General features: G+C 63.3%; 35 protein-coding genes (2 of these 35 cut by a window edge). 19 read left to right on the top strand and 16 right to left on the bottom strand.

Going from position 1 to position 57,671, the window contains the following annotated elements; genetic code table 11:
* Window positions 1–1,213 carry the 5' portion of a kynureninase gene (kynU, locus tag ACEWQ0_RS09465; RefSeq protein WP_476483451.1) on the bottom strand. 56 nt of this gene lie to the left of the window's left edge, so the window shows 1,213 of its 1,269 coding nt (coding positions 1–1,213); the start codon lies at window positions 1,211–1,213; the stop codon falls past the left edge of the window.
* Between the two features lie 181 nt (window positions 1,214–1,394).
* On the opposite strand from kynU, the gene queA reads away from it, so the two are divergent.
* The 7 genes from queA (at window position 1,395) to ACEWQ0_RS09430 (ending at window position 9,940) form a co-directional block, all read left to right on the top strand.
* A complete protein-coding gene (gene queA / locus ACEWQ0_RS09460; RefSeq protein ID WP_476485196.1) occupies window positions 1,395–2,414 on the top strand; it encodes a tRNA preQ1(34) S-adenosylmethionine ribosyltransferase-isomerase QueA in 1,020 nt (339 codons plus the stop codon).
* Between the two features lie 43 nt (window positions 2,415–2,457).
* Window positions 2,458–3,564, top strand: a complete 1,107-nt coding sequence (gene tgt / locus ACEWQ0_RS09455) for a tRNA guanosine(34) transglycosylase Tgt (RefSeq protein WP_476485195.1) — start codon at window positions 2,458–2,460, stop codon at window positions 3,562–3,564.
* 134 nt (window positions 3,565–3,698) lie between these two features.
* Window positions 3,699–4,031: a preprotein translocase subunit YajC gene (gene yajC / locus ACEWQ0_RS09450; RefSeq protein ID WP_476483448.1), complete on the top strand. Its 333-nt coding sequence runs from the start codon at window positions 3,699–3,701 to the stop codon at window positions 4,029–4,031.
* A gap of 69 nt (window positions 4,032–4,100) precedes the next feature.
* Entirely contained in the window at window positions 4,101–5,963 is a 1,863-nt protein-coding gene (gene secD, locus ACEWQ0_RS09445; protein WP_476483447.1) for a protein translocase subunit SecD, read from the top strand.
* Between the two features lie 16 nt (window positions 5,964–5,979).
* A complete protein-coding gene (gene secF, locus ACEWQ0_RS09440; protein WP_476485194.1) occupies window positions 5,980–6,951 on the top strand; it encodes a protein translocase subunit SecF in 972 nt (323 codons plus the stop codon).
* 1 nt (window position 6,952) lies between these two features.
* Window positions 6,953–7,420 carry a hypothetical protein gene (locus ACEWQ0_RS09435; RefSeq protein ID WP_476485193.1) on the top strand — a complete coding sequence of 156 codons (468 nt, stop codon included), beginning with the start codon at window positions 6,953–6,955 and terminating at the stop codon, window positions 7,418–7,420.
* 84 nt (window positions 7,421–7,504) lie between these two features.
* On the top strand, window positions 7,505–9,940 hold the full coding sequence (locus ACEWQ0_RS09430) for a serine/threonine-protein kinase (protein ID WP_476485192.1): 2,436 nt from the start codon (window positions 7,505–7,507) through the stop codon (window positions 9,938–9,940).
* A 2-nt stretch (window positions 9,941–9,942) separates the two neighbouring features.
* On the opposite strand, the gene ACEWQ0_RS09425 is transcribed toward ACEWQ0_RS09430, so the two are convergent.
* Entirely contained in the window at window positions 9,943–10,518 is a 576-nt protein-coding gene (locus tag ACEWQ0_RS09425; protein WP_476483443.1) for an ECF-type sigma factor, read from the bottom strand.
* Window positions 10,519–10,686: 168 nt separating this feature from the next.
* Here ACEWQ0_RS09425 and ACEWQ0_RS09420 point away from each other — a divergent pair, with 168 nt between their 5' ends.
* Window positions 10,687–11,190, top strand: a complete 504-nt coding sequence (locus tag ACEWQ0_RS09420; RefSeq protein ID WP_476483442.1) for a hypothetical protein — start codon at window positions 10,687–10,689, stop codon at window positions 11,188–11,190.
* Window positions 11,191–11,297: 107 nt separating this feature from the next.
* Here the strand turns inward: ACEWQ0_RS09420 and hutI are convergent, their stop codons facing one another.
* From hutI to hutU, 3 genes are all read right to left on the bottom strand, one after another.
* The gene (hutI, locus tag ACEWQ0_RS09415; protein ID WP_476483441.1) at window positions 11,298–12,533 is read right to left on the bottom strand and encodes an imidazolonepropionase; all 1,236 of its coding nucleotides are present in this window, start codon (window positions 12,531–12,533) and stop codon (window positions 11,298–11,300) included.
* Between the two features lie 152 nt (window positions 12,534–12,685).
* Complete coding sequence (gene hutH / locus ACEWQ0_RS09410; protein WP_476485191.1) at window positions 12,686–14,191, bottom strand: histidine ammonia-lyase; 1,506 nt, start codon at window positions 14,189–14,191, stop codon at window positions 12,686–12,688.
* Window positions 14,184–15,857 (bottom strand): urocanate hydratase, encoded by a 1,674-nt coding sequence (gene hutU / locus ACEWQ0_RS09405; protein WP_476485190.1) that lies wholly within the window; start codon window positions 15,855–15,857, stop codon window positions 14,184–14,186. Before hutU ends, hutH begins: the two co-directional genes overlap by 8 nt.
* A 141-nt stretch (window positions 15,858–15,998) precedes the next feature.
* On the opposite strand from hutU, the gene ACEWQ0_RS09400 reads away from it, so the two are divergent.
* Both ACEWQ0_RS09400 and ACEWQ0_RS09395 read left to right on the top strand, forming a co-directional pair.
* Window positions 15,999–16,511 (top strand): disulfide bond formation protein B, encoded by a 513-nt coding sequence (locus tag ACEWQ0_RS09400; RefSeq protein ID WP_476485189.1) that lies wholly within the window; start codon window positions 15,999–16,001, stop codon window positions 16,509–16,511.
* Between the two features lie 6 nt (window positions 16,512–16,517).
* Window positions 16,518–17,888, top strand: coding sequence for a class II 3-deoxy-7-phosphoheptulonate synthase (locus tag ACEWQ0_RS09395; RefSeq protein WP_476483438.1), 1,371 nt, complete (start codon window positions 16,518–16,520; stop codon window positions 17,886–17,888).
* An 83-nt stretch (window positions 17,889–17,971) separates the two neighbouring features.
* Here ACEWQ0_RS09395 and ACEWQ0_RS09390 read toward each other — a convergent pair whose 3' ends face one another.
* Window positions 17,972–18,409: a DUF4399 domain-containing protein gene (locus tag ACEWQ0_RS09390; RefSeq protein WP_476483437.1), complete on the bottom strand. Its 438-nt coding sequence runs from the start codon at window positions 18,407–18,409 to the stop codon at window positions 17,972–17,974.
* A gap of 49 nt (window positions 18,410–18,458) precedes the next feature.
* Window positions 18,459–19,436 (bottom strand): malate dehydrogenase, encoded by a 978-nt coding sequence (locus tag ACEWQ0_RS09385; RefSeq protein ID WP_476485188.1) that lies wholly within the window; start codon window positions 19,434–19,436, stop codon window positions 18,459–18,461.
* A gap of 157 nt (window positions 19,437–19,593) precedes the next feature.
* Here ACEWQ0_RS09385 and ACEWQ0_RS09380 point away from each other — a divergent pair, with 157 nt between their 5' ends.
* Window positions 19,594–20,160, top strand: coding sequence for a hypothetical protein (locus tag ACEWQ0_RS09380; protein ID WP_476485187.1), 567 nt, complete (start codon window positions 19,594–19,596; stop codon window positions 20,158–20,160).
* On the top strand, window positions 20,157–21,038 hold the full coding sequence (tesB, locus tag ACEWQ0_RS09375; RefSeq protein ID WP_476485186.1) for an acyl-CoA thioesterase II: 882 nt from the start codon (window positions 20,157–20,159) through the stop codon (window positions 21,036–21,038). Before ACEWQ0_RS09380 ends, tesB begins: the two co-directional genes overlap by 4 nt.
* 16 nt (window positions 21,039–21,054) lie before the next feature.
* Here tesB and ACEWQ0_RS09370 read toward each other — a convergent pair whose 3' ends face one another.
* The gene (locus ACEWQ0_RS09370) at window positions 21,055–22,104 is read right to left on the bottom strand and encodes a succinylglutamate desuccinylase/aspartoacylase family protein (protein WP_476483433.1); all 1,050 of its coding nucleotides are present in this window, start codon (window positions 22,102–22,104) and stop codon (window positions 21,055–21,057) included.
* Window positions 22,105–22,117: 13 nt separating this feature from the next.
* Complete coding sequence (locus tag ACEWQ0_RS09365; protein ID WP_476483432.1) at window positions 22,118–23,386, bottom strand: MgtC/SapB family protein; 1,269 nt, start codon at window positions 23,384–23,386, stop codon at window positions 22,118–22,120.
* A gap of 121 nt (window positions 23,387–23,507) precedes the next feature.
* On the opposite strand from ACEWQ0_RS09365, the gene typA reads away from it, so the two are divergent.
* The 3 genes from typA (at window position 23,508) to ACEWQ0_RS09350 (ending at window position 28,923) form a co-directional block, all read left to right on the top strand.
* Entirely contained in the window at window positions 23,508–25,313 is a 1,806-nt protein-coding gene (gene typA / locus ACEWQ0_RS09360; RefSeq protein WP_476483431.1) for a translational GTPase TypA, read from the top strand.
* A 315-nt stretch (window positions 25,314–25,628) separates the two neighbouring features.
* On the top strand, window positions 25,629–28,265 hold the full coding sequence (locus ACEWQ0_RS09355; RefSeq protein ID WP_476485185.1) for a tetratricopeptide repeat protein: 2,637 nt from the start codon (window positions 25,629–25,631) through the stop codon (window positions 28,263–28,265).
* Window positions 28,266–28,329: 64 nt separating this feature from the next.
* A complete protein-coding gene (locus ACEWQ0_RS09350) occupies window positions 28,330–28,923 on the top strand; it encodes an ECF-type sigma factor (RefSeq protein ID WP_476483429.1) in 594 nt (197 codons plus the stop codon).
* An 83-nt stretch (window positions 28,924–29,006) separates the two neighbouring features.
* On the opposite strand, the gene ACEWQ0_RS09345 is transcribed toward ACEWQ0_RS09350, so the two are convergent.
* On the bottom strand, window positions 29,007–31,310 hold the full coding sequence (locus ACEWQ0_RS09345) for a NosD domain-containing protein (protein WP_476485224.1): 2,304 nt from the start codon (window positions 31,308–31,310) through the stop codon (window positions 29,007–29,009).
* Between the two features lie 223 nt (window positions 31,311–31,533).
* Between ACEWQ0_RS09345 and ACEWQ0_RS09340 the strand changes: the two genes are divergently transcribed.
* The 4 genes from ACEWQ0_RS09340 to prpC all read left to right on the top strand — a co-directional run bounded on the left by ACEWQ0_RS09340 (window position 31,534) and on the right by prpC (window position 35,727).
* On the top strand, window positions 31,534–32,094 hold the full coding sequence (locus ACEWQ0_RS09340; RefSeq protein ID WP_476483426.1) for a PH domain-containing protein: 561 nt from the start codon (window positions 31,534–31,536) through the stop codon (window positions 32,092–32,094).
* A gap of 11 nt (window positions 32,095–32,105) precedes the next feature.
* Window positions 32,106–33,632, top strand: coding sequence for a PH domain-containing protein (locus ACEWQ0_RS09335; RefSeq protein ID WP_476483425.1), 1,527 nt, complete (start codon window positions 32,106–32,108; stop codon window positions 33,630–33,632).
* Between the two features lie 92 nt (window positions 33,633–33,724).
* Window positions 33,725–34,609: a methylisocitrate lyase gene (gene prpB / locus ACEWQ0_RS09330; RefSeq protein WP_476485184.1), complete on the top strand. Its 885-nt coding sequence runs from the start codon at window positions 33,725–33,727 to the stop codon at window positions 34,607–34,609.
* Entirely contained in the window at window positions 34,606–35,727 is a 1,122-nt protein-coding gene (prpC, locus tag ACEWQ0_RS09325) for a bifunctional 2-methylcitrate synthase/citrate synthase (RefSeq protein WP_476485183.1), read from the top strand. Before prpB ends, prpC begins: the two co-directional genes overlap by 4 nt.
* 113 nt (window positions 35,728–35,840) lie before the next feature.
* Here the strand turns inward: prpC and ACEWQ0_RS09320 are convergent, their stop codons facing one another.
* The 6 genes from ACEWQ0_RS09320 to ACEWQ0_RS09295 form a co-directional block, all read right to left on the bottom strand.
* Window positions 35,841–36,449, bottom strand: coding sequence for a DUF502 domain-containing protein (locus ACEWQ0_RS09320; protein WP_476485182.1), 609 nt, complete (start codon window positions 36,447–36,449; stop codon window positions 35,841–35,843).
* Window positions 36,450–36,669: 220 nt separating this feature from the next.
* Window positions 36,670–38,952: a beta-propeller fold lactonase family protein gene (locus ACEWQ0_RS09315; protein ID WP_476485181.1), complete on the bottom strand. Its 2,283-nt coding sequence runs from the start codon at window positions 38,950–38,952 to the stop codon at window positions 36,670–36,672.
* 2 nt (window positions 38,953–38,954) lie between these two features.
* Window positions 38,955–47,345, bottom strand: coding sequence for a hypothetical protein (locus ACEWQ0_RS09310; protein ID WP_476485180.1), 8,391 nt, complete (start codon window positions 47,343–47,345; stop codon window positions 38,955–38,957).
* 16 nt (window positions 47,346–47,361) lie between these two features.
* Entirely contained in the window at window positions 47,362–49,140 is a 1,779-nt protein-coding gene (locus ACEWQ0_RS09305; RefSeq protein WP_476485179.1) for a hypothetical protein, read from the bottom strand.
* Window positions 49,137–50,132: a peptidylprolyl isomerase gene (locus ACEWQ0_RS09300; RefSeq protein WP_476485178.1), complete on the bottom strand. Its 996-nt coding sequence runs from the start codon at window positions 50,130–50,132 to the stop codon at window positions 49,137–49,139. Before ACEWQ0_RS09300 ends, ACEWQ0_RS09305 begins: the two co-directional genes overlap by 4 nt.
* 15 nt (window positions 50,133–50,147) lie before the next feature.
* Window positions 50,148–57,671, bottom strand: partial view of a beta-propeller fold lactonase family protein gene (locus ACEWQ0_RS09295; RefSeq protein WP_476485177.1) — the 3' portion only. The gene runs 5,571 nt beyond the window's last position; only the last 7,524 of its 13,095 coding nucleotides appear in the window; its start codon lies beyond the right edge, outside the window; its stop codon occupies window positions 50,148–50,150.

The raw sequence follows: 57,671 nt of genomic DNA, 5'->3' as shown, positions 1-57,671 counted from the left end.
CCTCGCGGTTGTTGTAGAGCGGCGCCGGCGCGACCCGGATGATGTCGGGCGGACGCCAGTCGCATGTGACACCGTGCGCCTCGAGACGTTCGAGCAACCGCCGGCTTTCCTGCTCGCCGGCGTGCAGCCTCAGCGACAGCTGGCAGCCGCGGCGGTGCGGTTCCAGCGGCGTAATGATATCGACTTGATCCTGTAGTTCCTGCGTGAGCAGATGAGCCAGATAGCCGGTCAGCTCCAGCGAGGCGTGGCGCAGGGGCGCGATGCCCCCGGCATCATCAAAAAGCTGCAGCGAGGCCAGCAGGGGCGCGCTGGCCAGAACCGGCAGGGTCGAGAGCTGCCAGCCGGCGGCCCCGGGCTGCGGTCGAAATTGCGGCTGCATCCGGAAGCGGGTGCTGACCTCCTGGCCCCACCAACCGGCAAGACGCGGACCGTCGAAGTGCGCGTGGCGGGCGTGCACGAACAGGCCGGCAATGGCGCCGGGGCCGGCGTTGAGATACTTGTAGCTGCACCAGACGGCAAAATCGGGCCCGTCGTCGTGCAACTGCAGGGGAACATTGCCTACTGCATGCGCCAGATCCAGGCCCACTGCGGCGCCGGCCTTGCGCGCTGCGCGACAGACGCGCCCGATATCGAAAACCTGCCCCGTGGCGTATTGCACCCCCGGCCAGAGCACGAGCGCGACCTGATCGCCGTAGCGCTCGAGGTAGTCTTCGAGATCTTGCTCATGCAGCAGGCCGTCGCGACGGGTGGCGAGCTCGACGAGATCGTGTTCGGAATCGAGGCCGTGGAGGTGCAGCTGCGAGGCCACTGCGTAGCGGTCCGACGGGAAGCTGCCTTTCTCGATGATGATGCGCCGGCGCCTTGCTGTCGGCTGGTAGAAGCTGATCAGCATCTGGTGCAGGTTGGCGGTGAGCGTGCCGGTAGCGACCACCTCTTCCTGATGGGCGCCCAACAGGCGCGCCAGCGCGTCGCCAAGCAGCTCGTGATAACCGGTCCAGGCCGTGGGCCCGTCGAAATGGCCGGCCACACCCAGCCGGGCCCAGCGCTCCAGCTCGGCATCGACGGTGTCGGCAGCATCGCGGGGCTGCGCGCCCAGGGAGTGCCCGCACAAGTAGGTGCCCGGTTGGCCGGCGGCGCCGGCGCCGCCGGGTATGCGAAAGCGGTCACGAAACCGACCGGGTGTGAATCCGGTTGTGGGTGTGGCGTGGGTCATGGTTCGAACAGTCCGTGGTTCGAGCAGTCAGGCAAACAAAGGTGCAGGGGCAGCATAGCCGGAAACCCGTCGAGCCGAAAGGCGCCGGCGATGTCGACGGGTGCCGCGCTGCAGGTGCCGCTACAATGGCGTTCGCTGACGCCGCGTCAGCTCATGCCACGCCATTCATGGAACATTCGCAATGAAGGTTTCCGACTTTCAGTTCGATCTGCCCGAAGATCAGATCGCGCAGTACCCGCTCGCCGAACGTTCGGCGAGTCGGCTGCTGCAGCTCGAGCGCAGGAGCGGTCGCTGGCATGATCGCCGGTTTGCCGAGCTGCCCGAGCTGCTGGCGCCGGAAGATCTGCTGGTGTTCAACAACACCCGAGTCATCCCGGCTCGTCTGTGGGCGCGCAAGGAAAGTGGCGGCCGCGTCGAGATCATGATCGAGCGTGTGGTCTCCGATCGGGAAGCGATCGTGCAGCTGCGAGCCAACCGCAAGCCGGTGATCGACTCACGGTTGTTCATCGATGGTCAGGCCGAGTTGTGTGTATGCGGCCGCGAGGAGGCGTTCTGGCGCCTGAGTATCGTGTCCGGTCCGGGCTGGTCTGCGCTGCTGGAGGCGGTTGGCCACATGCCGCTGCCGCCTTATATCGAGCGCAGCGACGAGGCGCTGGACGCGGAGCGCTACCAGACGGTTTTCGCGAAGGTGCCCGGCGCGGTGGCGGCACCTACCGCCGGCTTGCATTTCGACGCCTCCGTCTTTGCCGGCCTCGACGCGCTGGGCGTGCACCGCGCGGAGTGCACCCTGCACGTTGGTGCCGGCACTTTCCAGCCGGTGCGCGTCGAGCGGATTTCCGAGCACCGCATGCACGCCGAGTGGCTGTCGGTTTCCGACAGTCTGGTCGCGGCCGTGGAAGCCGCACGTGCTCGCGGCGGCCGGGTGATTGCGGTTGGCACCACCGCCGTACGCGCCCTGGAGACAGCCGCCGCTGGCGGCAGGTTGACCGCATTTGCTGGCGACAGTCGGCTGTTTCTTCATCCGGGCAGCCAGTTCCGGGTGGTCGACGCAATGATCACCAACTTTCACTTGCCCGGTTCGACCCTGCTGATGCTGGTCAGCGCCTTCGCCGGACGCGAAAATGTGCTGGCGGCTTATCGCCATGCAGTCGAGGCCGGGTATCGTTTCTTCAGCTATGGCGACGCCATGTTCATTGGGTGAGCCATTGTGTGTGAAGATCAAACACTTGGGAAATTGATTTCAGATGAATTTTGAGCTCCTCGCCAATGATCGCGATGCCCGTCGGGGGCGGTTGACCTTCGAGCGCGGCACCGTTGAAACGCCGGCCTTCATGCCGGTGGGAACCTATGGAACGGTCAAGGCGATGACGCCCGAGGAGCTGCGAACGATCGGCGCGGAGATGATTCTGGGCAACACCTTCCACCTGATGTTGCGTCCGGGCACGGAGGTCATCGCCGCCCACGGCGACCTGCACGATTTCATGGGCTGGAACGGGCCGATCCTGACCGATTCCGGTGGTTTTCAGGTTTTCAGCCTGGCCGACCGGCGCAGGCTGAGCGAAGACGGCGTGACTTTCGCATCGCCGGTGGATGGGGCCCGGGTGTTTCTCGGGCCTGAAGAGTCGATGGCGGTGCAGCGTGCGCTGGGTGCGGACATTGTCATGATCTTTGACGAATGTACGCCGTACCCGGCCACTCAGGCCCAGGCGCGCGAATCCATGGAGCGCTCCCTGCGCTGGGCCGAGCGTTCGCGTCAAGCGCATGCGGACAATCCGGCGGCGCTGTTCGGCATCGTGCAGGGCGGAATGTATCCGCAATTGCGCCGGCGCTCCAGCGAGGGGCTGCTCGAAATCGGTTTCGACGGCTACGCCATTGGCGGCCTGAGTGTCGGTGAGCCTGCCGGCGAACGGGAAGCGATGCTCGAGGCGACCTGTCCGCTGCTGCCGACCGGGCAGCCGCGGTATCTCATGGGGGTCGGGCGCCCCGAAGATCTGGTGGCCGCGGTGGCGCGCGGAGTGGACATGTTCGACTGCGTGATGCCCACGCGTAACGCCCGCAACGGCCACCTGTTTACCAGCCGCGGCGTGGTCAGGATCCGCAATGCCCGCCACACCAGCGATACCGGCCCGATCGACCCCGAGTGCGAGTGCTATACCTGTCGCCATCATTCACGCGCCTATCTCAAGCACCTGGACAAGTGCAACGAGATTCTCGGTCACCGCCTGGCCACCATCCACAACCTGCATTACTACCAGGCCCTCATGCAGCGCATGCGCCGCGCCATCGAGGCGGGAAACTTCCAGCGCCTGGCGCGGGAGCTGACCGCAGGCTGGGCGCGGCAGGACGCCTGAGCGCTGAAAGCGGCCGACCCGCCGGGCGGTATGGTCGTAGCCGGTCAGCTGTGCAATAATTGCGCGTTTGGATTCCTTCTCAGCGGTCCCAAGATACGCTGTGACGTGAAACGTTTTTTCTCAAGGAAGAATCTATGGATTTTCTGATCTCCAGTGCCCTGGCGCAGGATGCAGCGGGCCAGGCGCCCTCCATGCTCGGCAGCCTGCTGCCGCTGATCCTGATTGTCGTCATCTTCTGGTTCTTGCTCATTCGTCCGCAAATGAAGCGCAACAAGCAGCATCGCGAGCTGGTTGCCGCCCTGTCGGCGGGTGACGAGGTGGTAACCGCCGGCGGCATGCTCGGCAAGATCACCGAAGTGGGCGAGAGCTTTGTTTCCGTGGAGCTGACCGAGGGGGTGATCATCAAGGTGCAGAAGCACTCGGTGGCGCAGGTCGTGCCGAAGGGAACGATCGACTCTTCGAGCTGACCGGGTATTCATGCCTTGCAGGCCCGGCGCTCGCTTTCCAAATAATCAGAACCAACGAATGATTGACTCATGAATCGATTTCCACCCTGGAAGTACGCCCTGCTGATCATCGTGCTCGGCCTCGGGCTTGTGTACGCCCTGCCAAACATCTACGGCGACGATCCGGCTGTTCAGGTCTCGTCCGCGCGCGGCTTCGATCTGCAGCAGGAGCTGGTCGGCCAGGTCGAGCGAACGCTCGAATCGGCCGGTATCGAGCACGGGCGCAGCGAGTTCTCGCCGCAGCGGATCCTGATACGCTTTGCCAACAGTGACCGGCAGCTGCGGGCCGCCGACGCCCTGCGCGATGCCCTCGATGACGATGAGTATGTCGTCGCCCTGAACCTGGCGCCGGCCACGCCGGCGTGGCTGGCGGGGCTGAATGCCGAGCCGATGGTGCTTGGGCTGGATCTGCAGGGTGGTGTGCATTTTCTCATGCAGGTCGATATGGAGGCCGCCCGCAAACAACGCCTCAACAGCTATGTCGATTCCATCCGCGGCCTGCTGCGCGACGCCGGCATCCGCTATCGCTCGGTGCGTGTTGCCGGCAAGACGGTGGTGGCCGAGCTGCGTACCGAAGAACACCGCAACGAGGCGCGCGAGATTCTCACGCGCGAACTCGAGGGCCTGAGCATCGAATCGGCTGACAGCGGGCAGACCCATAACCTGCGTGCGAGCATCACCGACGAGTTTCTGCAGGAGGTTCAGCAGAACGCGCTCACGCAGAACATGACCACCTTGCGTGCCCGCGTCAACGAGCTTGGCGTGGCCGAGCCGGTCATCCAGCAGCAGGGCGGCAACCGTATCGTGGTGCAGCTGCCGGGCGTGCAGGATACCGCTCAGGCCAAACGCGTGCTGGGGGCAACGGCAACCATCGAGTATCGCGCGGTCGATGAGCAGAACGATCCCTACGAAGCCGAACGCACCGGCCGCGTGCCGCCGGGTTCCATGCTTTATCACATGCGCAGCGGCGAGCCCATTCTCCTGTCGCGCGAGGTGATTGCATCGGGTCAGAACCTGATCGGCGCAGCCGCCGGCTTCGACCAGCAGTCGGGCCAGCCCAACGTGGTGGTCACGCTCGACGGCGAGGGTGCCCGCCGCATGCGTGATCACACCAGCCAGAATGTCGGCAATCGCCTGGCGGTGGTATTCATCGAATATCGCCCGGAAACCAGAATGGTCGACGGCGAGGAAGTGCACAGCACCCGCCGCGTGGAAGAAGTGGTTTCCGCCCCGGTCACGCGCGAGCCTTTCGGCAAGCGTTTCCAGACCACGGGCCTGGGCTCGGCAACCGAAGCTGCCCAGCTGGCCATGCTGCTGCGCGCCGGTGCGCTGGCAGCGCCAATGCAGATCATCGAGGAGCGAACGGTCGGCCCCAGCCTGGGTCAGGACAATATCGATCAGGGCTTCATGTCGGTCGTGATCGGTTTCGCGCTGGTGCTCATCATCATGGCGGTTTACTACAAGGTCTTCGGATTGATCGCCAACCTTGCTTTGACTGCCAACCTGGTATTGATCGTTGCTCTGCTGTCGCTGCTGGGCGCGACGCTGACCCTTCCGGGGATTGCCGGGATCGTGCTGACCGTCGGCATGGCCGTCGATGCCAACGTGCTGATTTTCGAACGTATTCGGGAGGAGCTGCGTAACGGCAACACGCCGCAGGCATCCATCCGCTCCGGCTATGAGAAAGCGTTCTCGACCATCGCCGACGCCAACGTCACCACGCTGATCGCCGCCATCGTGCTGTTCATGTTCGGTACCGGCTCGATCAAGGGTTTTGCGGTGACGCTCAGCCTGGGTATTGTCACCTCCATGTTCACGGCCATTCTGGGCACGCGCGGCGTGGTTTCGCTGGTCTACGGCGGCCGCAAGCGCGTCAAGTCACTGGCCATCTGAGGAGCGTCGAATCGTCATGGATATCTTGAAACGCCAAACCCGCATCAACTTCCTGCGCTACGGCAATGTCGCCCTGGTGATCTCTGCGTTGGTGCTGATTGCCGGCATCGTATCGCTGTCGACGCGCGGCCTGGACTTCGGGCTGGATTTCACCGGCGGCACGCTGATCGAGCTGCATTACCCGCAGGCGCCGGAGCTCAACGACATTCGCCAGACGCTGGAGTCGAACGGCTTCGAGGACTTTGTCGTGCAGGCCTTTGGAACCGCCAGCGACGTTGTCATCCGCATTCCGGTAGCCGACGATGGCGAATCCAGCGCGGACATCAGCACGCGGGTGCTGGAGGCGCTGTCGGAATCCGCGCCGGGTATCGATATGCGCCGGGTCGAGTTCGTCGGGCCGCAGATCGGCAAGGAGCTTGCCGAGCAGGGTGGCCTGGCCTTGCTCTACGTGCTTATCGGCGTGCTGCTCTATATTTCATTCCGCTTCCAGTGGCGATTCGCTGTTGGCGCCGTAGGCGCGCTTGTCCACGATGCCGTGCTGTTGCTCGGGCTGCTGTCGATCTTCCAGGTCAGCTTCGACCTGACCGTTGTGGCCGCCATCCTGGCGATGATTGGTTACTCGCTCAATGACACCATCGTGGTCTACGACCGTCTGCGCGAGAATTTCCAGACCAAGCGCAAGGGCAGCGCGTTTGAGTTGACCAACCTGTCCATCAACCAGATGCTCGGTCGAACCGTGATGACCTCGCTGACAACGCTGGTAGTCCTGATCGCGCTGTTCTATTTCGGCGGCGAAATCATCCACGCGTTCGCCTTCACCCTGATCATGGGGGTCGTCATCGGCACGTATTCGTCGATCTACATAGCCGGCAGTCTTGCGGTCAAGCTGGGCGTGTCAAAGCAGGATCTGATGCCGGTGCAGAAAGAGGGCGTCGATCAGCCGGATCAGGAGATCCTGCCCGAGCGTTTCCGCAATCGGGGCGCCTGACATGCGGGCCCTGCGGGCTTGCGTGCTGTTTGTGCTGCCAGCCATGCTGGTGGCCAGCGCGCTGGCCGAGGGGTCGAATGAAGAAGCCCGATACGCGGTGGCCATGGAGCTGTGGGTTGACGGTGAGCTGCGCGGTACACCTTCGGTGGTGACTGTGGCCGGTCGGCCAGCGTCCGTTGCAGTGGCCGATGCCTCCGAGGGCGACGGCTGGAAGATCGAGCTGCGGGTCGAGCCACCCGTGGTATCCGAGGGAGCGCCGGTGGGCGCCATCTGGCTTGAGTTGTCGGTACACGAGCGCCGCGACGGTGACTGGGAAGTTCTGGCCGACTCCCTTCTGGGCGTGCCCGAAGGGCGGAGCGCGACGATGTCGGTGGTGGCACCTGGAGTCGATCAAGCCGAGCCGGAGAACAGCCTGCTCCATCTCACGGCCCGGGCCTCTCGTGTGCCGCCGGAAACTCCCCGGACCTGATTGCGAGTCGCCTTTGCGGTCTGGCGCCGAGCACTCCCTCTGGCGTAATCTGGCGTCTCACCCCCATCAGCCGATCCGCTTGGAATGAGCGAGTCTGACGCCAGGCAACGTTATCGTCGCGCCAAGGCCATCGTGAACGAGGTCATCGATGGTCCGCGGTCGGAACGGGCAGCGCTTGTTGCTCGGCGCTGCGCCGACGATGAGATGCTCCGGTACGAGGTCGAGTGGCTGCTCGCAGCCGCTGAAGACGGCGCCGACGACGAAGTGCCGGAAAACTTCCAGCGAGCGGCCCGCAGTGCGCTTCAGGAAGTCTCGTTTGAAGTGCCACTGCCGCGCAACTACCGTCTGCTCAAGCGCCTGGGGCAGGGCGGCATGGGCATGGTCTATCTGGCCGAGCGCATCGATGGCGACCTGCGCCAGCCGGTCGCCTTCAAACTGCTGCACTTCAACGAAACTGACAACCCGGCGCTTGCGCAGCGTTTTGCGACCGAGCGCGCCATCCTTTCGCGCCTCAATCATCCCGGCATTGCCCGACTGCTCGACGGCGGAATGACCCGCGAGGGACGGCCCTTTCTCGCCACCGAGTTTGTCGACGGCGAACGCATTGACCACTGGGCCGCTCGAAAGCGTGACCGCAATGACGTCCTGGAGCGTTTCATCAGGGTGGCCGAAGCGGTCGATTACGCTCACCGCCACATGGTCATTCATCGCGATATCAAGCCGGCCAACATTCTGGTCACGCCCTCGGGTGATCCGCGCCTGCTCGACTTCGGTGTGGCCGGCCTGCTCGACGATGAGGCCGGTTCGGAGGATGGCGACAGCCGCGCGCTGACGCCGGGTTATGCCAGCCCCGAGCAACTGCGCGGCAAGGGGTTGAGCGCGGCAACCGATGTCTATTCGCTGGGCGTAGTGCTCTACGAACTGCTCGCCGGGCGGCACCCTTTTGCAGGCTTCGAAAATGATTCGGACCTGTCCCGTTGCGTGCTGGAAGGTGGTTATCCCGCGCCCGTTGATCGCCATGGCCGGCAGCTTCCGGCGGCACTGGCGGCGAGCGTCGAGCGGGCCATGCAGGTCGACCCCCGGCGGCGCTATCCCACAGTCGGCGCTTTTGTCGCAGACCTTGGGCGTTTCCTGGAGCATCGCCCCGTCAGCGCCCTCGATGGCGGCATTTTCTACCGGGCGGGCTGTTTCGCCCGTCGCCACCGCGCCAGTCTGGGGCTGGGGGTGGCCGCGGTCGTGCTGCTGACGGCATTCATGGTCAACCGGGAGGTGCAGCTTGAACGCATCGCCTGGGAGCGCGATCGTGCCGAAGCCGTCACTGACTTCATGTCCGGTTTGATTGCCGGTGCCGACGCCTTGCCGGCACGCGGGCGCGATGTGACGGTGCGTGAAATCCTGGATATGGGCGCCCGCCGGCTCGCCGCTTCCGAGCGCGAGCACCCCGCCGCACTGGGGGAAATGTATCTGGCGCTGGGGCAGGCCTACAACGCGCTGGGCCTGGGTGAGCAGGCACTGCCGCTGCTCGAGCACGCGCGCGACAGTCTCGACGGACGGGCGCCGCCGCGCACGGTGGCCATGATCCAGTCTGAACTCGCCGCGGCCTACGATTCGGCCGGCCGCGCTGCCGAGGCCATTGCCGCCGATGAGCGCGCCATCCGTCTGCTGGAAGACAGTGTGGGTGCGCAATCGCCGCAGGTCACGCGTGCAAGAATTCGGCGGCTGCGCAACATGGCCAACGTGTTGGATCAGGCGCCAGACGGAATCATCCGCCAGCTGGAGTCCATTATCGAGCGGGTCAAGGCGCAGCCGGCGCCCGATCAGCAGCTGCTGTTCGATGCGCGCTCCGCTCTGGTGGGCGCTCGGGTCACCGCCGGTGAGCAGGAAGCCGCCCTGGACGACGCGCTGCGCGCCCGCGAACTGGCCGAGCTTCTTTACGCGCGCGACGATCCGCGCCGGCTGCGCGGGCGCTATCTGCACGCCACCGCACTGATGCTCAGCCAGCCGCGGCAGGCCGTGGCCATGCTCGAAGCGCTGGTTGCCGATCACGCAGAGCTGGTGGGCCCCAGCCAGCGCATGGCCAACACCATCGGTAATCTGGGGGTGGCACTTTCGCGCCTGGAGCGAAACGAGGAAAGCATGGCCGCCTTTCGGCGTGCGGCCGACATGATCGAAGACACCGTTGGCCGCGATCATTATCTCTATCGTTTGTCGATGATGAATCTGGCCGCGATGCGTCTGCGCGTCGGTCAACCCGAGGAGGCCGAGCGGTTGCTGCAGGAGATTCTGCCGGGGCTCGAGCAGCGCCACGCGCGCGTGGGTGGCATCGAGACCTTTTATTGGGTCTTTACGCTGGAAGTGCTCGGCGGCGCCGAAGTGGCGCAGGGGCGGCTGGCCGACGCCATCACGACCTATGAACGCGCTCGCGATGCTCTCGCGCGCAATCCGGAGGCGTGGCCGGAGCTGCGCGAGCGCATTATCGGCAAACTGACGGATCTGGAGCGCGAGCTCGGTCGTTCCTGACCTCAGTCTTCACCCAGGCGCCGCTTGAGCCAGGCGCGCGCCATGCGCCACTCGCGGGCGACGGTCGAGCGCGACAAATCCATGGTCTCGGCGGTTTCTTCCATGCTCAGGCCGGCAAAATAACGCAGCTCCACAATGCGCGCCTGGCGCCCGTCGATTTCCGCCAGCTGCTCCAGAACCTCATCGATGGCGATCAGCTCGAGCCCGAAGGCCTCGCCGGCAGTGGCATCTTCAAGGTCGACGCGCTGCGCTTCCTGCGGGCGCTTGTCGGCGTTGCGGCGGCGCGCGTAGTCGACCAGTACCCGCCGCATGACCGTGGCGGCGACCAGCACGAACTCACGCCGATCCTCCCAGCTCTCGAACTCCTGGCCGGCCAGCCGCAGATAGGCCTCGTTGATCAGGGCGGTGGGCTGCAGGGTGTGGTCGCGACGCTGGCGCGCCAGCTGTCGCGCAGCGAGCGCCTGCAGCTCGTCGTAAACCAGCGGCAGCAAGTGCGACAGGGATTTCTCTCCACGGCCCGCATGCTCCCGGACCAGGGTCTCGAGGTGTTTGCTGCGCTGTGGAAGATTACTGCTCATCGGTCGAGTCTGCTGTCGGGCTTGCCGGAGGTCACTGCCGGAGGGGAATATCCGGACACGGTTCACTTTACCACCGGTGCTGGATTAGAATGAAGGCTGACGCGCGTTCACCCGGGGATTGGTTTGCTTATGCCGATTTGGCGCTTTTGCACTGCTGCAATAGTCGTGTTGCTGGCTTCTTCCGCGGCGTTGGCCGAAGAAGCCTGCGTGATCGACGCTGATGAGGTGGCCGGTCGCGCCCCGGGAGACACCGTGCTGGCCGTTGCGCCGCAGGCAAACGCCGTCAGCGTGCAGTGCGGTGCTGGTGGCTTGACCGGGCTGTCCATTCGCCTGGCGGCCGGCGCCAGTCTTGAACAGAGGCTGCTGGTCGATCTGCCGGCAGGCGCTGTCGTCGATGTCGTCACGGTGGAAGACAGCCCGCACTGGTTGCGCATCCAGCCGTCGGTCGAAGGGCGGCCGGACGCCGGCCTCACCCTCGTGATACGCGCTCCCGCAGACAGCGAAGCCGGCTGGCGGGGCACGGCCGAGGTGGTTTTCGACGCCGCCGGCCAACGCCCTCGGGTCTACCTCCCCGTCGAGCTTCTGACTATCGATCCCGAGTCGCTGTTTCGAGACGGTTTTGGCCCCGATCCGCATCCCACCATCGGCCAATTCAGTTTCGCGGGCGATTGACACGCCGCGCCGGCACGGCGAACGCCGTTGACGCTCGTTACCTGGCGCAGCAGCCCAAGCATCCGGACCGGATGCATTGGGCGAATGCGCCACCGTTCTGTGCTCGATCAGTCCCCCGGGCGGTCGGGTTGGCGCAGCCAATCGCCCGACTTCAGCGTGCCAATGCAGGCATTGGGTCTGAAGTGATAGAGCCAGTGATTGATATCCGGTGCGTCGATGACGGCCAGGTCGGCGGCGTAGCCGGGCTGCAGGCTGCCTTGTGATGCCTCGAGGCCAATAGCGCGGGCGGCGTGGGTGGTCGCGCCACGCAGCACTTCGGCCGGGCTCATGCGCTGGTGTACGGCGGCCAGGGTCATCGCCAGGTGCAGGTGGTAGCTCGGAGCCGTACCGGGATTGAAGTCGGTGGCCACGGCTACGCGTGTACCGGCCTCGATCCAGCGTCGTGCGGGCAGGAAGGGCTCGCGCAGATACATTGACGCAATCGGCAGACTGACGGCCACCGTACCGGCCTGCGCCATGGCCGCAATATCTCCGTCGCTTGCATACTCCAGATGTTCGGCAGAAACCGCCCCGAGCTCGGCAGCCAGGCCGGCGCCGCCGCCGGACGACAGCTGGTCGGCGTGAATCTTGAGTCCCAGCCCCTGGGCCTGCGCGGTTTCCAGAATCTGGCGCCCTTCTGCGAGCGTGAAGGCATTTTCTTCGATGAACACATCGCAGAAGCGCGCCAGTTTTCGTTTGGCGACTTCGGGAATCAGTTCCTCGCACAACAGGTTGATGTATTCATCGCGTCGCTGGCGGTATTCGACCGGAACCAGATGGGCACCCAGAAAAGTGGGCACGATATCCAGCGGCTGCTCTTCGTTGAGCCGGCGATAAACCTCAAGCTGTTTGATCTCGTCATCGCGGTTGAGGCCGTAGCCCGACTTGGCCTCGACGGTGGTGATGCCCAGTTGCGCCATGTCAGCCAGTGCCTTGCCGGCTTTGGCGTGCAGTGTGTCGAGATCGGCCTGACGCGTGGCGCTGACGGTGGCATTGATGCCGCCCCCGGCCGCCTGGATATCCTGGTAGCTGGCGCCCTCCAGCCGGGCGGCAAACTCGTCGCCGCGCCAGCCGCCAAAACACAGGTGCGTGTGGCAGTCGATCAGTCCGGGCACGACGCAGCCGCCGCCGGCATCGAAGCGCTCGGCATCGGCGTACTCGGCCGGCAGATCAGCTTCCGGCCCGGCATAGCGAATCGCGTCGCCCTCCCAGACCACTGCAGCGCGTTCGATTGCATCCACCTCGTCGTGCGCGCCGTCGGCCGGCACGCGGTAGAGAGTGGAGATGTTGGTAAGTGATTTCATGAAAACCTCAGATCAGAACCTGAAGATCAAAACCTTTTTGTCCACAGATGAACACAGATAAGGAAAACAACGACAAGCAAGAAAAAATAGCGACTTCCTCGGCACGGTTCTATCTTTTTCAACCGAGCCCGCAAATGGATCACAAGCAGGGCTCATCGAAGCCCGCCGACGACCGACTTCACCGATGCCACCAATTCGCCGGATTGCAGCAGCCGGGTGCAGGTATCGATGTCGGCGCCGACCTCGTAGTCTTCTTCGGCGTGGTTGGCGTGAGCGCGGACGAATTCGTGTGCGGCGAGCACGCCGCGACCCGGCTTGAGCGGCTGGCGAAAATCCAGCGCCTGGGCGGCGGTGAGCATTTCCACGGCCATGACGCGCTCGACGTTGTGCAGCACGCTCAAGAGTTTGAGCGCGCTGATCGAGCCCATCGAGACATGGTCTTCTTGGCCCAGGCTGGTGGGGATGGAGTCGACGCTGGCGGGGTGGCACAGCACCTTGTTTTCGCTCACCAGGGCGGCCGCGGTGTACTGCGGGATCATGAAGCCGGAGTTGATGCCGGTGTCGCTCATCAAGAGCTTTGGCAGGCCGTCGTGGCCTTCGAGCAGCAGATAGGTGCGCCGCTCGGAGATGCTGGCCAGCTCCGACAGCGCGATGGCGGCGTAGTCGAGCGCCAGCGCCAGCGGCTGGCCGTGGAAATTGCCGGCCGAGACCGTGTCGCCGTCGTCGAACACCAGCGGATTGTCGGTGACCGAGTTGATTTCGCGCTCGACGACCTCGGCGGCGTGTGCCAGGGCATCGCGGCTGGCGCCGTGAACCTGGGGAATGCAGCGCAGGGAGTAGGGGTCCTGGACCTTGCCGCAGTGGCGGTGTGATTCCAGAATCTCGGAATTGTCGAGCAGCTGCCGGACGTTGGCGGCTACCGCCTGCTGGCCGGGGTGCGGACGCACTTCGTGAACCCGCGCATCGAAGGGCTTTGCCGAGCCCTGCAGGGCCTCCAGGCTCATGCCGGCGAGAATGTCGGCGGCGGTCAACAGGTGGCGGGCGCGCTCGAGCACGAACGCACCGTAGGCCGACATCAACTGGGTGCCGTTGATCAGGGCCAGGCCATCCTTGGCGGCGGGCTCGGCGGCTTCAAGACCGTGTCGGGCCAGCGTGGCACTTGCCGGCTCCGGGCCGGTTCGCTCGGCGTTCCAGCACTGCCCCCGGCCGATCAGCGGCAGGCTCATGTGCGCCAGCGGGGCCAGGTCGCCCGAGGCGCCGACGCTGCCGCGGCTGGGAATGAAGGGCAGGATATCGAGCTCGCAGAACCTCAGGAGCTGCCTGAAGATCGGCAGCGAAATACCTGAATTTCCCAGCCCAAGGGCGTGAACCTTGAGCTGCATCATCAGCCGCGTGATCTCGATGGGCACGGGCGCGCCCGTGCCGCAGGCGTGCGACAGCAGCAGGTTGCGCTGGAGCTGGCCGAGCTGATCGTCGTCGATGCGCTTGCTCGCCAGCGCTCCGAAGCCGGTATTGACGCCGTAGATGGCATCGCCGCTTTCGAGCGCGCGCTCGACAACGGCGCGTGAGCGCTCCACGGCGCCGTCGTCGGCCCGCAGCGCGTTCAGCCCTCGCTCGAGGTCGGCGTACAGGGTGTCGATGGTCAGAGCGTCATTCATGCTTGCCGTCCAGCATCGGAATATCGACGCCGCGCTCGCGCGCGATTTCGATCGCTTCGTCGTAGCCGGCGTCGGCGTGGCGCATCACCCCCAGGCCGGGGTCGGCCGTGAGTACGCGCTGCAGCCGCTCGTAGCCGGACTGCGTGCCGTCGGCGAGCGCGACCATGCCGGCGTGCAGGGAGTAGCCGATGCCCACGCCGCCGCCGTGGTGGAAGGAGACCCAGCTGGCGCCGCAGGCGGTGTTGGCCAGGGCGTTGAGTATCGGCCAGTCGGCAATTGCGTCCGAACCGTCCTTCATGGCCTCGGTTTCGCGGTTGGGCGAGGCTACCGAGCCGGTGTCGAGATGATCGCGGCCAATGACGATGGGGGCGTCGACCTTGCCTTTCTCCACCAGCCAGTTGAATTTCTCGCCGGCTTCGGCGCGCTCGCCGTATTCCAGCCAGCAGATGCGCGAGGGCAGGCCCTGAAAGTGGATCTTTTCCTGCGCCTGGTGGATCCAGCGCCGCAGATGCTCCTTTTCCGGAAACAGTTCGAGGATGGCCTTGTCGGTGGCGGCGATATCTGCCGGATTGCCCGACAGCGCGGCCCAGCGGAACGGCCCGGCGCCGCGACAGAACAGCGGCCGGATGAAGGCGGGCACGAAGCCGGGAAAATCGAAGGCGTTTTTCATACCGCGCAGATCTGCGACCTGGCCTCTGAGGTTGTTGCCGTAGTCGAAGGTGATCGCGCCGCGTTCCTGCATTTTCAGCATCGCATCGACGTGAATCTCCATCGAGTCGAGCACGCGCTCGTCGTAGCCCTTCGGATCCTTTTCGCGCATGACCCGGGCATCGTCGAGAGAAAGGCCGGCGGGGATATAGCCCGTTCTCAGGTCGTGAGCAGAGGTCTGATCGGTGAGCGCATCGGGGATGATGCCGCGCTCGAGCATTTCGGGCAGCACTTCGGCGATGTTGCCGAGCAGGCCGACGGAGACGGGCTCCTTTGCGTTCTCGATGATCTCCATGGCTTCGTCGAGGCTGTTGGCCTTGCGGTCGCAATAGCCGGTCTCCACGCGCCGATCGATGCGCGTTTCGTCGACTTCCACGCCAATGCAGTGGCCCTCGTTCATGGTCACGGCCAGCGGCTGGGCCCCGCCCATGCCGCCCAGGCCTGCGGTGACCGTCAGCCGGCCCTTCATCGAACCGCCGAAATGCTGACGGGCGAGTTCGGCGAAGGTCTCGTAGGTGCCCTGGACGATGCCCTGCGAGCCGATGTAGATCCACGAGCCGGCGGTCATCTGGCCGTACATGGTCAGGCCCTTGTCCTCGAGGTCGCGGAAGGTGTCCCAGTTGGCCCAGCGCCCGACCAGGTTGGAGTTGGCGATCAGAACGCGCGGCGCCTGGTCGTGGGTGCGGATCACGCCGACCGGCTTGCCCGACTGGACCAGCAGGGTCTCGTCGTCTTTCAGCCGCTCGAGCGTGCTGATGATGGCGCGATAGCTGTCGTGATTGCGCGCAGCCTTGCCGGTGCCGCCGTAGACGATCAGTTTGTCGGGGTGTTCGGCCACCTCCGGGTCGAGATTATTCATGAGCATGCGCATGGCCGCTTCCTGGTGCCAGCCGCGACAACGCAGTGAGGCACCGCGAGCGGCACGCACACGAGAGGTGGACGGATCTTGCTGAGTCATGGTATTCCTGTGGAAGTTCTGAACACTGATCCCAGTATACCAATCCGCCATACTCCGGCCGCGCCGACACACCCGTCCGAGCGGTGCCGAAACCCTGCCACCCGAGCGCGCCAGCGCGGCCAAATTGCATACAATATCCACATGATGAATCCGATCCGCGGCCGCTGGCCTTTCCTGCTGATTCTTGTCGCCTGTGCGGGCCTCCTGGCCTACGCCTATTACGCCCAGTTCGTCCTCGAGCTGGAGCCCTGTCCGCTTTGCATACTGCAGCGCCTGGGGTTCATGCTCATGGGGGTATTTGCACTGGCTGGTGCCGTTCATGGTCCCGTGGCCTGGGGGCGCTGGATTTATGGCGTGCCGATCCTGCTCGGCGCCGGCTGGGGGGTGGTGACTGCCTCGCGGCACGTGTGGCTGCAGAGTCTGCCGGCCGATAAGGTGCCCGATTGCGGCCCCGGCATGTATTTCATGCTCGAGTACGATTTTCCGCTGGCCGAGATCCTGCGCGAAGCTTTCACGGGCGCAGGTGAGTGCGCCGAAGTTGATTGGCACTTTCTTGGTCTGTCAATGCCCCTGTGGACGCTGATCTGGTATGTTGGACTTGCAGCTTTCATGCTGTGGGTGCTGTTGGCACCCCGTGCACACGATCGGATCTGAATCATCATGAGCGAAAAACTCAAGACCATCACTCCTGCCCACGGCTGGCGGCCGGACTCCTGGCAGCAGAAGGAGGCCAGTCAGCAGGCCACCTATCCTGACGAAGTGGCCTTCCATCAGGCGCTGAATCGCCTGACGGCGATGCCGCCGCTGGTGACCTCATGGGAAATTCTCACGCTCAAGGAGCAGATCGCCGAGGCCCAGGCAGGCAAGCGTTTCGTGCTCCAGGGCGGCGACTGCGCCGAGCTGTTCGACGACTGCGAGCCGACCATCATCGCCAACCGCCTCAAGGTGCTGCTGCAGATGTCGTTGGTGCTGCTGCACGGAATGGAAAAGCCGGTTGTGCGGATCGGTCGTTTTGCCGGCCAGTACGCAAAGCCGCGTTCGGCCGATACCGAAACGCGCGACGGGGTCACCCTGCCGAGCTACCGCGGTGATCTGGTCAACGCGCCGGAATTTACCGAACAGGCCCGTACGCCCGACCCCGAGCGCCTGCTGCGCGGTCATGCCAGCTCGGCAATGACGATGAACTTCGTCCGTGCGCTGGTCGACGGCGGCTTTGCCGATCTGCATCATCCGGAATACTGGAACCTGGGCTGGCTCGAACACTCACCCCTGGCCGCGGAATTCGAACGCATTGCCGACAGCATCGGCCATTCACTGCGGTTCATGGAAACCATTACCGGACAGAAGCCCGGCAGTGTACGCAGAGTAGACTTCTTCACCTCGCACGAAGCGCTGCACCTGAACTATGAACAGGCGCTCACGCGCCGGGTGCCGCGCCAGTGGGGCTGGTTCAACCTGTCAACGCATTTCCCGTGGATCGGCATGCGGACCGCCGACATGGAAGGTGCGCACGTGGAAATGTTCCGCGGCATCCGCAACCCCATGGGCATCAAGCTCGGGCCGGGGATGTCGGCCAGCTGGCTCAAGGACCTGATCCGCACCCTCAACCCGGACAACGAGGCGGGCCGCCTGGTGCTGATCCATCGCATGGGCGCCAGCCAGGTTGCCGACAAGCTGCCGCCGTTGATCGAGGCCGTGCGCGCGACTGGCTCGCCGGTGCTGTGGATCTGCGACCCCATGCACGGTAATACCGAGACGACCGGAAACGGTTACAAGACGCGGCGTTTTGCCAATATCGTGTCCGAGGTCGAGCAGTCATTCGATATTCATGCCGCTTCTGGCTCCCGGCTGGGTGGCGTGCATCTCGAACTGACTGGAGAGAACGTTACCGAATGCACCGGTGGGGCGCGTGAGCTGGGCGAGCAGGACCTCTGCCGCGCCTACAAGACCACGGTCGACCCGCGCCTGAACTATGAGCAGGCGCTGGAACTGTCGATGCGCATTGTCGGCAAGCACCGCAGCCTTGGCTGAGATGGCGGTAGCTCGCTGGCTCGCCAAAGCGAAAGCCCGGCATGCGCCGGGCTTTTTTTGTGCGCGAGTGTGTCCAGGCGCCGTTACTCGACCGTGATGGTAATTCGTTCCGATATCACCGGCGGATTGTGGGGAACGTGACGGTAGTCGCCCACCAGAAGCTGTAGCGTGTGTTCTCCCGGTTCGAGTTCGATGTCGACCTCGGTCTGCCCGCCGCCGAAGTGAATCAGCTGATCGGATGTGGGCAGGGGGCGATCCATGCCCGGCATCTCGCTGTCGCCAAGGTCGATCAGTAGATGATGGTGTCCCGTGCCTTGCTGGACGACACCGGCCGGGGCGATGCCCATGCCTTCAAGCCCGAAGCGGATGGTCACCGGACTGGACACGGTGGCGCCGTCGTCGGGCGTGATGAAATAAACGCGGGCGCCGTCGGGCGATTTGATGCGGTCCATTCCCTGGGCCGGGGCCAAGGCTGGCAAGAGCAGCAGGAGCGTGAGCACGGGAAGCTTGAGTGCCTTCATTGCAATCTCCCTGAGCGGTTTACCAATGACGTCGTTGATCAGCGGGCATTCAGAGCAGCGAGTCCACCGCCTGACGCTCTTCGCGCAGCTCCTTGTCGGTGGCGTCCAGACGCGCGCGCGAGAACTCGTTGATTTCCAGGCCCTGGACGATTTTCCATTCGCCGCCTTCGCAGGTGCATGGGAAAGAGAAGATCACGCCCTGCTCGATGCCGTAGCTGCCGTCTGCAGGGACGGCCATGGAGACCCAGTCATCGCCGTCGGTGCCGCGCACCCAGTCGCGGATATGGTCGATGGCGCTGGAAGCCGCCGACGCCGCGCTGGAGGCTCCGCGGGCCTTGATGATGGCGGCGCCGCGCTGCTGCACCGTGGGGATGAAGTCGTTCTCGTACCAGTCGCGGTCGACTTGATCGATACCGGCCTTGCCGTCGACATTGACGTGGTGAATGTCCGGATACTGGGTGGAAGAGTGATTGCCCCAGATCGTCATCTGCTTGATGCGGGTATGGTGCGTGCCGGTCTTGTTCGCCAACTGGGCGATGGCGCGGTTGTGATCGAGGCGCGTCATGGCGGTGAAATTTTCCGGCGGCAGATCCGGTGCGTTCGCCTGAGTGATCAGCGCATTGGTATTGGCCGGGTTGCCAACCACCAGCACTTTGACGTCGCGGCTGGCCACGGCGTTGAGGCTCTTGCCCTGGGGGCCGAAGATCTTGCCGTTTTCAGCCAGCAGGTCGGCGCGCTCCATGCCGGCACCGCGCGGCTTGGCGCCAACCAGCAGGGCGATGTCGGCGTCCTTGAAACCCTCGTCAAGCTCGGTTGTCGTGACGATGCCGTGCAGCAAGGGGAGGGCGGCGTCCTCGAGCTCCATGGCAACGCCCTTGAGTGCGTCGATGGCTGGCGGAATCTCGATCAGCTGGAGGATGACCGGCTGGTTCAGACCCAGCATATCGCCGGCAGCAATCCGGAAACACAGCTGATAACCGATCTGGCCGGCGGCGCCGGTGATGGCCACGCGTACGGGTTTTTCCATGGGTGATCTCCTGCATGATGTTGGTTGGCAATTGCCCATTTTAACGCAAGCAGGACGCCCAGCCTGATTGCCGCGGTACCGGTGGCAAACCGGCCGGACCCGCGGTGCCTCTGCAGGAGGTATAGTATTCAGCCTGTCAACCCAGTCGGAGTACATCATGCGAAGCATCGTCTGCCTTGGGGCACTGCTGTTATTCACATCCGCCAGCGCAAAACCGGTGGATGATTTCTGGTCCAGTCTGCAGGCGCTTTGCGGCCAGGCCTTCGAGGGTGAGCTGATCGAGGCACCAGCCGGAGAGAACGATTTTGCCGGCAAGCGCCTGTTGATGCACGTGCGTGAATGCAGCGAAGGGAAAATCCGCATTCCCTTCATGGTGGGCGATGATCGCTCGCGCACCTGGGTGCTTACGCGCAAGGGCGATCGCATCGAGCTCAAGCATGATCATCGTCACGCAGACGGAAGTGACGAGGACGTGACCATGTATGGCGGCACCACGACCAATAGCGGCATGGCGGGGGTTCAGTACTTTCCCGCCGACCAGCAGACGCGTGAAATCATCGAGCCGGCATTTTCGAATGTCTGGACGATGCGCGTCGAGCCGGATGAAACCTTTACTTACGGTCTGTGGCGCCTGGGCACGCCGCGGGTGTTTCAGGTTGACTTTGATTTGAGCAACCCGGTTGATGCGCCGCCGGCGCCCTGGGGCTGGGAAGATGATGCATGAACGATGCCCTGGCATCGGTCATCGGGCTGCTTGATCTCGAGCGCCTGGAAAACAACCTGTTTCGCGGTCAGAGCCATGATATCGGCGCGCCGCAGGTGTTTGGCGGCCAGGTTCTGGGGCAGGCGTTGTCTGCTGCACACGCCACGGTCGAGGGGCGCAGACCGCACTCGCTGCACGCCTATTTTCTCCGGCCGGGTGACTTCAACCTGCCGGTGATCTACCAGGTCGAGCGCTCGCGCGACGGCGGCAGCTACTCCAACCGCCGTGTCCTGGCCATTCAGCACGGGCAGCCGATTCTGAACCTGGCCGCTTCGTTTCACGTCGGCGAGGAAGGATTCGAACACCAGTTCGAGGTGCCGTCGGTGCCGGGGCCGGAGGGGCTGTCAAAGAGCATCGACATTCAGGACTCGATCATCGACCGCGTGCCCGGAAAAATGCGCAGGTTGCTGGCGCACCGGCCGCCGCTGGAGTTTCGTCCGGTCGAGCCGCCAAAGTTCATCGATGCCGAGGCCCGCCCGCCGCGAAAACACGTGTGGATGCGCGCCTGGGATCAGCTGCCTGATGATCCGGCGCTGCACCGCAATCTGCTCACCTACGTGTCCGACTACGAACTGCTGGGAACAGCGACTTTACCGCACGAGCTGGACTTCAGTACGCGACCGGTGCAGATGGCCAGTATTGATCATGCCTTGTGGTTCCATCGCCCGTTCCGGGTTGACGAATGGCTGCTCTATGCCTGCGACAGCCCCAGCAGCCACGGCGGGCGCGGGTTTACCCGCGGCCAGTTCTTCAGTCAGTCGGGCGAGCTGGTGGCGTCCACGGCTCAGGAAGGTGTGATCCGCTCCTGGGATCCGGGCAAGGCCGGGCGAGCCCGGTGAGCGGAAGCTTGTCGAGTCAGGTTTCCTCGCCGTAGGGAAAGTCGTCGGACTCCAGCGACTCGGTATAGTCGCCGACGCGTTCGTGGGCGATATCGGTGCGGTAGAAGCGCGCGACGTGATAGATCGCGTCGCCTTCGTTGACCAGCGGCAGGTTGAGACAGCCGATGACGATTCCGGAAAAGGGCGCTCTGATCTCCGTTTCCTCCTCGCCGAATGGATCAGATACTGCCCCGAGCACGGTTTCATCACGGCTGACGCGATCACCCAGCTGCGCGCGAGCGCGGAACAGTCCGCTCTGCGGTGAGCGTACCCAGCTGCTCGAACGGGCGATGACCGGCACGGGGGGCGCTTTCTTTCGGGTTCTGCGCAGCATTCCGAGCTGGCGCATGACGCGCACGATGCCTTCCACTCCGCCGCGTATGGCCACTTCGTCAAAGCGCAGGGCCTCACCGGCCTCGTAGAGCAGGATCGGAATCTCGTGGTCCATCGCAGCCATCCGCAGAGAACCATCGCGCAGGGCAGAATTGAGAATGACCGGCGTTCCGAACGCCTGTGCCAGCGTCAGGGTGTCTTCGTCGTCCAGGTTGGCGCGAATCTGCGGCAGGTTGCTGCGGTGCAAGGCGCCGGTATGCAGGTCGATTCCGTGCGTGGCCTGGCTGACGATTTCATTCATGAAAAGATGCGCTACCCGCGCGGCGAGCGACCCTTTGCCCGAGCCGGGGAAACTGCGGTTGAGATCGCGTCGGTCGGGGAAATAGCGCGACTGATTGATGAAGCCGTGCAGGTTGACGATGGGGACGGCAATCAAGGTGCCTTTCAGGCGCTTGAGCGCCGGCACCTTGAGCAGACGCCGGATGATTTCCACGCCGTTGAGCTCGTCGCCATGGATGGCCGCGGAGACAAACAGCACCGGGCCTGCGCGCTTGCCGCACAACACCTGAACCGGCATCGTGGCCGGGGAATGCGTGTACAGGCGCCCGGCTTCCAGATTGATGCTGCGACGCTCGCCGGGGTGAACTTCAACGCTGCCGATCCGGATCGGCTGGTTTTCCATCTTGCGGGGCATGCGCTTCAGAGCCTCACAGGTGTTGCCACAGTGCGGTGGCCAGTCCACCGATGGCCGCCGCCACCAACGGCGCGATGACCCGCCGGCCAAGCGCGCGCCCGCCGATTCCGGACGCCAGAGCTACCTTGACCAGCGAGTTGACGCTGGCGGCAATGGTAATGCCGACCACGGCAACGGTCGCACTGATCTGGTCACGGCTCATCTGCGACAGGGAGATGTTGATGGCATCCACGTCCGCTATTCCCGACGCTGCCGCGAGTGCCCACAGCCCGGCGTTGCCGGCCCATTCGGAAAGCATCTTGCCCAGCAGCAGCACGACGGCCAGCAGCCCGCCGAACAGCAGCGCCGATTTAAGCTCCATCGGGTTGCGCAGCGCACTGGCTTCCTGCTCGGCATGGGATTCGTGCTTCTGGTGGCGCAGCAGAAAATAGACCGGCGCAAGCGTGGCGACCAGCATGACCGTTGCCGGCATCCACAGCAACGGCAGCAGCGCCGGGTTGACCAGCGCGGCGACCACGATCATGCGCCCCAGCATCGACGTGCAGGCCAGCAGGATGCCGGCCGCCAGCACCGAGGTCATGCCACCCTGTTGCTGGCTGATGCGCGAGAAGGCGAGCGTGGTCGCAGTCGAAGAGGCGAGGCCGCCGGCCAGGCCGCCGAAAACGATACCTTTCTGCGGGCCGATGACGCGAATGGCGATGTAGCCGAAAAACGAGATCGCCGCGATCAGAACGACCCACAGCCAGATCGTGTGCGGGTTGAGCGCCTCCCAGGGGCCGTAACCACGGTCGGGTAGAATGGGCAGCAGCACCACCGAGATCAGCAGCAGCTTGAGCACCGCCGACAGCTCTTCGCGCCGAACGCGCTCGAGCCAGCCGTGCAACTGTTCCTTGAAACGCAGCAGCATGGCCATGACGATGGCCGCCGCTGCGGCCGGTGCGATATGCCCAACGCCCGCCAGCGCAGCCAGCAGATAGGTGGCCAGCGAGGCCGTTTCGCTGGTGATGCCGAAGTCATGACCCGTGCGCGTGGTCATCACATAGGCCGTGGCGCTGGAGATGACCAGACCGATGAAGACCAGGCCGATCAGCCAGGTGGAGCCGTCCTGGCTGAGCAGCCCGACCGTGCCCCCGATCAGTCCGATCAGGCCGTAGGTGCGCAGTCCAGCCACGCGCCGGCCCTCTTCGACGTCGCGGCCCTGCCAGCCGCGTTCGGCACCGATCAGCAGGCCAATGGCCAGCGCCACGCTCAGAAGAATGAAAGAATCGGTTGCTACAGGCATGTCACCATATTAAACCCGCGCGATGGAGTGCGGGCAGTTCAGGGCATCATTGCCGACTTTACTGCAGTCGGCGGGTCCGCTGCCGCACTATAATGCGCACCCCACAACCAAGCGAGAGTCAATGAAACTTCGTAATATCGCCATCATCGCCCACGTCGACCACGGCAAGACCACCATGGTTGACCAGCTGCTACGCCAGTCCGGCGAGTTCGCCGCCCACGAGCGCGTTGAAGAACGCGTCATGGACTCCGAAGATCAGGAGCGCGAGCGCGGTATCACGATCCTGTCGAAGAACACCGCCATCAACTGGAACGACTGGCGGATCAATATCGTCGACACTCCCGGTCATGCTGATTTCGGCGGAGAGGTCGAGCGGGTGCTCTCGATGGTCGACTCGGTGCTGCTGCTGGTCGACGCTGTCGATGGACCGATGCCGCAGACCCGTTTCGTGACCCAGAAGGCCTTCGACATGGGCTTTCGTCCGATCGTCGTGATCAACAAGATCGACCGGCCGGGCGCGCGCCCGGACTGGGTGCTCAACCAGACCTTCGATCTGTTCGACAAGCTTGGCGCCAGCGATGAACAGCTCGACTTTCCGGTCATTTATGCCTCGGCGCTCAACGGCTTTGCCTCGACCGAGCCCGACGTCAGCGACGGCGACCTTACACCGTTGTTCGAGGCCCTGATCGAGCACGTGCCCGCGCCCGACGTGGATCCCGACGGCCCGTTCCAGATGCAGATCTCGAGCCTGGCCTATTCCTCCTACGTGGGCCTGATCGGGGTCGGGCGCATCAAGCGCGGTCGAATCCGGCCCAATCAGGCGGTCACCGTCGTCGATCGCGACGGCCAGAGCCGCTCCGGCCGGGTGCTGCAGGTGCTGGGCTTCAAGGGGCTCAAGCGTGAGGAGGTCGACGAGGCCAGCGCCGGCGATATCATTGCGGTGACCGGGGTCGAGGATCTCGGCATCTCGGCGACGCTTTGTGATCCGGCCAGCGTTGAACCCATGCCGGCGCTGCAGGTGGACGAGCCGACCATTCACATGACCTTTCAGGTCAACAACTCGCCGTTTGCCGGGCGTGAAGGCAAGTTCCTGACCAGCCGACAGCTGCGCGCACGCCTGTATCAGGAGGCCAGCCACAACGTCGCGCTGCAGGTATCCGATACCGGCGACCCTGAACAGTTCGACGTCGCCGGTCGCGGCGAACTGCACCTGTCGGTGCTGATCGAGACGATGCGCCGCGAGGGCTACGAGCTGGCCGTCTCGCGCCCGCGGGTACGCAAGAAAAAAGACGACAGCGGTGCGGTGCAGGAGCCCTGGGAGCAGGTCGTGCTCGACATCGACGAAGCCCATCAGGGGGCGGTCATGCAGGCCATGGGCGAGCGCATGGGCCAGCTCGAGAACATGCAGCCCGACGGCAAGGGCCGGGTGCGGCTCGACTACATCGCGCCGGCGCGCGGCCTGATCGGTTTTCAGAACGCCTATCGCACGATGACGTCGGGCACCGGCTTGTTCTTTCGGGTCTTCGACCACTGGGGCCCGGCCACCGAGCGCGTCGCCGAGCGCGCCAACGGCACCCTGATCAGCATGGAAAACGGCACCAGCGTTGCCTTTGCACTGTTCAATCTGCAAGACCGCGGCAAGATGTTCATCGGCCCTGGGCAGGACATCTACGAAGGCCAGATCATCGGCCTGCATGCCCGTGACAACGACCTGGTCGTCAACCCGATGAAAGGCAAGAAGCACAGCAATATTCGCGCCGCCGGCAAGGACGACGCCGTCCAGCTCACCCCGCCGGTCCGAATGACGCTCGAACAGGCACTGGAGTTCATCAATGACGACGAACTGGTTGAAGTCACGCCCGAGCACATCCGCCTGCGCAAGCGCCTGCTCAAGGAGCACGAGCGCAAGCGCGCCGGGCGAGCCTAGTCGGCCCCGTCACTCACTGGGCACCTTCCGATTCACGGTTAGTGCTGGGGTACACTGTTGACTCGGCATCAAGGCAGGTTGCATCCAGGGCTCCAGGAGTGGCCCGACTCGGCGTTGCCGCTCTTGAAGAGGGAATGACCCTTCCCGGCGAGCGACGCCTCGATTCGGGCCATTCCTGGAGCCCTGAATGCAACCTGCTTTGATGCCGGCTTAACAGGGCTGCAGCCGTCGCGGTGGGTGACGACTGCGAACGCAAAGGGCCGGGTGATCTCAGAGGGATACGGTGTGTCGCGCCTGACTCCAGCACGTCGCTTGTTGCTGAATCGACTTCTGGACCAGCTTCTCGAGCTGGACGATCCTGCTCGTGAGCAACAGCTGGCAGCCATCGCTGCGCGCGCACCGCGGGTTCATCGCTGGCTGGTCGACCTGCTGGCGGCCAGCCTGGAGCCGGCCCGGTTTCTGGATACCCTGTTTGAGCGCGTAGGTCTGGCCGCCAGGCAGGACGCGCGTTTCAGGCAGGAAGTGCTGCTTCCAGCCGGCACTCGGCTGGGCCCATGGCGAATCGAGCAAGCCGTTGGCAGCGGCGGGATGGGCACGGTCTACCGGGCAGGGCGGGCCGATGGGGCGTTCGAGATGGATGCAGCGATCAAGCTCATCCGGGTTCGGCAGAAAGCCCTGGATCAGCGGCTTGCCGTCGAGCGGCAGCTCCTGGCGCGGCTGAGCCACCGCAATATCGCCCGCCTGATCGATGGCGGCACCACCGAGGATGGTCATGCCTATCTGGTCATGGAGTGGGTTCCCGGGCGCGACCTCGATGAATACATTCGCGATGAAAGCCCCGATCTGGCGACCCGCCTGGACCTGTTCGAGCAGATGGCGCGCGCGGTGGCGCATGCGCATCAGTGCCGGGTGGTGCACAGCGATCTCAAGCCCGGCAACGTTCGCATCAACGAGGAAGGTGCAGTTCGTTTGGTCGATTTCGGCGTGGCGCAGCTGCTCGAAGACCAGGCGAGTGATGAGTCAGGGGTCAAGGCACTGACGCCCGCCTTCGCAGCACCTGAGCTTCTGGCCGGTGAGCCGGTGTCGACCCAATCCGACGTCTGGTCGCTGGGCGCCATGCTGCACTGGCTCATGACCGGCGCGCTGCCGGGCCGGCATGCCGGTGCGGTTGACGCGGGTCAGCTGCCTGAAACCCTTGCTCGCCGCGAAGACATGGCGGCAATCATTACGCAGGCGACTGCCGAACAGCCGTGGGATCGATACGGATTCGTCTCCGGTCTGATTGCAGACCTTCATCGCTATCGTGCGCAGCTTCCGGTCAGTGCGCGCCCGCCGACGCGGATGTATCTCCTGACGCGCTTCGTGCAACGCCATCGCCTGATGGTTGGCGCGGCCACGGCGGTAACGTTAGCGCTGTGCCTGGCGCTTGCCACAGCCCTCTGGCAGGCTCGTTCAGCAATGCTCGAGCGCGACCGCGCCACGGCCCAGACCGAGCGCGCCATACAGGCCGAAGCCCAGAGCGCGCAGCTGGCTCGTGAGCTGGAGCAAGTCGTTGCTTTCCAGGCCGAACAGCTTTCCTCGATCGACGCCCGGCAAATGGGCGCCGGGATGCGGGCGGCGATCGTTGATCTGCACCGAGTTTCGCTGGCGCGAGACGGTCTCGGCAGCGAGGAGCTGGAACGGGAAGAGTCAAATGCGCAAGCCATGCTTGCTCGGATCAACTTCACGGACCTGGCCCGCAACACGCTTCGGGAAAACATCTTCGACCGCGCGCTCGATGCCATGGACAGGCAATTTGCCGATCAGCCGCTGGTTCGCGCCCGGCTGCTGCAATCAGCAGCAGCGACACTGCGCACTCTGGGCCTGGGCATGCAAGCTGGCCTGCCGCAGGCCCGGGCTCTCGCGATTCGGCGAGAGCGGCTGGGCAACAGGCACCCGGACACGCTCGATTCGATCAACCGCATGGGGCAGCAAATGGCTTTCGAGGGTCGGCGTGAGGAATCACTGGGGTTCTTCCGCGAGGCCATGGCCGGCTTCGAGGCCCTGCATGGGCCCGAGCATCCGGCCACGCTTACCGCGCTGAGCAATGTAGGGACCGCGCTGGAAGCATTGGGGCAATATGCCGCAGCCGAACCCTTTTTCCGCAAGGCCTTGCAGGGGCGGCGCGTCGTGCTCGGTGACGAACACCGGGATACGATGATTTCCATTTCCAACATGGCTGCTTTGATCGACAGTCTGGACCAACCTGATGAGGCTCTGGCGTTGTATCGGGAAGCGCTCGACAAGCGACGTCAACTGCTGGGGAATGAAGATCCCGACACGCTGCAATCGATCAGCAACCTTGGTGTGTTTCTTGCCAGCCAGAAACGCTTTGATGAGGCTGAGCCCTATTATCGAGAAGCGCTGGTTCGTCGTCGCAAGGTGCTTGGCCGGGAGCATCCCCAGACTTTGACATCAGCCAACAATCTTGGATATCTGATGGACCAGACCGGACGGCTGGCAGAAGCCGAGATTCACTATCGGGAGGCCTTGTCCATTTCGCGAAAGGTTCGTGGTGACGACCATCCCAGAACCCTGATTGCCATGAATAACCTGGCTGGCCTGCTGCACAATCTCGAGCGGTTTGAACTGGCCGAAGCGCTTGCAAACGAAGCCGTAAATCGAGGTCGTCAATCGCTGGCCGACGGCCACTGGTATCTGGGCGTGTTCCTGAACCGTCATGGCCGTGATCTGGCGGCTCTGGGTCGTCATGACGAAGCTGTGGCAGCCATGCTGGAAGCGCATCAGATCTTCGTCGAGGCGCTCGGTGCCGAGGACAAGGGCACCAAAGTTGTGGTTGAGTCTCTCGTAAATGCCTACACTGGCTGGCACGAGGCCGCGCCCGAGGCGGGACATGATGAACGCGCAAGACACTGGCAGGCAGTACTGAACCCTGAGGAGACGGTTCCGTGAACACCGGGAATGTAAAGGCAGTGCTGGATTGGCGCTGCGGTTTGCGGCCGGCCGAGGTCGGGTCATGAAGGTCGATCCTTTTCGGCCGGTGCCCGAGCAAGAGGTTACGCAACTGTTGGCCGAGATCCACAAACAGCCGGAGCTGTTCGAACAACTGTTGCCGCTTGTCTATGACGACATGAAGCGGATCGGTCGTGCCCAGCGCCAGCGCCTGGGAAGCAGCGCGACGCTGCGAACGACTGCGCTGGTGCATGAGGCCTTTTTGAAGATGCAAAAAAGTGCCGGCGGTGAGATCGAGAACCGGCTGCATTTTCAACGCCTGGTTGCCCGTGTCATGCGCCAGCTCATAGTCGACTACGCTCGCAAGCAACTGGCGGAAAAACGCGGCGGCGACCAGATCCGCGAGACCTTCGAAGAGGCTGAGTACAGCCTGGAAGCCGAGGATCTGGTGCGGGTGATGGCGGTGGACGCGGCGCTCCAGCGCATGGCCACAGACGATCGCCGCATGACAGAGGCGCTGGTGGCTCAGCTTTATGCCGGCTTCACCGTCGAGGAAATTGGTGAAATGTTCGGCTTGTCCAGCCGCACCGTGATTCGCGATCTACGGCGGGCGCGGGCCTGGCTGACAATCGAGCTGGCTGAATTCGACCCGGGCTAGGGTGCTTCTTGCTTCTTGCATCTGCAAGCCCGGGCATGTCCACTTCACCTGCTTGATCTGGAGTGCTTGTGCATGCCCCGTGCTCACTCGAAGCGGTCCGAAAAGATCGCGTCTTCGGGGGTGATCAGCCGCCAGGGCTGGTTGCTGAACTGGCTGGTGTTGCCAGAGGCGTCAGTTGCGGTGGCGACCAGGTAGGTTGAAGTATCAACCGGCTGGTTGAGCGCCAGCGTGCCGGTGCGAAACTCGAACGCTGCCGAGATCGGATAAACCATGGAGTCGATGAAGGTCTTGCCCTGCGGGCTGCTGCCGTCGGTCAGGTAGAAGTCGATGGTCAGCGGATAGTCGGCGTTAGCTGGTGTGGTCTGGACGCGGACGCGGTAATTTATTTCTCCTGCTTCGGCATCGTATTCGGTGGCAGCGGCGTCGAAGTCGGGGTAGTTCATCAGCCTGTTCGGCCCGCTTGCAGCGCCGCCAATATCAAGTTCTTCCATTCCCAGGTCGATGCCCCGCGTGCCGGCCGGCCCGTTGCTGTAAATGCTGTTTCCTCGAATCACGTTGCCGGTCGAATTGTCATCGGCGCGCTCGAGGCTTATGGCTTCATCATTGTAGGCAATTATGTTGCCGTCACCGCTTCCTCCGGGCAGCCAGGATTCGGGGTTGATGACATCGCTCAGCGCGTAGCCCACCCGATTGTCGGTTATGGTCGAGCTGGAACTGCCGTCGAAGTAAATGCCTTTGCGATTGGGCATGGGCTCGCCGCTTGAATGGACACCGATAAGGTTGCTGGCGATAATGACGCCGCTGGCATCCCCATGTAGACGAATGCCGCTAGATGTGCTGTTGACAATGATGTTGCCTGTTTCGTAGGGGCCAAATGGATCTTCATACAGGCCGATGCTGACTCTGCCATGAGGGGCAGAAACATTTATTCCTGTCGTGTTGCCGAGTGATGCGCCACTGGCATTGGTTCCAATGTAGTTGTTGATGATGATTACTGGGTTGATCACATCGAAGCTGACACTGATACCAGTGCCGTTGTGCCCAATCACGTTTGCGTCGGCGATATCGGAAGAACCGACCCTACCATGACCATATCCTATGAATCTGATACCGTTGGCGTTATTTCTAATTTGATTTCGATGGATAAAATCGCCGGCACCGGCAATATATATTCCGTCGAAATTATGCGCGATCGTATTGCTGATAATCCGGCTGTTTAGGCCGACAGAATCGGACACATAGATTCCATATCTCATCCCAAGATCTTCATCGGCCTGATTGGTCCCGATCAAGTTCGAGGTCATCCTGTTAGCGCTGGCCCCCCAAACAAGGTGTATGCCGATGAGCGAGTGCCCGATCACGTTGCCGCCTCCGTAGGTGCCAATGCGATTGTCGGATCCCCCGGAGATTACGATGCCAGATTGACTATTCCCGTAGTCTGCGGAATCGTATCCCGGCGCAGTGCCATTGGTATGAGGTGTGCCAATACGGTTACTCCAGATAATCTGCTCATCAGCCTCGACCAGAATGCCCGATATGCCGTTATTGGAGATGGTGTTGCCTCTGATGAATCCGACGGCGTTGTTGGGACCGGCGCTGTCGGCAATGAATACTCCGTAGTCGCCATTGCCACTTGCTCCAAATGGTGAATAGCTGTCGGATGATGAGCCGGTCCGTATCAATCCGATCACGTTGCTCTGCATGACATTATGGGCTGACCCATTGTGTATCCAGATGCCGCTTTTGCCATTGGCTCTGATGGTGTTGTTGCGAATGTTGTTGGAATCGGAGCCGCTGATTCTCAGGCCGTTGGCTCCGTTTCCTGCGGGAGCGTACCCATAGGGCGTCCAGGCGCCGCCAAGCACGTTGTGTTCGATAAGATAATTGCCGCCGCCGCTCAGCAGGATGCCATGCTGACCGAATCCCTGAATGCCGATGTTACTCACCGTCGAGCCCGCCGCGCCCGACGAGAACCTCAGCCCACTGAAACCGCCGCTGCCCGGGCCGCGAATCACCAGGTGAGTGGCGCCATCCTGCTCCCAGTCCGGGTGGGTTTCGCCAGCGATGGTCACTTTGTTGCTGATGAAGGGCAGGCCAGAGTTGACCTCGATTATCGACATTTTTGCAGGGACGACGTTGCGCTCGATGTCCTGGTGGATCTCGATGGTGACCGGACCGGCGGTTGCGTTTGCTTCCTCCAGGGCGGCTCGCAAGGTGCATTCTCTCATCCGCACTGGTCCGACCCAGATTTGAACGCCGGTCCAGCAGCGCCCGTCGCCCGGATCCGAGTTTTGAGCATCTCCAAGCGAGTTGATGGTAAAAGTGGTTTGTGCCAGTACTGCGCCGGCGGCGAGGCTGAGGCCAAATATCAGTATGGCGTGGAACATGCGAATCAATTTCGATGAGTTCATTGTGCTTTTTTATTGGGATCTTGTATTGGGATACGCGCTCTGCGAGAAAATGAAGACAGGGTGAATCGGTTTGATCAGGCAAACCCCGACCTGCGGAACCAGAAGGCCCTGTATCATTGAGCAGATTACGCACTCAAGCGGCGCATGGCCTGCTGACCGCAGACCGATGGTGACTTATGCTTCAGAAACTGGTTTGAGGATGGAACGGGCAGATTCTTTCAGCAATGAGCAGGTTGACTTGTCGGCACTGCCGGATTTCCGACGCGTCGAGCTCACCGCCGCGGCGCGCGCCTTTCTGCCCTGGGCGCTGATCACGCAGACCGGCTTCTGGCTGATGCTGGCCGCGGCCGTGCTGGTGGTGCCGATGCTGCCTTTCGTGCCGCTGGAGGGGTTCTGGTGGCTGCCTCTCGTGCCCGCCGCGATCGCCGTGCTGGCCGCGGTGCATGCCCTGCTGGATGTGCGCTATCGGGCCTGGGCCTTGCGCGAGCACGACCTGATCTATCGTTACGGCGTCATTTGGCGCAAGACCGTGATCATGCCTTTTGCTCGCATCCAGCACGTCGAGGCGGTGCATGGGCCGCTGGAGCGTCATCTGGGGCTGATGCGAGTCAAGTGTTTCACCGCCGGTGGCATGAGTGCCGATCTCACCGTCAGGGGTCTTGATCAGTCGGCGGCGAGGCGTGTGCGTCAGTATCTGCTCGAACAGATTGCCGCGACCGCCGAAGACGAGGCCGAGAAAGACCGAACGGGCGACGGCTGAGGTCACTGTCGATGAAGCAGACCGACCTTCACGCCTGGCAGCGTCTGGCCCCGATAGCGCTGCTGTTTCTGATTGTCAACGGCGGCGTCAAGCTGGTACGGGAAAATTTCTACGCCTTTGCCGGCGCCGGCGCCGGCTTTGCCTTTCTTGATCGTCTGGGCCTGCGCGAGTTTCTGCTCGGTGGTCTGGTGCTGTTGCTCGGAGGCGCGCTGATCGCCGCGGTCTACCATCGCAGATTCCGTTTTCGTATCGAGGGCGATGCCATCCGCCTGCGTCGCGGTCTGATCGAGAACAAGGATCTGCGCGTTCGCTTCGCCCGAGTGCAGAACGTGGGGTTGAGCCAGCCGCTTTATTTTCGGCCCTTTGGTCTGGTGCGATTCACGCTGGAGACGCCCGGCGCACAATCAGCCGAGGTCGTGCTGCCGGGGATCGGCCGCGAGCTGGCCCTGGCGCTACGCGACCATATAGCCCGTCACGGCGCAGGCGAAATCGATCTGACTGCAAGCGCCGAACGTTGCACCGGTGCAGGGGAGGGCGGCAACGACAAAGCGCCGCTCGAATCCGAGCTGCTGCACGCGCCCGGCGGTCTGCGGCTGTTTCTGCATGGGCTGGTCAGCAATCAGGTCTGGTTGATTGTCGGCGTGGCCGCCTGGCTGGTCGGCACGCTCGGCGGGCGAGTCGAGCAATGGATCGAATCGTTTGGCGCCAAGCTGTTGTTCGAGCGCGCGCTGGCCATTGGCTGGATCGGGGCGGCCGCGCTCCTGGTCGGACTGCTTGCGCTGTTGTTCGCCCTCTCCGGTGCTCTGTCTCTGGTGCGCTTCCATGGCTTTGTCCTGCGCGATCGTGGTGATCGCTTTCTGGCGGTCAGCGGGCTGCTCGACAGGCGTGAGCAGGACATACGCCGTGAAAAACTGACCGGACTTGCGCTGCACCAGACGGCGCTGGGCCGCCTGATCGGGCAGTGGTACCTGGTGGGCAAGCAGGCCGGCAGCCGGGAGCAGGGCACGGGGCGCTCGCAAACGCAGTTCCTGGTGCCGGGCATGCGCCGCGATGATCTCGGCATGATTGCCCGGCTGATGCCGGGGTTTTCCGTGCCGCCGGGTTTCAATGCGGTCAGCCGGCGCCTGCGTAGCCTGCTGTGGATGCGACTTGCCGCAGTGGCGCTGACAGCGGTCGCGCTTGGCTGGTGGTTTCTGCCGGCGGCGAGGCCGCTACTGGCAGTTTTTCTGGCGGTCTTGCTGGTGGTGCTGTTTCTCATTCACCGCAGCTGGCGCTGCTGGGGCTGGCAGGTCGTTGACGGCGTGTGCTGGATTCGCCAGGGCGTGTTCGGGCTGCGCCAGGACGCTTTCGAGCTGGCAATGGTGCAGCAGGTGGTGCTGGTGGAATCCCCCTATCTTCGCCGCCACGGGTTGACCACGCTGCGCCTGGTGCTGCCCCAGGGACAGGTCAGCGTGCCTTTCATCTCGGTCAGCGATGCAGCTGAGCTGGCCAACCGGGCAATCCATGCGGCCGAGACCGCGCGGGTCCACCGCGTTTGAACTTCGGCCGGCTGCTTGCTGACAAGGCAGCCGAGAGCATCTCCCATGATAAAATGTTGAGCTGTTTCCATATTCCCGGAGTCCGCTTGAGCATGAGCGATCGAACACCCGGCGCACGCTTTCGCAAGCTGGTTGCCGACCAGCCGCCACTGCAGGTCGTGGGCACCGTCAACGCCTACTCCGCCTTGCTGGCCGAGCAGGCCGGCCATCAGGCCATCTATCTTTCAGGCGCCGGCGTGGCCAACGCGTCCTATGGCTTGCCGGACCTGGGCATCACGCAGCTGGCCGATGTGGTCGAAGACGCCCGCCGGATCACCGCGGCCAGCGATCTGCCGCTGCTGGTTGATGTCGACACCGGCTGGGGCAGTGCTTTCAATATTGCCCGAACCGTGCGCGAGATGGAGCAGGCCGGCGTCGCCGCCGTGCATCTGGAAGACCAGGTGGCGGCCAAGCGCTGCGGGCACCGGCCCAACAAGGCCCTGGTCAGCCCTGAAGAAATGGCCGATCGCGTGCGTGCGGCGGTGGATGCGCGCAGCGATGATTCCTTCGTGTTCATGGCGCGCACCGACGCCTATGCGGGCGAGGGCATGGCCGCGGCTGTGGATCGGGCCAACTTGTACGTCGAGTGTGGCGCCGACATGATCTTTGCCGAGGCCTTGCACACGCTGGAGGAGTTTGGCGAGTTTGCCCGTCAGGTTGACGTGCCGGTGCTGGCCAATATCACCGAGTTCGGCAAGACGCCGCTGTTTTCCGTCGACGAGCTGCGTCAGGCCGGGGCCGGCCTGGTGCTGTATCCGCTGTCGGCGTTTCGCGCAATGAGTCGGGCCGCGCTGATGGTCTACGAGGCCATCGGTCGCGACGGCCACCAGAAGAATGTGGTCGATACCATGCAAACGCGCGATGAATTGTACGAGGTGCTCGGCTATCACGAGTTCGAGCAGAAACTGGATCAGTTGTTCAGCAAGGAGTCGTCATGAGCGAGAAAAAACCCGGAGCCGGCCTGCGCGGCCAGTCTGCCGGACAGACTGAAATTTGTACCGTGGGCGCGGCCGGAAACAGCCTGCGCTACCGTGGCTATGCGGTCGACGAGCTGGCCGAGAAGGCCTCGTTCAATGAGGTTGCGCATTTGATTCTCAAGGGTCACCTGCCCGATAAACAGGAGCTGGACGCCTATGCCGGCCGCCTGAAGGGACTCAGAGGCCTGCCCGATACGCTCAAGGAGGTGCTCGAGCGCATTCCCGCCAGCGCCCATCCGATGGATGTGCTGCGCACCGGCGCGTCGTTTCTGGGCAACCTCGAGACCGAAGAAAGCTTCGATGCGCAGCAGGATGTCGCCGACCGCTTGCTGGCCTCGTTCCCCTCGATGATCACCTACTGGTATCGCTACAGCCACGACGGCAAGCGCATCGATGTCGAGACCGATGACGACAGCATCGGCGCGCATTTTCTTCACCTGCTGCACGGCAGCGAACCAAGCGAACTGCACGCGCGGGTGATGGACGTCTCCCTGATTCTCTACGCCGAGCACGAGTTCAACGCCTCGACCTTCACCGCCCGGGTCTGCGCCTCGACCCTGTCAGATATGCACTCGTGCGTGACCGGCGCGATCGGCTCGCTCAGAGGTCCGCTGCACGGCGGTGCCAACGAGATGGCCATGGCCATGCTCGAGAAATATCACTCGCCCGAGCAGGCGCGCGAAGACGTGCTGGCCAAGCTCGAGGCCAAGGATAAGATCATGGGCTTCGGGCACGCTGTCTACCGCGAGAAAGACCCTCGCAACGCTATCATTCGCGAATGGTCGCGCAAGCTGGCCGACGATGTCGGAGACGACACGCTTTTTGACGTCTCCGAAGCGGTCGAAAAGACCATGTGGGACGAAAAGAAACTGTTTGCCAACGCTGACTTCTATCATGCCTCCGCATATCACTTCATGGGTATTCCCACCAGCCTGTTCACGCCGATCTTCGTGATGGCGCGGGTGACCGGCTGGTGCGCCCACGTCATGGAGCAGCGCGCCAACAATCGCATCATCCGCCCCGGGGCCGACTACACCGGGCCGGACGATCGCGCGGTGCCGCCGCTTGACGAGCGCTGATCGGGCAGACAAGGCCGGGCCGCTGACGGCCCGGCTTTTTCCAGATTCGACTCCGGCGCACCACATCCAAAGTCGGAAACGGATGCAACCTGCTTTGATGCCGGGTTAATAAGCTATCCTCCCCGCCGCGACATCCCCGCGGTCAGAATGAACCGCAGGGCGTCGTCGAAGGGCAGGTCCAATGGTTCGCACCACTGTTTCGGCACAAACACCGTATAGCCCGCAATCTGATAGCTCAGCGGCAGATAGACGGCGACCTCTCCGGCTTCGCCGAAAGGCAGGTTGGAAAAATCCTCGCGGGTGATGAAGCCCATCACGCCGACGTTCAGTTCCGGGTGGCGAACCATGACCGCCTGATTGAAGCGTTTGGCGTCGTCGCTGGAAAAGTACTCCACGAAGTCCTTGGTCGCCCGGAATACAGACTTGATCACCGGCATGCGTTCCAGCGCGGCCTCGCCCAGGCCGATCAGCTTGCGAAACAGCCACACCTGGCTGAGCAGTCCGATGGCGATCACAACCGCAATTCCCCCGACCAGGCCCATGCCGGTGATGTACCAGTCCTCGGGCAGGACGAGCTTGATTGCCGAGCCGATGCCGCGCTCGGCAATCCCGGCCAGCCAGAGCACGATAAGCAGGGTGAGCGCGATCGGGATGATTGTGCCCAGGCCCTTGAAGAACAGGCGCACCAGGTGGGCGACCGGGCGATCGTGTTCAGAGCTCATCGATCTGCCTCCCGAGTATTTTGCACTGGCGGCCGAGCCAGTATCGGCTGATAACGACCAAGCCGATGATGGCAGCGATTGCGACCAGTGCTGTAAAGAGATTCATGCAGAGGCTCCGGTATGAGGCAGGCGCCAATGACGAGGCGCCTGCCTCACGATACTAACCCGCAGCTAACCGGATTGCATGCCGGGCCGATCATCCTTGCGCCGGGTCACCGCCTCATTCCCCAGCGAAACGGTCGGAGAACAAAGCGTCGGCGGATAGCCGGGTAAACACCACAATGGCGTTGTCCTGATTGGCAAGCACATAGACATGCCGCTTGTCGTGGGAGGCCGCAATATCGGTAGGGCCGGCAAGATGGTCGGTGGTGGCCTGGCCGTCGAAAATCGTCTGCGCGACGTCAAGGTGGCCGGCCCGACTTGCATCCTGCTGTGCGGCAGTCCGGTCGAAGACCGTGAAGCTGTGATCGGCGAAGCCGCTGACGAACAACTCGACGTTGTCTGGCGCCAGCTCGAGGCGTTGGGGGCCGCCCATGCCGGGCAGCTGCGCCTCGCCGCTGGTCCATATCCTCGCCTGGTCCAGATTGCCGTTGGCGTCGCGATCAAAGCGGATCAGGGTGCTGGCCTGTTCGGCCGTGACGTAGACCTGGCCGCCGTCTGCGCTGACAGCCACATCTGTGGCCCCAGTCAAGCCTTCGATTCCGGCAAGGTTGTCTTGCAGCGCCTGGCGGAAGCTCAGTTGACCGAAATCGGGGCTGGATGGGTCGGTACTGCGGTCGAAGATCAGCAGGGCGTTACCCATGCGCGTGGCGACCAGCAGCTGGCGGCCGTCGGGGCTGACCGTCAGGCCGGTCGGGCGCTGCAGCGCCACTACCGTGCCGCCGCTGTCTTCCGGGTCGTCGGTGTTGTTGGACTCCGACTCGAGAAACGTCAGCGCGCCGGTGGCGCTGTCGCGTGAAAACACCGCAATCGAGTTGCTGCCGCTGACATACAGGTGTTCGCCATCAGGGCTCAGTGTCAGCCGGCGCGGCTCCTGCATGCCGGTGATGGAACGGCTGCCGTGAACATAACTGTCCTGCAGGGCCAGGCTGCCGTCGGCGGCGCTGCGGGTAAAGGCAACCAGGCTGTCGGAGCCATGCGCAACGATATAGACGTGTGCATCGTCGTTGCTGATGGCGATATCGACTGGCCCGTCCATGACCATGCTCTCGAAGCCGGGCGTTTCTGTGTCGATACTGTCAAACACGCTGAGCCGACCGCTGGCGCGCTGTCTGTCCAGGATGGTCAGTTGACCGGTTGATTCACTGGTGACATAGAGGTGGTGGCCTGCGCGCGTGATGGCCAGCGCCGAGGGATCGGCGATGCCGTGAATGCCGTCTTCGCCGTTGACTGCGTCCTGTTCATGGCGAAGGCTGGGGTTGTGATCGGGGTCGGCAATGATGGCCGTAGCCGTGCTGCGCAGCAGCGTGCCCATTTGCGCATTGTCAAGGCGCAGCGCAAACGCCTTCTGCGGCCCGCTTGCTGCGCTGGGCAGAACGGTGATTCGGATCTGGCCCGCGATGTCACCGGCCTCAATCTCCAGCGTGCCCTGGCTGGCCAGGTAATCCTGGCCGGCGACAGCCGTGCGGTCTTCAGTCTGCCAGTCGAAAGAGACGTTGCGGTGATGATCTCGCGACAACGTGACCGAGAAGACCGCTTCGGCTGTGCCGCTGCGCGGTTTCTCGACCCAGGTATCGGTGACGCGAATTTCGGGATTATTGTCGTCATCAAGCAGAGTCACCGTGGCCACCTGGCGCGCAAAGGTGCCGCTTGAGGTGGCGGTGAGCTCGACAGTGAAGGTTTCGTCTGCTTCCGGAATATCGTCGGGGCAAATGGTCACCGTGATGTCGGCGTTCATGCTGCCGGCGGGAATGGTCAGCGTGTCCGCAGCGGAAATGAAATCAACTGAGGAGTTGCAGCTTGCTCCGCCGGTGGCAGTGCCTTCGCGGGTGTGCCAGCTGATGTCGATGGCCTCGGTCGAGGTCGTCGACAGCGTGACAGGCAGGGTCACCACCCGCGCGTCGCCGCTGTTTCCTTCGAGGACTTCAGCGTCTTCGATGGTGATTGTCGGGCCGCCTTCGACATACTGCGGGTCGATGTCGAGCCGAACCGCGCGGCCGATGGCGCCGACCGTGGTTTCGGCCGCCAGGCGTGAGCCGATATAGATCTCGACTTCATTGCCGGGTCGCGCATACCCGGGTCGTCGGGGCGACACGTCATCCATACCGACCGGCAGCGCGTACTGGCCCTCCAGGCGGGGATCCTTGCCCATGTGGTAGCTGATCAGCGTCTCGCCGGTTGCGCTCAACCTGGCTTCCACGATCGTTCCAGGCGCGACCGGCTGCCCGAACAATGTGGCGTTGCCGTATAAAACGTGGCTGGGCTGGTCAATCCTGGCCTGGGCTGAAAACGCCAGCGCGAGAAGTGTCAGCAGAAGCGTGATGGTTCTGTAGGTCGGCTGCATGCTCAGTTACCCGGATATGCGTAAGTTTCGAAGAAGATGCGAATGTCGTTGATCCCCTGGCCGTCGCGTTGGCCAGCACCGCCGGGTATTTCCTCGCCATGGATGAAGGTTTCCAGTCCTTCGACCGGATCGCTGAGGAAAGTGCCGCCGGGAATGATCATCAGCCAGCGTCGATTCCAGACCGAGCGGCCAATCAGCCGGCTGTCGGAAATGACCTGTGACGGGTCGAAGGGCTCGCTGAAGTGGTGGGCCGGAATGCGGCCGAAGCGCCGCGTCTTGACCGGCGACTCGGCGACTGTATCGCGAATCGGCAGCCAGTCGAACTCGCCCAGTTCCTGTGAGCTGATCGGGAAGGGGATCGGGATGGCCTGATCGATGACCTGCCATTCTCTGATCGTGAAGTCGTTGGCCGCAGGGGCCCTGAGCACATCGGCACCTACCGGGAACAGGTAGATGCGCGGATCATCGGCCAGGGGAAGATTGGCGTATTCACCGAACCATGCGCCGACCGAGTGAATACGCGTGGCGAACTGGCTGGAGTCGTAGGAGCTGTCTCCGGAACCCAGATCCCAGCCGAAGAAGTTCAGGCCAAAGGTGACGTTGGTCGAGAATGGAATCACCAGTCCCGGCTGTGGGCCGGCCGACTCGGGCGCGAATGGTCGTGCATGGCGCCGGAACTCCGGGATGCTCCAGAGATTGTCGACACGGGCGTTTTCAAGAGCCAGTCGCCATTCCTGGTCGCCTTTTTCACCTTCCGGAATACGGAACAGTTCACGCCGCAGCGAGAAGCGGTTGGTCTCGACCTGGGGATTGTTGAAGCCCATCTGCCCCTTGAGCACCTCGAAGTTGAGGCTGAGCTGGGCGAGGGCATTCGCCAGGCCCGGAGTGCCCGGCACTGGCTCACCCCCGATGATCTCCCCAAGCGAGCGTTCGCGCACGATGCTGGTCAAGAAATCCTGGCCGGCCTGGCCGTCGCTGCCGAGCAGGTTGGTTTCGTAATCATAGGCGGCTGCGGCCAGGTAGACATAGCGGGCAGCCAGATCGAAGGCGGCGCGATATTTTTGCAGGGCATCGTTGCGGAAGATGCGAAACGCCATGTCCTGGTAGCGGTGCTCCTGTACGGCGGCGGCGCCGCGTTTGCGGAAGCTGACCAGGCGTTCGAAGCTGCGCAGGCCGCGCGCCAGGGTGGCCTTGTAGTCACCCAGCAGCTGTTTGATGGCCTCTGTGCGAGCATAGATCTCCGAGCGCAGAACAGGCTCCTTGCGCATCAGCGCATCCACCTGGCCCTTGGCGTTGAACAGATCCAGGGTGGCATCGTTGATGGCAGTCTTGATGCCCGACAGCTGAGCAACATCTTCCTTGGCAGCGTCGGTAGCGCTGGCGGCAATGTTGAGCGCGTCGGCCGAGGTGTCCAGAGCAAAGGCGGCTGCACTGCCGCCGGCATTGACTGCGCAGCGGCCGGCCGAGAACAGATCACCCCCGGCCGCCAGGCCAGCAATGGTGTTGTCCGGGATACAGGTCGCCGAGTCCTTGAAGCTTGCGTCGATAAAGGCGCCCACGCGACTGGCTACCACCGCGCTGGCGCTCATCGTTTCCGCGACTGCGGTCAGGGTTTGCAGGGTGTTGCGCTGGTTGATGGCCAGGTTGAGGTTGTCTTCGGTGATATCGAAGGTGGCCTGCAGGGTGTCGATTTCCGACACGATTTCCTGGCGCAGCTGGTCATATTCGACCAGCGCCTGCTTGAGTGAAATGCGGGCCTGCAGCATCTGCTGAAGGATCTGCTGCAGCTCGCCCGGTGCGCGTCGCTGGCCGTTCCAGCTGCCAGGCTTGGTGAACCAGAAACCGAAGTCCGGTGATTCGATGGTGACGTAGCTGACATCCAGACTGTCGTCGAGACTGACCTCGCCCAGCGCGCAGCCCTCTGAAATCGGGAGTAGTTTGCAGGGCAGGCCGTGAGAGCCGGTGTGCTCGGTTTCGCTCGAGCTGGGCGTCATGTCGAAGAAGTTGATGCCGTTGGGCACCGGGTCGTAACTGCCGGTGAACTCCTTGATCCGCTTGATGCCTAGATTATTGATATCGTCGGCGAAGTCGAAGTCCGTTCCGGCCAGGGCAGGAACGTCGATATACATGTAGTGATACATGTCCGGGCCGTCGTAGCCAGCCGGGTAGGTGCCGTTTGGCCCGATGTCGTCTGCATAGGGGTAGCCGAAGATTTCGATGAGCTGGTTCGAAAAGTCCGTTTCCTGCGCGTTGGCATCGATGGTCAGATCGTCCACCTCGTTCTGAGTGCGGCGGATCTGGTTTTCCAGCTGGTTGGCAAAGTCCCACACCTGGACCGCATTCTCGAGCGCACCCATGGCACGCTCGGCGACCTGTTCGAAGTGTGAGGTTCCCCACTTGGCTAGCTGCGCCGGATCGATATCGAACGGCACGACGTCCTTGGCAAGCCCCAGCGGGTTGAGGCCGGCATCGGCCTTGTCGACCTGGCCCTGTATATCAGTGAACTGGGTGGCAATCTCGTTGAGCTCGCGCACGGTCGTACGATCGATGCGCTCAATGCCGACATGCGCAGGATCCGGATCCTGTTCCGGCAGAATCGAATTGGCGGTCGCCCAGTCAAAGTAGGCGCCCATGCCGGCACGCCGGCCCCACTCACTCAGGCCCCAGGCTCGTTGCGGGTCGGTATCTTCGTATCCCTGCCATTGCCCGTCGGGGTTTTCGACGTAACGCGAGCGATAGGTCAGATCAACAATTTCGGCGGCGGTGCGCGCCTTGGCCGCGGCCGATTCGGCAAACTGGCGTTCGTCGAGAAAGTCGACCTGAATCGGCACGCCGGCTACGGTGACGGCTTCCGGTCGCGGCTCCCAGGTAAAGAAGGGATGGCGCAGCAGGTCGTAATAGGTCTTGATTGAGGTCAGATAATGGCCCCAGGCGTCACCATGACCCTGGGGGAACATGATGCGGGCATCATACTCGTCGATGACGCCATCGGCATTCTGGTCGCTGATGTTATAGCTCTGGCTGTAGGCGACCTCGCCATCGCCCGTTGTGAAGTTCCAGAACAGGCGGTTGTACACGGGGCTAGCGGTGACCGGACCCTGACTCTTGTCGCGGCCGCGCAGCAGCACCAGTTCTTCTTCAAGCAGGGAGGCGAGCTGATTCTGGAAGTTGAAGATGCTCGGTGCCAGAGACAGATAGCTGCCGCCCCCGGTGCTGATGCCGATGGTGGGGTCCTGGGCGTCGGCGTAGGCTTCGTTGCCCAGCAGGGTATAGAAATCCACCAGGCGGGAGGCGACCAGCAATATGGCGTTATTGGCCGGCCCGTAGTTGACCGGTGGGGTGCCGTCAACCGACAGCTGCATGGCCCTGCGCATGACGGTGGTGTAGGCCTCGATCAGCCCCAGCTGATTGATGTTGTTCGGATCGCTGTTGAGCGCTACCGGGCCCTCATAGCGTTCGCCCAGCTGGATGATCATGCTCACGTAGTTGTTCGTGGCCGCTTTGGCAAAGTCCTGCACGCGTGCCTCGAAAGGGTTGAGGCGGCTGAGAACGCGCTTGACCCAGCCCTGTGCGAGTTGAGCGATCTGGTCGCGAGGAGTCGATCCCGGGCTGCCGGCATACAGGCTCCACTCGGTCGCATTGCCGCAGGTGGGCAGGCCACGATAGCGAGCCAGGTACCAGTTGTCCGACAGGGTCTGGATATTTGCGCCTTCGATACTGATTTCGACAGCGCCTTGGGAATCGTCCACCGGAACCTGAATCCAGCCGTTCATCTGCCCGCTTTCCGGATCAGGAACGGGCAGCGGCGGGGTGCCGTTTTCGTCTGGATGGTAGAACCACTGGAACTCCAGCGCATCGGGATCGCCGCCGAAATCGCCGCTGTGTCGCAGCACCAGCTGCTCATCGAAGATGTTGTCTGGTGCGATCACATTGATCTGGCCCTGGTAAGTGCTCAGAATTTCGGCGGCGGCCGGCGGCGGTGGTGAGCGCAGGCAGCCAACCTCGATGACCTCCAGGCTGACTGGCTCGGGGTTGAGCGATTCATCGTTGTTGAAGGCCAGCGTGACATAGCCGCTGCCCTGGGAGAGCCCGGCGGTAAGTGCAGCGTCGACGCCGACGGCTTGGAAGGGCTCGAGAATGCCGTCGTTGCCGTCATCCTGGTAGCCGATGAGCACATCGTCGGCATCGACCGGACGATGTTGCTCACAGACCAGATTGCGGCTGTCGTCCAGGCGCGTTTCCAGGCAGATCTTCTCGATGCGCTGCGGGTTGCGTGATAGCCGAAACAGCGCCTCGATGGCCTGGTCCCAAGAACAGGACGAGCCGGGGCTCAGGCAGTCATTGTCATAGCCGGTTGCTTCGCCGCCGTCGCCGCCGTCAAGCGTCTTGAGCGTGACCCGGTCACGCTTGGACAGCACGTTGAGCAGCAGAAACGGTTCACCCGCGCCGCTTTCGTCGAACAGGCCGCTGAGAATCAGACGCTTGTTGAGCGGGTCGTAGGCGATACGGTCGCGAATCGAGACCGGCAGTTTGATTGATCCGTCCTGGCTGCCGAGGATGGCCTCGGTGCCGTTGGTCTGGAACTCGGTGGCAACCTCCTCGGGTATTGCATCGAGATAGACGATGCGGGGATTGAGCGGGTCGATCAGCTGAACCAGGGTGTCGCCGGGCAGGGCATTGGCCGTCGTTTCCTGATGCTCGTCGTAGACGACCTCGACGGCTGCCTGGTTGATGATGTCGGGCAGGCCTCTTTTCGGACTCAGCAGGGTCTCGCCGCTGGTCAGTAAGGGGATATCGGTCGGCCAGGCAATCTCGTAGCTGACCCGGATCGGTTCCAGCGGCGAGTCGCTGCCGCCATGTTCGGCCGGCAGGCGCTCCAGCCAGGGCACGCAGGTGGCAGCTTCGATATCGTTATCGTCGTTGTTGTCGAGGTCGACAAAGAAATTCGGCTGCGCCGGATAGTAATAATGCACCGCACCGCTGCCGGCCGACTTGGACCAGAGCTGGTTCTTGTAATCCTGGAAAAAAGGTGGTGGCGCCGGCTGGCCGAGGCCCTGGCCTTCCACAAAGGTTTCGCTGCAGCCACCAAGTAATGTCACCGGGTACGGCGGCGCCACGGTTGTGCCCACGGTGCCGGAGTAGCGGAACTGGTTGAAGCCCGCGCCGGTGGCATCAACGCGGAACACCCGGAACCGCCACTCTTGCGAGGATTGATTGAAGTACTTGACCAGCACGTAGGGATCGGAAGCGGCGGCGCGGTCGCCGTCAATCTTTTCGCCAAAATCCGCGCGTAGGGCGAACACCGCCTGCTCGCCCGATCCGGTGTTGGAGGGCGCCATGAAGGCGTGCTCGTCATTGGGGTTGTAGCCCGGCTGGCTGAATTCATTCTGCACGTAGATTCGCGCAGATGGAAACCCCTGAGCGCTCAAGGGCTGCTGTCCCAGGACCTCGCTGCCCAGTTCACTGGCAACGACAATCCGTTCCGGGTCAAACGGCCAGCGCGGGGCGTAGCGCACGGCTTTGGCCGGCCAGTACACGCCTTTGGCGTTGTCGCGATACCAGCCGACGACCAGCTCACGCCCCTGTTCCTGTGGCCGCGCGTTGCTGTAGCGGTTGACCGGGATGATTGCCCCGGTCCGGCCGCTGCGCGTGTAGGCCGCTTCGGCACCCGTGCCGTCGTAGTAGGCGAGCTCGTTGACCACCCAGCCGGTTCGATTGGGTTCATTGTGGAAGGGGTCGCTGATCTTGCGCCCGATCTCGACTTCGACGTTATCTACAAACTGCGGCACCGCCGGGTAGGGCAGGGAGCGAACGATTTCCACCTCGACCGGATACTGCGTGGGATCGATTTCCGGGCCGTTGACGTAGATGATCGTGGCCGATCCGGAGCGCGAGGTGCTGAACGAACCCGAGCTGTATTCCGGGCTACTGGAGCCACTGGTCGGGTCGATGACTTCCAGCACGCGATAGCTGCCGCTGGCTGGCTCGGCTTCAACTGGTGCGCCGGTGATGTGAACCTGATAGCAGTCTTCCGATACGGCGTCAGAACAGGGCTCTCGTGGCCAGCCCACGGCACCGAAGCTGCTGATCCGCGCCTCATCCTGGAGCTCCCGACCCTTGATGCGCCACTTGACCTCGATGCTGTCGATGGGCTGCAGCGGAATGAGCCTGGCATCACTCCCGCCAATGGGAGGCGCCCAGTAAAAGATGTTCTCGGCCAGAGCGTCGAAAGGTTCGCCATTGATCTCGAACTGAGGCGTGAAGGCGACTTTGTTGACCTCGGCGTCCGGCGGCGGCGTCAGCGGGGTGCCGGCAAGCCAGGCCTCTTCCTTGAAAAAGCGGCCGTCGGCACCGAGGCTGACGATGAAAGCGTCGTCGCCGCCGATCGAGGCCAGGGTGTCGACCGGTCCGAAGTACGCCACTGCGCTGAAGCGACCGCCGACGAAGACTGCGCCGATGCCGTTGGTGGCAATGGCCTGGCCGGCATCGTTGCCACTGCCGCCGGCATTGGCCGGTATGCCACCAACTTCGTTGTACTCGCTGCCGCCGGTGACCCAGTCCCAGCTACCGTCAGATTCGAGCGACAGGATATAGACATCCTCGCCGCCGCTGCTGGTCAGGGTGCCGAGCCCGTTGCTTCCGGAGTGAAATGTGGCGCTATTCTCGAACGATCCGGTGGCAAACACCTTGCCCAGCGCGTCGACCGTAATCGCGCCCGCCGCCGCGCTGGCAACGGTTCTTGCCCAGGCACAACTGATGCTTGAGGTGGCGATGTCGATGCTGGCGATATACAGCCCCTCGCCCGTTTGCGGAGCGCAGGGGGCGAAAGTGAAATCGCCGGAGTAGTCAGCAGCTACCAGCAGGCGCTGCCCACCATCATCAAGGGCAGTGTCCTGGATTCGGAGCGCGTCCGGAAGGTTCTGCGGGCTGCCCAGGCTGGGTCCGCTCTCGTTGAGCAGGTTGCCGACCGTCATCAGGAAGGGAACCTGTTTGCCGATCTTTTCCAGTTTGATGTTGTCAGCGTACCACCAGTCGTTGTAGCGCGTATGGTGCGGCGTTGAATAAGGTCCGCTGCCGCCGGTGAACCTGAACCTGATCCTGAGGTGTTTGTGCAACGCCCGCTTGTCTGAAATGGTCAGCGTGTCCGGGCCGGTGAATTTGAATTGCTGCCCGCCCGTGCCTCGCCCCTCGAGCCGATGGATCCGGCGCCAGTTGCCACTCTTGTCGCGATACTCGATAACAACGTCTTCACCGCGATCTGGCTTCTCTGAAATAAGCCCTTCCAGAAATTGTCTTTCCGGATCAAATCCGCGCATGAAGTCGCCTTGCAGAAGCAGTCGCTCGGCGTCCGAGGCGTCAATGAGCGGGGAGGTTACCGATACAGCACGACCGCGCAGGGCTAGTGCACGGGTGTCGGTAAAAAAGGCATAAGAGTAAGGGATAAAGGGCGCCCACCATCCGCGGTTGACGAAGATGACTCCTTGGGTGTCAAAGAGAAACCCATACTCAGTATCGCTGCTGTTCCAGCCGTTCCAGGACGAAAAGTCCTGGCTGAGCAGTTCGCTGGTGCCACCTTGTGATCGGGTGCCGACGGCGTAGACGCGATTGCTGTCGTCTATTTCCAGATGCTGAATGCCCTCATCGCCCGAGGCTGCGCTGCCCCGATCCCGGGCCCACAGGAATTCGCCGTCGGTCGAGGCCAGGCGAGCAAGAAACAAGTCGCTGGAGGTCGCCGCGCAGTTGCCGTTGGCCAGCGAATGGCTGGCTCCAAACTGCGCCGAGCATTCGTATCGCCCGGCCACCACAATCGATTCGGGCACCGGCGGCGCAATCGAGCTGTCTCCCGGTACGGCGACAACAGCGGTTGCGCGGTCATTGCCGCTGCCGCCCATGGGCCGAGCCCACTTCCAGCTGCCCTGGTTGTTGATTTTGGCGACAAAGCCGTCTGCCTCGCCGTCGGCCGAGATATCGCTGCCGCCAAACGTTGCCTGGGCATAGAAGTCGCCGGCGACAAAGACGTTTTCGGCATTGTCGAGCGTCATGCCGTGGACATGATCGTCATAGGGCCCGCCCGCCGATGCCGCCCATTCGGTGATGCCTCCGGGGCTGATTCTGGCAATGAAGACATCCTGGCCGCCTTGCGATATGAGAGTGAAGCCGCCGATATCGATGCTGCCGCGGAAATGGCCGACGACATAGGTATCACCCGCCGGGCCGGTTTCCATGGCCACGACTTCGTCGTTTTCGCCGCTGCCGGCAGAGATGGGCCAGCTGGCCCGTGCCGTGAGAGATGCCGTCAGCAGTACGGCGAGCAGGGTCGTGTGCACGATTGTGGTCACAATAGTGGTCGCAGTCGTGGTCATGAGCTGACCGGGGTGCCGGGATGAATTCATTCCAGAACGTCCTTGTTTACTGGTTCAGTACCGGGATGGCCGAAATACGGCGCAGCCGGAAAATGCCGGAGGTAAAAATCGTGTTGTGGTGCAGACCACTGAGCGCGCCTTCGTAGACGCCGCCAAGTATCGAGTCGCCCCAGCCAGGGGGCTGTCTGCCGATGGGATCGTCGCTGGTAAAGATGAAACGCATGTCGCGGGTGACCTGATAGGCCTCCTGCTTGAAGTTCATGAACTGTGCGTCGAGATTGTCGTGATCGGGGTGGTAGCGATGCTTGAACGGATTGGTCGGCAGCTCGGGGTCAACAATCAAGGTCGTATTGAGCTGTTGCCCGGGGCCAAAGTCACCGCTGAACTCCTGCTCCAGGCCGGGGAAGTCGTAGGCAATGGTGCTGTAGCGCAAGCCGACTGAGCGTCCGCCTCGGTTGACCGCGCCGGAATACAGCGGGATCAGGTTCCTGTCGGTCAACAGCACGTAGCGCCCGGGCTCGGCGACCTCGCGCATGCCGGGTTCGGCGCTGCTCGGTACCGTTGTGCCTTCCTGCCACATCTGAATCGCGTCCTTGAGCAGGCGGGCACGACCGGCAGAGTCGACGTGAATGATGACTCGCTGGGTGAAGGGATCGCGCACCGGCGTTGGCTCGACTCCGCCCTGCTGGGATTCGCTGACGGCGTTGACCTCGATGCGCCCCACCCAGAGGCCGGCATACGACACGATATCGCTACCGCTGTCGGTTACTGTCGCCTGCAGGCCACTGCCCTGAGTGGCCGCGCCGGCTACGGGTTGAATGGTGTTCCCGCCGACATGAAGAAGAATGCGCTCTCCGGTTTCGTCGGTAATTTCAAGTACCTGCTCCATGCGTGAGCGGTCGAAGCTTTCTCGTAGTACGGCCAGCGTGAGCTGAATGTCCTCGCCCGCTGGTGCCGGCAGAACGAGCTGGTTTCGCAGATCCGGCCAGGCTGTTTCTCCAGTTTCCGGATCCTCGTTGAGAAACGCTATCGGCATGCTGCTTCCGCCAACGCGGCGTATGAGAAACGAGCCGTTGTGTCCGCTGCGGTTGCGCAACACCAGGCGACTTTCGGTCAGCGCCGCGCTGAACTCCAGCGAGTCGCCATGTTCGAGAACCAGCGCCATCTTGCCTTGATAGCGTGACGCCCCGCGGGTATGAATCCAGTAGGCCTTCCCGTTCTTGACGGGCGTCGACGATTTGTCGATCGCATGCCACTTGCCGTTGGCCGAGAGCTGATAGACCGGCTGCCCGGCATGCGCTGGCGAGGACTCGAAGAACTCCTGAAAGGTGGGCGGCGCATCAGGATTGACGGCAAGTCCGGTCAGGGTGAATGCATCGGTTTCCCACCTCTGGCGGCGATGGCGCGGGCGGCCCTCGATGGTGATCTGCTGCGTCGTACTGCCTTCCACTTCGATGAGATAGGCGGTATTCGGATCGATGCGAAACAGGTTCGAAAGGAAGGCTTCGGGCCGTGGTTCCGGGAACCAGGCGAACCAGCCTTCGATGTTTTCCAGACCTTCGGAAGGGTCCTCGATGAACTCTGCGCCGGGCTGGTCTGGCAGCCAGCGCCATACGCTGGCGATGGGCAGGCCGGCAAAGACCTTTCTGATGTCACGCTCATCAGGCTCGACGTAGAGATACACGGCATTCCAGCCGGGCTCGAGATCGATAACCTGCTGCACGGTACCCGACGGCTGGGCCACGGCCGGATTTGCTGCTGCAAGAGCAACTGCCGACAGCGCTGCGAGTGCGGCGAGACGAGTGATTGAAGAAAGCATGTTCATGACCTTGTCAATGCGGTGCTTGGGCCCTGCGGGGGGCGTTGCTCTTCAGGGCCTGGCGGACCCAACGGTTCGATGTCGGCCAGGCGCTGCCGGCGAATATCGGTTTCAAAACGTGCCAGCATCTCCTGGCGAAATGCGTCTTCCACGCTGCGGTAGTGGTCGCGCAGCAGGCGCTGACGAATGCCTGCCTGGAGTTCTTCGAGTGGCCGGCTGCGCTCGGGCTGATACTCGACCAGCCGGACCAGATAGAAGCCCTGGGCTCCTTCAATCACGCCCGATAGCGTGCCGGGTTCGAACATGCTGTTGGCCGTTTCTATAACGGCGGGGTCGTGGCGATAGCGCTCGGGTGCGTCTTCACCGATCCAGCCGATGACGCCGCCGCGATAGCGACTGGACTGATCCTGTGAGTACTCGCGCGCCACCGCGCCAAAGTGTGTGACTTCCGGATCGAGCTGCTTTGCTGCCTGGTAGGCCTCGATGGCTTTCTCGCGCGCGGCTTCGCGGGCTGCCGGGTCGGCGCCCCCGGGCACCTTGATGTGAACCATCGCGACTCGCCGGCGGGCGGGGATGGCGTAGTCATCGGCTTCCTGCCGATAGATCCGCTCGACATCTTCATCGGTGATGGTGGCGTCTTCCTGACGCGGGCGAAGGTGTTGGGCCACGTAGCTGTTGACCAGGATTCTTTCCAGCGAGCGCCGCACCTCCGGTTCGGCATCAAGCCCGTCCTGCACGGCAGCGGCTGCGAGTGCCTTGCGATAGAGCAGGGCTTCGAGCAGCTCTTCTTTCTGTGCCAGTTCGTGATACTGCCCGGGCCGGTGGCCGCCGCGGCGGCGCATTGCATCAACGTATTCGTCTGCGTCGATATAGGTATTGCCAATGCGCGCAATCCAGCCGTCGGGCGCCTGGGCCAGCGTTTGTCCTGTGCTGCTCCACCACCAGCCGGCGGCAAGGCCGGCGACAAAGATGAGCAGCGCGATGAAGAGTTGTTTCATTGATTCTCTCCGAGATTAATGTTGTTCAAAGCGGTCCTGGAACAGGGTGATGCGCACCAGATCGCGATCCATGGCGCTGTTGTTGTCGTCATTGAGCTCATCGGGGCTGGCCGGAATGGCGTGCGCTGCCTGCTCCAGGAAGTAGCTGCCGCTGCCCGGATTCAGGTTCGGGTCCACGCGGGCTTCGAGCATGTAGACCACCTGCTCACCAGGCGCCAGGGTCAGCTGGTCACTGATGTCGCCGGTCCCGGCCTTGTCGCAGCCGATGCTGCCGGCGGCAAGACAGGTCCAGCTGATGTCGATCAGATCAGCGGAAATCGGCACGTTGACCGCAACGACGTTGGCCGTTCTTGAACCCAGGTTGCTGAAAGTGATGGTGTAGGTCAGCTGCTCGCCCGGGCTGACTTCGTCGCGCCCGTTATCAATGGCGACATTCACGTCCGGCCCGTTGCGCAGCTCGATCGTTTGATTGGCCGCGTTGTTGGCAAGGCTCGGGTCGTCATCGAGGGTGACTGCAAGGGCTTGAGCCACAAGTGATCGTCCGGCCGGGGGCAGATCGGAAACCTGAATGTGCCAGCTGACCGAGTTCCCGCTCGGCAGGGCAAGCGTCCGGCAGCTCAGGCCATTGGTCTGGCGTGAGCAGCCCTGGGCCGTGGCCGATACCCCGGCGTCGAAGCTCAGATCGACCATGGTTTCGCTCGCATCGGACGGGCCGTTGTTGTGCAGTGTCAACGTCAGCGGCAGCGGCGCCGGCCCGTCGGGGTCGAACGGGTTCAAAGGCGTGGCGATGGCAACTGCCACATCCGGCCTAACGACCACGGTGTGACGAGTGGCAGCCGAGTTGTTGCCGTGGTCCGGATCCTCGACCGGGGCGGCCGCTTCAACGGTGGCTTCGTTGAACAGCTCGCCGGTGGCATCGGAAGGCAGCTGGCCACTTACCCGGAGGCGCGCTTGACTGCCGGCCGGGAGCGCAAGAGTCAGCACGGGATCACCGCTGCCGCTGGCGCTGGGGCAGGTGGCGCCGTTCATGCCCTGACAGGTCCATTGTTTGTTGCGCAGGCGGCTGTCAAGCAGGTCGCTGACGGCTACCTGGGGTGCATCGCTGGGGCCGGGATTGCTGACGACGATTTCCCACTCGATTTGCTCGCCCGCGACCACGGCGTCGTTTTGCAGGCTCTTGCTCACGGCCACATCGGCCACTGCGCGCACTTGGGTGCGAGCCGAAGACGACTGGTCCTGCGGGGTGGGATCGGTGGCATCCGGTTCGGGGACGAGCTCGGCGGTATTGATCAGCTCGCCGATGATGGCTGGATCGATGGTGACCTCAGCCTCGATGATCAGTACGTCTCCGACCATCAGGTCGGCAGCAAAACCGGCGCTGTCGCTGGTGCTCGGGCAGGTGGAATCACCGGTGCCGCCGTTGTCGACCACGGTGCAGGACCACTCGGGATCGAGCAGCGCCGCCGGCGGGTCGGTGAAGTCATCGATGCCGATTCCCAGCGCGCTGCTGGGGCCGGCATTGGTTACCTCGAAGCGATAAGTGATGCGCTCGCCGGCGATGGCCTCTGCGGGTCCGGACTTGCTGATGGCAATATCGGATACCACTTCGATGTCGGTCACTGACTCGGAGATATTGTCGCTGGTGTCATCATCGATGCCCGTACCAGAGTCGATACTGGCGATATTGATCACCTGCCCCCGTGCGGACGGATGAACCACGGCGCCGTAATCGATTGCCGAGTAGCCGCCGACGCCCAGCTCGAGCTCCACAGCCAGGTTGTCGGCAATGTCTTGTGACTGCAAGCAGCGCGACAGGGCCAGCTCGGGGAAGGCGAGCAGCGTGTCGCCTGCGAAAGACCACAGCAGGGAGCTGTCGGAGTCGCCTGCAAGGCGGGAGGCGCCCGCCAGCTCGATGCGGTCGCGGTGCTCGATATTGCCGCTCGCCCAGTCGCGGGAAAATACATGGATGGCCTGGTCGTCGAGCAGATACAGGCGGGTGCCCGCCGGGTCGATCTCGATCGCCCGGGGCTCGCCCAGGCCTGAAATGTCGGACCAGGCCTGCTGAAATACCAGGCTGCCGTCGGCCGTCCGATTGAAGCGGGCGATGCCGGTCTTGCCAAGCACGTAGAGTTGTTCATCGCCCGGCCCGCTGGCCAGATCGACTGGCTTTTCGATGGCCACCGTGCGGCCATCGTCGACATCACCGTGGCGCCAGACGGCAGCCAGGGACAGCGACCCGTCTTCGTGGCTGCGCTGGAAGTGCGACAGCGCTGCTGAATCATGCGCCACGGCATACAGGTGGCCCTCGTCGCGGGTCGTGAAGGTAGTACGAATGCCGTTGAGCACATCGCTTTGCTGGCCCAGGCTGATGCCGTCGGCCAGTCGCTCCACGAAGGCCAGCTTGCCGCTGCCAGGCTCGCGCGAGAATACGGCAATCGCCGGTTTGGCCCGGCCGTCAGCGGCATCGGATGCGACGTAGACGTTGCGCCCGTCTGCCGAGAGCTGCACAGAGACCGGCGCAATCAGCCCGATGACGCCGTCGACTCCCGACTGATGGTGTTCGAGCATCTCGAACGCTGCGCCCGGACCCGATCGCGTGAAGACCGTCAGGCTGTCGTCTGCGTGGCCGACCACGTAGAGGTGATCCTCTTCGGGGCTGACGGTCAGTGCAGTCGCACCGCCCAGTCCGGCCACGGTGCTGCCGCTGTGAATGTCACCGTTTCGAATGATGGCAGGCGTGCCGAGCGTGTTGGCTGTGCGCGGATAAATAATCAGGGCATCGTCCGTCGCGCTGACGGCGTACACGCCGAAGTTGCCCACGGCCAGGTCCGACAGTACATTGCTGCCCGGCCAGGCTTGTGCTGCCTCCAGCGGCGGGTTGGCGCTGCACTGCCAGCTGCCGGAGCCGGCCAGCAGGCCGCCGGCGTCCGGGTGGATCGGCGGCGTATCCGCCAGCTGTGCCAGCATGGCGTCACTGGGGCCGTCATTGCGTGAATCGATGGCGAACGTAATGGCTTCACCCGCGACGACCGGATTGGGAGCGGCTGATTTGATGATCGACAGGTCGGGCCTTGGCAGCAGCGTATCGCTGTCGACCGCCTGGTTATCTGCCGGGTTGAGCTCGCGCTCGGGCAGGGCGCTCATGGCCTCAACGCGATAGCGAAGTTCGCCAATGGCGTTGGCCTGAATTCGCCCGTGGACTATATAGGTCAAGTTGCCACCGGCGGTGATTTCTGCCTGCTGACCGTCAAGCTGCTCGTGGCCTTCCAGCTGGCAGCGCGAGCCGCGCTCGCGCGACCAGGCGGCCACTTGGTTGCCCAGGGTGTAGAGCTGGCGTTGTCCGGGACCGATTGTCAGCGAGCGCAGCCCCTGAAGCAGGGCATGGTCGTTGATGCGGTAGTTGGCGATCAGCAGCGGCTCGGTTTGCATCAGACTGATCAGGGTCACCCCGCCCTGATGCTGGACGTAGAGGCGTGCGCGATCGGCTGAGTAGCCCAGTGCGGCGGCCGAGGCCATGTTCGCGCCGGGCAGGGTGGCGGCAGTGATGGGTGTCAGCGGATCGAACTCGACGCCGTTGTCTGACGCGACCGTGAACTGGAAGCGGTCGACTCGGTTGGCCGTCGGCGAGCTGACGAATATTTCATCATTTTCGGTCACGACCAGCGCTGCAGGATCATCGAGTTGATCGCTGCCGTCGCTGCTGATCATCCCCGCCCAGGCGAGCTCCCCGCTGAAGCTATTGCGGCTGAAGGCCGTCAGGCTGCGGTTGGCCCCCGCGCTGACCAGCAGATGGTCGCCCTGAGCGCTCCAGGCAAGATCGGTTGCGTCATTGAGGCCATCCAGCACAAAGGCCTGGTCAGGCAGGACGTCGCCGTTGCGCAGCACCCACTGCTGATCCAGCGAGCCATCGGACGGGTTGATCGCGAAGACGGACAATGCCGCTGCGTCGGGGCTGATGGCGTGCAGCCAGGCGCCGTCGGGACTGAACAGCAGACGGCTGACGCCGCCCAGCGCTTGAATGCCCGCCTGGCCGTCCTGCACAAAGCCCTGGAAGCTCAGATCACCGCTGGCTGCATCCCGCTCGAAGCGGGCGATGGCATCGGCGCTGCGCGCCGCAGCATACAGAAAGCGGCCGTCTGGCGATAGCGCCAGGCCGTTGACGCCCTGCAGGCTCACCACGCCGTCGACGTCCTGGCGAAGAGCCTGACTGAACTCCAGTGCGCCGCTGATGCTGTTGCGCTGATAGACGACCACGGCATCGTCACCGCCGATCCGGCCTGAAACATAGGCATGTCGACCGTTGCCGGAAAAAATGATGTCCCGGTGTTCATCAAGGACCATCGGGCTGCCGATCGAGGAAGCCAGCTCGCCGGCCCGCGGCTGCGGTGTGCACTCCCAGCTGACATCGTAGAGCGCAGCCGGCACGATGTCGCTGATGCCAATATCGTCGGCGTAGGAGGGTCCGAGATTCCGGATCTTTACCTCGTAGCTTGTTGCAAGCCCGGGCGTGACTTCGTTGCTACCGTTGGTCACGCTGATATTGAGATCCGAGGCCGGCGCCAGAACGGTGTCGTCGTCGGTCGCCTGGTTATTGGACGGGTCTGGGTCGAGTATGTTGCCGCCGCTGACGCTGGCGGTGTTGACCAGACGGCCGGTGGCGTCATCCTTGATGCGACCGCCGGCGGTAAAGGTCACGCGACCGCCGACTGGAAGTGCAACCTCGGTATTGATGTCACCTTCGCCGGAACCGGCGCACTGCGCGCCGTGCGCGGCAGTGCAGGTCCAGGAGACGTTTTCGAACTGGTCCGGAAACTCGTCAACTACGAGTGCTTCAGGAGCAGCGCTGGGCCCGTGGTTGTGCACCACAATGGTGTAGAACACCTCTTCGCCGGGCGCGACGCCGCCGAGGCCGTCGATTTGAATGTCGGCGAAGGCAAGCGAAGGCTCGGCAGCGACATTGCGCTGGAAGGTGATGACGGCATTGGCGCGGCCGGAGGCAGCGTAGAGTTGCCCGCCGTCGGCCGGAAGCCAGAGTGCCGCCGTGTCATCCAGGCCAAATACTTCGCCGCCGGTCAAGTGCGCCGGATCGCCATTGACGATCTGTTCGGCGAACGTCGGGATGCCATCACTCGAGTCTAAGCTGAAGCGGGTGATACTGCCGTTACCGGCAACATAGAGATTGTCGCCGTCCAGGCGCAGCGAGCGGGCGTTGCGCAGTCCCGCGGTATCGCCGAAGCCGTCCTGTCGGAAAAAGCAGGCGGTCTGTTCGCTTTCGCTATTGGGCAGGCAGACCAGCTCGCCGCTGGAGGGGTCGCGTTCGAAAACGGCCAGCGTGCCGTCCTCGTCGCCGAGCACGTAGACGAACCGGCCGTCGGCGCTGATGGCCATATCACGCACGCCGCCAAGCCCGACAATGTCATCGCGGTTGTTGCGGTAGTGCGTCTGATAGCTCAGGCGGCCAAAGTTTGCGCTGCCGGGGTTGGCCTCGCGGGAAAACAGTGCCAGTGAGTCTTCCTCGCGCCCCAGGACATAGGCATGTCGGCCGTCGGGCGAGAGCGCGAAAGCAGCGGGGCTGCCGATGCCCTGTACGTTGTTGACGCCGTCTTCCAGGCTTTCAAACAGCTGCAGTTGGCCGTGGTCGCTGCCGCCTGGATTGTCGGTCCGCATCATGACTGCAATTGAGTTCGAGTAGGCCCCGGTCACGTAGACGTGCGCGTTGTCGGGTGCCACCGCGAGACGGTTGGCGCCGGAAATTCCGCTGACGCCGTCGACGCCGTTTTTCAGGACCTGTCGGGCTTCCAGACCACCATCGGCCTGGCGGTTGAAGACAACCACCGTGTTGTCGCCGCGGGCAGCGGCATACAGCGTTTCGGCGTGGCTGTCGAGGGCCAGGTCCGAGACTTCACTCAAGCCGGTCAGGCCGGCGTCGCCGTCGCGCAGGGCGGTCTTGAAGCTCAACTTGCCGAATTGCGCGTCGCCGCTTGCGGCGTTGCGATTAAATACCGCAATCGCTGCATCGCCGCGGCCGGCAACGTAGAGGGTGTCGGCCGTGCCGGCCAGAGCTGCAGCGTCGGCAAGGCCGTCAATTTCGCGCAGGCCGTCGTCCTTGGTGATGCTCAGGTCGGCCGACTGCGAGATGGGACTCGTTTCGGTGGCGTTGTTGTTGGCCTGGTTGCTGTCGCGCGCGGCATTCAGCGAAGCGGTATTGGTGACTTCCGAATCGACTTCGGCGAGCACATCAATGGTCATGTCGAAGCGCACGGTGCCGCCGGCGGCAATGTCGAAGGCAACGGCCTCGATGGCGCCGCTGCCGCTGGCCGGGCAGGAAGAGTCGTTCTGGCGCTGAAAGCGGCTGACGGCCGGCTGCTGGGTGCCGGTAATCAATAGCTGATCAAGCGCGGGGTTGAGCGCCATGCTGGTGGCGCCCTCCAGACCGTCGACCAGGGCTGACGAGTTGGCGCGAACGCCACCGTAGCGAAGGCTGCCGTCGGCCGGGTCGCGCCGCAGCCAGATCACCGAGTTGGCGACCGGGCTGGTGGCGTACAGGTGATTGCCGTCACCGCTGAGCAATAATCTGCGCACGCCACCCAAACCTGAAATGCCGGTCTCGTCCTGGCTGAAGGAAGACGCGAGGCTGAGCTCTCCGGAGCTTTCGCGCTGCAAGACGACGATGCGATCGGCAGCCGCGGCGGCAACGTAGAGATATTGCCCTTGCGTATCGAACACTGCCGAGCCCGCGCCGCCCATGGGGCTGCCGAGCTCGCTTTCGCCATAGCGCTGCTGCCAGATCAGGCTGCCGTCGGCCGCGTCTCTTGCGAATACGGCAATCTGGCCGCTGCTGCCCGACAGGGCGTACAAGTGCTCGCCGTTGGGTGAAATACTCAGATGTTCCACGTCGAGCAGGCCGGCGATCACGTTCCCAGCGCTAGGTTGGCCGTTCTGCAGGGACTCGAGCAAAGTCAGCGAGCCATCGCCATGGCGCGTGAATACCGCCACGGCGTTATCGTTGACGCCGGCCACATACAGCTGGGCATCGCCCGGGCCCAGGATCAGGTGCACTGCCTGATCGAGCCCCGTAGCGCCGTCATGCTGCTCAAGCAGATCGATTTCGATGTCGCCACCGTTGTCGAGCAGTTCGAATACCGTCACCGCGTCGTCAATCCGGCTGGCCACGTACAGGAAACGACCGTCAGCGCTGGCGGTAATGGAACTTGCGCCGCTCAGGCTTGCGACAATCCCGCCGGGCAGGCTGTCGCCGTTTTGCGTCACGATGGGCGGCGCCAGCTCGCCGCTGATCGGATCGAGCGGGAAGACCAGCAGCGCACTGTCGATCACGCTCACGGCAGCCAGAGCGGGAATGTTGCCCGCGGCGTCCACATAAACAGCACCGGTCAGGCCGCGCATGGCATCAAAACCTGGAGCACCACCGGCATCGGCCGGAAGCCGCGCCGAAAGAAACTCCAGCGCGCCCGAGCCGCTGGCCTGGCAGGTCCAGCTTGCGCTGGCAATATCAAACTGCGCCGGATCCGGGCTGTCGGT

It is taken from the genome of Wenzhouxiangella sp. YN9 (assembly GCF_056324165.1).
This window is presented reverse-complemented; position numbering and strand designations above follow the sequence as displayed.

Coding starts and splice junctions, on each gene's coding strand:
- queA (WP_476485196.1), top strand. CDS start 1,395: ATGAAGGTTTCCGACTTTCAGTTCGATCTGCCCGAAGATCAGATCGCG.
- tgt (WP_476485195.1), top strand. CDS start 2,458: ATGAATTTTGAGCTCCTCGCCAATGATCGCGATGCCCGTCGGGGGCGG.
- yajC (WP_476483448.1), top strand. CDS start 3,699: ATGGATTTTCTGATCTCCAGTGCCCTGGCGCAGGATGCAGCGGGCCAG.
- secD (WP_476483447.1), top strand. CDS start 4,101: ATGAATCGATTTCCACCCTGGAAGTACGCCCTGCTGATCATCGTGCTC.
- secF (WP_476485194.1), top strand. CDS start 5,980: ATGGATATCTTGAAACGCCAAACCCGCATCAACTTCCTGCGCTACGGC.
- ACEWQ0_RS09435 (WP_476485193.1), top strand. CDS start 6,953: ATGCGGGCCCTGCGGGCTTGCGTGCTGTTTGTGCTGCCAGCCATGCTG.
- ACEWQ0_RS09430 (WP_476485192.1), top strand. CDS start 7,505: ATGAGCGAGTCTGACGCCAGGCAACGTTATCGTCGCGCCAAGGCCATC.
- ACEWQ0_RS09425 (WP_476483443.1), bottom strand. CDS start 10,518: ATGAGCAGTAATCTTCCACAGCGCAGCAAACACCTCGAGACCCTGGTC.
- hutI (WP_476483441.1), bottom strand. CDS start 12,533: ATGAAATCACTTACCAACATCTCCACTCTCTACCGCGTGCCGGCCGAC.
- hutH (WP_476485191.1), bottom strand. CDS start 14,191: ATGAATGACGCTCTGACCATCGACACCCTGTACGCCGACCTCGAGCGA.
- hutU (WP_476485190.1), bottom strand. CDS start 15,857: ATGACTCAGCAAGATCCGTCCACCTCTCGTGTGCGTGCCGCTCGCGGT.
- ACEWQ0_RS09400 (WP_476485189.1), top strand. CDS start 15,999: ATGATGAATCCGATCCGCGGCCGCTGGCCTTTCCTGCTGATTCTTGTC.
- ACEWQ0_RS09395 (WP_476483438.1), top strand. CDS start 16,518: ATGAGCGAAAAACTCAAGACCATCACTCCTGCCCACGGCTGGCGGCCG.
- ACEWQ0_RS09390 (WP_476483437.1), bottom strand. CDS start 18,409: ATGAAGGCACTCAAGCTTCCCGTGCTCACGCTCCTGCTGCTCTTGCCA.
- ACEWQ0_RS09385 (WP_476485188.1), bottom strand. CDS start 19,436: ATGGAAAAACCCGTACGCGTGGCCATCACCGGCGCCGCCGGCCAGATC.
- ACEWQ0_RS09380 (WP_476485187.1), top strand. CDS start 19,594: ATGCGAAGCATCGTCTGCCTTGGGGCACTGCTGTTATTCACATCCGCC.
- tesB (WP_476485186.1), top strand. CDS start 20,157: ATGAACGATGCCCTGGCATCGGTCATCGGGCTGCTTGATCTCGAGCGC.
- ACEWQ0_RS09370 (WP_476483433.1), bottom strand. CDS start 22,104: ATGCCCCGCAAGATGGAAAACCAGCCGATCCGGATCGGCAGCGTTGAA.
- ACEWQ0_RS09365 (WP_476483432.1), bottom strand. CDS start 23,386: ATGCCTGTAGCAACCGATTCTTTCATTCTTCTGAGCGTGGCGCTGGCC.
- typA (WP_476483431.1), top strand. CDS start 23,508: ATGAAACTTCGTAATATCGCCATCATCGCCCACGTCGACCACGGCAAG.
- ACEWQ0_RS09350 (WP_476483429.1), top strand. CDS start 28,330: ATGAAGGTCGATCCTTTTCGGCCGGTGCCCGAGCAAGAGGTTACGCAA.
- ACEWQ0_RS09345 (WP_476485224.1), bottom strand. CDS start 31,310: ATGTTCCACGCCATACTGATATTTGGCCTCAGCCTCGCCGCCGGCGCA.
- ACEWQ0_RS09340 (WP_476483426.1), top strand. CDS start 31,534: ATGGAACGGGCAGATTCTTTCAGCAATGAGCAGGTTGACTTGTCGGCA.
- ACEWQ0_RS09335 (WP_476483425.1), top strand. CDS start 32,106: ATGAAGCAGACCGACCTTCACGCCTGGCAGCGTCTGGCCCCGATAGCG.
- prpB (WP_476485184.1), top strand. CDS start 33,725: ATGAGCGATCGAACACCCGGCGCACGCTTTCGCAAGCTGGTTGCCGAC.
- prpC (WP_476485183.1), top strand. CDS start 34,606: ATGAGCGAGAAAAAACCCGGAGCCGGCCTGCGCGGCCAGTCTGCCGGA.
- ACEWQ0_RS09320 (WP_476485182.1), bottom strand. CDS start 36,449: ATGAGCTCTGAACACGATCGCCCGGTCGCCCACCTGGTGCGCCTGTTC.
- ACEWQ0_RS09315 (WP_476485181.1), bottom strand. CDS start 38,952: ATGCAGCCGACCTACAGAACCATCACGCTTCTGCTGACACTTCTCGCG.
- ACEWQ0_RS09310 (WP_476485180.1), bottom strand. CDS start 47,345: ATGAATTCATCCCGGCACCCCGGTCAGCTCATGACCACGACTGCGACC.
- ACEWQ0_RS09305 (WP_476485179.1), bottom strand. CDS start 49,140: ATGAACATGCTTTCTTCAATCACTCGTCTCGCCGCACTCGCAGCGCTG.
- ACEWQ0_RS09300 (WP_476485178.1), bottom strand. CDS start 50,132: ATGAAACAACTCTTCATCGCGCTGCTCATCTTTGTCGCCGGCCTTGCC.